General features: G+C 35.5%; 61 protein-coding genes and 1 riboswitch (1 of these 62 running past the window's edge). Of the genes, 11 read left to right on the top strand and 50 right to left on the bottom strand.

The window, feature by feature from the left end; translation table 11 throughout:
* Nucleotides 1-804 carry the 3' portion of a gluzincin family metallopeptidase gene (locus tag C1726_RS23620; protein ID WP_102275396.1) on the top strand. It extends 78 nt beyond the left edge of the window, so 804 of the gene's 882 nt are visible here — the last part of the coding sequence; the start codon falls outside the window, past its left edge; it ends in the stop codon at nt 802-804.
* A gap of 119 nt (nt 805-923) precedes the next feature.
* Here the strand turns inward: C1726_RS23620 and C1726_RS23615 are convergent, their stop codons facing one another.
* The 6 genes from C1726_RS23615 to C1726_RS23595 all read right to left on the bottom strand — a co-directional run bounded on the left by C1726_RS23615 (nt 924) and on the right by C1726_RS23595 (nt 6229).
* A complete protein-coding gene (locus C1726_RS23615) occupies nt 924-2384 on the bottom strand; it encodes a DUF4153 domain-containing protein (protein WP_102275395.1) in 1461 nt (486 codons plus the stop codon).
* Between the two features lie 71 nt (nt 2385-2455).
* Complete coding sequence (locus tag C1726_RS23610; RefSeq protein ID WP_102275394.1) at nt 2456-3094, bottom strand: HAAS signaling domain-containing protein; 639 nt, start codon at nt 3092-3094, stop codon at nt 2456-2458.
* The gene (locus tag C1726_RS23605) at nt 3075-3422 is read right to left on the bottom strand and encodes a PadR family transcriptional regulator (RefSeq protein ID WP_102275393.1); all 348 of its coding nucleotides are present in this window, start codon (nt 3420-3422) and stop codon (nt 3075-3077) included. The genes C1726_RS23610 and C1726_RS23605 overlap by 20 nt, the downstream gene beginning before the upstream one ends.
* 161 nt (nt 3423-3583) lie before the next feature.
* The gene (locus tag C1726_RS23600; RefSeq protein ID WP_102275392.1) at nt 3584-5038 is read right to left on the bottom strand and encodes an Msr family ABC-F type ribosomal protection protein; all 1455 of its coding nucleotides are present in this window, start codon (nt 5036-5038) and stop codon (nt 3584-3586) included.
* A 318-nt stretch (nt 5039-5356) separates the two neighbouring features.
* Entirely contained in the window at nt 5357-5401 is a 45-nt protein-coding gene (locus tag C1726_RS27015; protein ID WP_142385123.1) for an erythromycin resistance leader peptide, read from the bottom strand.
* Nucleotides 5402-5506: 105 nt separating this feature from the next.
* Nucleotides 5507-6229 carry a nucleotidyltransferase domain-containing protein gene (locus tag C1726_RS23595; protein ID WP_102275391.1) on the bottom strand — a complete coding sequence of 241 codons (723 nt, stop codon included), beginning with the start codon at nt 6227-6229 and terminating at the stop codon, nt 5507-5509.
* Between the two features lie 155 nt (nt 6230-6384).
* On the opposite strand from C1726_RS23595, the gene C1726_RS23590 reads away from it, so the two are divergent.
* Together C1726_RS23590 and C1726_RS23585 are read left to right on the top strand one after the other, a co-directional pair.
* Entirely contained in the window at nt 6385-6579 is a 195-nt protein-coding gene (locus tag C1726_RS23590; protein WP_102275390.1) for a hypothetical protein, read from the top strand.
* Nucleotides 6579-6776, top strand: coding sequence for a YwbE family protein (locus C1726_RS23585; RefSeq protein ID WP_102275389.1), 198 nt, complete (start codon nt 6579-6581; stop codon nt 6774-6776). The genes C1726_RS23590 and C1726_RS23585 overlap by 1 nt, the downstream gene beginning before the upstream one ends.
* A gap of 61 nt (nt 6777-6837) precedes the next feature.
* On the opposite strand, the gene C1726_RS23580 is transcribed toward C1726_RS23585, so the two are convergent.
* The 6 genes from C1726_RS23580 to C1726_RS23555 all read right to left on the bottom strand — a co-directional run bounded on the left by C1726_RS23580 (nt 6838) and on the right by C1726_RS23555 (nt 11464).
* On the bottom strand, nt 6838-7683 hold the full coding sequence (locus C1726_RS23580; protein ID WP_102275388.1) for a DUF2785 domain-containing protein: 846 nt from the start codon (nt 7681-7683) through the stop codon (nt 6838-6840).
* 215 nt (nt 7684-7898) lie between these two features.
* Complete coding sequence (locus C1726_RS23575) at nt 7899-8474, bottom strand: nitroreductase family protein (protein ID WP_102275387.1); 576 nt, start codon at nt 8472-8474, stop codon at nt 7899-7901.
* Between the two features lie 291 nt (nt 8475-8765).
* Complete coding sequence (locus C1726_RS23570; protein WP_102275386.1) at nt 8766-9818, bottom strand: ATP synthase beta subunit C-terminal domain-containing protein; 1053 nt, start codon at nt 9816-9818, stop codon at nt 8766-8768.
* 170 nt (nt 9819-9988) lie between these two features.
* Nucleotides 9989-10210 carry a hypothetical protein gene (locus tag C1726_RS23565; RefSeq protein WP_102275385.1) on the bottom strand — a complete coding sequence of 74 codons (222 nt, stop codon included), beginning with the start codon at nt 10208-10210 and terminating at the stop codon, nt 9989-9991.
* Between the two features lie 112 nt (nt 10211-10322).
* On the bottom strand, nt 10323-10958 hold the full coding sequence (locus tag C1726_RS23560; protein WP_102275384.1) for a hypothetical protein: 636 nt from the start codon (nt 10956-10958) through the stop codon (nt 10323-10325).
* On the bottom strand, nt 10946-11464 hold the full coding sequence (locus C1726_RS23555) for a sigma-70 family RNA polymerase sigma factor (protein ID WP_102275383.1): 519 nt from the start codon (nt 11462-11464) through the stop codon (nt 10946-10948). Before C1726_RS23555 ends, C1726_RS23560 begins: the two co-directional genes overlap by 13 nt.
* A gap of 160 nt (nt 11465-11624) precedes the next feature.
* Here C1726_RS23555 and C1726_RS23550 point away from each other — a divergent pair, with 160 nt between their 5' ends.
* The gene (locus C1726_RS23550) at nt 11625-12497 is read left to right on the top strand and encodes a DUF1259 domain-containing protein (RefSeq protein WP_102275912.1); all 873 of its coding nucleotides are present in this window, start codon (nt 11625-11627) and stop codon (nt 12495-12497) included.
* A 56-nt stretch (nt 12498-12553) separates the two neighbouring features.
* Here C1726_RS23550 and C1726_RS23545 read toward each other — a convergent pair whose 3' ends face one another.
* The 9 genes from C1726_RS23545 to C1726_RS23505 all read right to left on the bottom strand — a co-directional run bounded on the left by C1726_RS23545 (nt 12554) and on the right by C1726_RS23505 (nt 21547).
* Nucleotides 12554-13726, bottom strand: a complete 1173-nt coding sequence (locus C1726_RS23545; protein WP_102275382.1) for a TraB/GumN family protein — start codon at nt 13724-13726, stop codon at nt 12554-12556.
* Between the two features lie 235 nt (nt 13727-13961).
* Nucleotides 13962-14771, bottom strand: coding sequence for a protein phosphatase 2C domain-containing protein (locus C1726_RS23540; protein ID WP_102275381.1), 810 nt, complete (start codon nt 14769-14771; stop codon nt 13962-13964).
* Nucleotide 14772: 1 nt separating this feature from the next.
* Complete coding sequence (locus C1726_RS23535; RefSeq protein ID WP_102275380.1) at nt 14773-15216, bottom strand: HIT family protein; 444 nt, start codon at nt 15214-15216, stop codon at nt 14773-14775.
* A gap of 173 nt (nt 15217-15389) precedes the next feature.
* The gene (locus C1726_RS23530) at nt 15390-17075 is read right to left on the bottom strand and encodes a methyl-accepting chemotaxis protein (RefSeq protein WP_102275379.1); all 1686 of its coding nucleotides are present in this window, start codon (nt 17073-17075) and stop codon (nt 15390-15392) included.
* A 144-nt stretch (nt 17076-17219) separates the two neighbouring features.
* Nucleotides 17220-17534 carry a DMT family transporter gene (locus C1726_RS23525; protein ID WP_102275378.1) on the bottom strand — a complete coding sequence of 105 codons (315 nt, stop codon included), beginning with the start codon at nt 17532-17534 and terminating at the stop codon, nt 17220-17222.
* Entirely contained in the window at nt 17531-17869 is a 339-nt protein-coding gene (locus C1726_RS23520) for a DMT family transporter (protein WP_102275377.1), read from the bottom strand. Before C1726_RS23520 ends, C1726_RS23525 begins: the two co-directional genes overlap by 4 nt.
* Before the next feature lie 74 nt (nt 17870-17943).
* A riboswitch (guanidine-I (ykkC/yxkD leader) is annotated at nt 17944-18040 on the bottom strand.
* 102 nt (nt 18041-18142) lie between these two features.
* Nucleotides 18143-19720, bottom strand: coding sequence for a putative polysaccharide biosynthesis protein (locus C1726_RS23515; protein ID WP_102275376.1), 1578 nt, complete (start codon nt 19718-19720; stop codon nt 18143-18145).
* Nucleotides 19710-20171 carry an NUDIX hydrolase gene (locus C1726_RS23510; RefSeq protein ID WP_180968283.1) on the bottom strand — a complete coding sequence of 154 codons (462 nt, stop codon included), beginning with the start codon at nt 20169-20171 and terminating at the stop codon, nt 19710-19712. The genes C1726_RS23515 and C1726_RS23510 overlap by 11 nt, the downstream gene beginning before the upstream one ends.
* Before the next feature lie 140 nt (nt 20172-20311).
* Nucleotides 20312-21547: a dicarboxylate/amino acid:cation symporter gene (locus C1726_RS23505; protein ID WP_102275375.1), complete on the bottom strand. Its 1236-nt coding sequence runs from the start codon at nt 21545-21547 to the stop codon at nt 20312-20314.
* 340 nt (nt 21548-21887) lie between these two features.
* On the opposite strand from C1726_RS23505, the gene C1726_RS23500 reads away from it, so the two are divergent.
* A complete protein-coding gene (locus tag C1726_RS23500; RefSeq protein ID WP_102275374.1) occupies nt 21888-23471 on the top strand; it encodes a GNAT family N-acetyltransferase in 1584 nt (527 codons plus the stop codon).
* Nucleotides 23472-23510: 39 nt separating this feature from the next.
* On the opposite strand, the gene C1726_RS23495 is transcribed toward C1726_RS23500, so the two are convergent.
* The 5 genes from C1726_RS23495 to C1726_RS23475 all read right to left on the bottom strand — a co-directional run bounded on the left by C1726_RS23495 (nt 23511) and on the right by C1726_RS23475 (nt 26380).
* A complete protein-coding gene (locus tag C1726_RS23495) occupies nt 23511-23921 on the bottom strand; it encodes a vWA domain-containing protein (protein ID WP_102275373.1) in 411 nt (136 codons plus the stop codon).
* 169 nt (nt 23922-24090) lie between these two features.
* Nucleotides 24091-24300, bottom strand: coding sequence for a hypothetical protein (locus tag C1726_RS23490; protein ID WP_102275372.1), 210 nt, complete (start codon nt 24298-24300; stop codon nt 24091-24093).
* 132 nt (nt 24301-24432) lie between these two features.
* Nucleotides 24433-24735, bottom strand: a complete 303-nt coding sequence (locus tag C1726_RS27010) for a TIGR04104 family putative zinc finger protein (protein WP_180968282.1) — start codon at nt 24733-24735, stop codon at nt 24433-24435.
* A gap of 66 nt (nt 24736-24801) precedes the next feature.
* On the bottom strand, nt 24802-25713 hold the full coding sequence (locus C1726_RS23480) for an aminoglycoside phosphotransferase family protein (protein ID WP_102275370.1): 912 nt from the start codon (nt 25711-25713) through the stop codon (nt 24802-24804).
* Nucleotides 25714-25807: 94 nt separating this feature from the next.
* A complete protein-coding gene (locus tag C1726_RS23475) occupies nt 25808-26380 on the bottom strand; it encodes a DJ-1/PfpI family protein (RefSeq protein ID WP_102275369.1) in 573 nt (190 codons plus the stop codon).
* A 349-nt stretch (nt 26381-26729) separates the two neighbouring features.
* Between C1726_RS23475 and C1726_RS23470 the strand changes: the two genes are divergently transcribed.
* The 3 genes from C1726_RS23470 to cydS are packed head-to-tail and all read left to right on the top strand — an operon-like array spanning nt 26730 to nt 29209.
* Nucleotides 26730-28076, top strand: coding sequence for a cytochrome ubiquinol oxidase subunit I (locus tag C1726_RS23470; protein WP_102275368.1), 1347 nt, complete (start codon nt 26730-26732; stop codon nt 28074-28076).
* Entirely contained in the window at nt 28073-29098 is a 1026-nt protein-coding gene (locus tag C1726_RS23465; protein ID WP_102275367.1) for a cytochrome d ubiquinol oxidase subunit II, read from the top strand. The genes C1726_RS23470 and C1726_RS23465 overlap by 4 nt, the downstream gene beginning before the upstream one ends.
* 12 nt (nt 29099-29110) lie before the next feature.
* On the top strand, nt 29111-29209 hold the full coding sequence (cydS, locus tag C1726_RS27005; protein WP_407642063.1) for a cytochrome bd oxidase small subunit CydS: 99 nt from the start codon (nt 29111-29113) through the stop codon (nt 29207-29209).
* A 136-nt stretch (nt 29210-29345) separates the two neighbouring features.
* Here the strand turns inward: cydS and C1726_RS23460 are convergent, their stop codons facing one another.
* The 5 genes from C1726_RS23460 to C1726_RS23440 all read right to left on the bottom strand — a co-directional run bounded on the left by C1726_RS23460 (nt 29346) and on the right by C1726_RS23440 (nt 32865).
* Entirely contained in the window at nt 29346-29558 is a 213-nt protein-coding gene (locus C1726_RS23460; RefSeq protein WP_102275366.1) for a DUF3951 domain-containing protein, read from the bottom strand.
* Nucleotides 29559-29584: 26 nt separating this feature from the next.
* Nucleotides 29585-30625 (bottom strand): DUF1835 domain-containing protein, encoded by a 1041-nt coding sequence (locus C1726_RS23455; protein ID WP_180968281.1) that lies wholly within the window; start codon nt 30623-30625, stop codon nt 29585-29587.
* An 82-nt stretch (nt 30626-30707) separates the two neighbouring features.
* Nucleotides 30708-31178, bottom strand: coding sequence for a GNAT family N-acetyltransferase (locus C1726_RS23450; protein WP_102275364.1), 471 nt, complete (start codon nt 31176-31178; stop codon nt 30708-30710).
* Nucleotides 31179-31223: 45 nt separating this feature from the next.
* A complete protein-coding gene (locus tag C1726_RS23445; RefSeq protein ID WP_102275363.1) occupies nt 31224-31826 on the bottom strand; it encodes a hypothetical protein in 603 nt (200 codons plus the stop codon).
* Between the two features lie 25 nt (nt 31827-31851).
* On the bottom strand, nt 31852-32865 hold the full coding sequence (locus C1726_RS23440) for a S66 family peptidase (RefSeq protein WP_102275362.1): 1014 nt from the start codon (nt 32863-32865) through the stop codon (nt 31852-31854).
* A 253-nt stretch (nt 32866-33118) separates the two neighbouring features.
* Between C1726_RS23440 and C1726_RS23435 the strand changes: the two genes are divergently transcribed.
* The 3 genes from C1726_RS23435 (at nt 33119) to C1726_RS23425 (ending at nt 37365) form a co-directional block, all read left to right on the top strand.
* Complete coding sequence (locus C1726_RS23435; RefSeq protein ID WP_102275361.1) at nt 33119-34312, top strand: chromate transporter; 1194 nt, start codon at nt 33119-33121, stop codon at nt 34310-34312.
* Nucleotides 34313-34464: 152 nt separating this feature from the next.
* Entirely contained in the window at nt 34465-36015 is a 1551-nt protein-coding gene (locus C1726_RS23430; protein ID WP_102275360.1) for a sensor domain-containing diguanylate cyclase, read from the top strand.
* Between the two features lie 117 nt (nt 36016-36132).
* Nucleotides 36133-37365, top strand: coding sequence for an MFS transporter (locus tag C1726_RS23425; protein WP_102275359.1), 1233 nt, complete (start codon nt 36133-36135; stop codon nt 37363-37365).
* A gap of 4 nt (nt 37366-37369) precedes the next feature.
* On the opposite strand, the gene C1726_RS23420 is transcribed toward C1726_RS23425, so the two are convergent.
* The 19 genes from C1726_RS23420 to C1726_RS23330 form a co-directional block, all read right to left on the bottom strand.
* Complete coding sequence (locus C1726_RS23420) at nt 37370-38275, bottom strand: AraC family transcriptional regulator (RefSeq protein ID WP_235822832.1); 906 nt, start codon at nt 38273-38275, stop codon at nt 37370-37372.
* A 13-nt stretch (nt 38276-38288) separates the two neighbouring features.
* Nucleotides 38289-39008 (bottom strand): ABC transporter permease, encoded by a 720-nt coding sequence (locus C1726_RS23415; protein WP_102275358.1) that lies wholly within the window; start codon nt 39006-39008, stop codon nt 38289-38291.
* Nucleotides 39009-39103: 95 nt separating this feature from the next.
* Nucleotides 39104-40228, bottom strand: a complete 1125-nt coding sequence (locus tag C1726_RS23410; RefSeq protein WP_102275357.1) for a serine hydrolase — start codon at nt 40226-40228, stop codon at nt 39104-39106.
* A gap of 183 nt (nt 40229-40411) precedes the next feature.
* On the bottom strand, nt 40412-40948 hold the full coding sequence (locus C1726_RS23405; RefSeq protein WP_102275356.1) for a small multi-drug export protein: 537 nt from the start codon (nt 40946-40948) through the stop codon (nt 40412-40414).
* A gap of 9 nt (nt 40949-40957) precedes the next feature.
* Nucleotides 40958-41593 carry an NUDIX hydrolase gene (locus C1726_RS23400; RefSeq protein ID WP_322091011.1) on the bottom strand — a complete coding sequence of 212 codons (636 nt, stop codon included), beginning with the start codon at nt 41591-41593 and terminating at the stop codon, nt 40958-40960.
* 470 nt (nt 41594-42063) lie between these two features.
* Entirely contained in the window at nt 42064-44400 is a 2337-nt protein-coding gene (gene helD, locus C1726_RS23395; protein ID WP_102275354.1) for an RNA polymerase recycling motor HelD, read from the bottom strand.
* A 619-nt stretch (nt 44401-45019) separates the two neighbouring features.
* Nucleotides 45020-45475, bottom strand: coding sequence for a GNAT family N-acetyltransferase (locus C1726_RS23390; protein WP_102275353.1), 456 nt, complete (start codon nt 45473-45475; stop codon nt 45020-45022).
* Between the two features lie 201 nt (nt 45476-45676).
* Nucleotides 45677-46897 (bottom strand): MFS transporter, encoded by a 1221-nt coding sequence (locus C1726_RS23385; RefSeq protein ID WP_102275352.1) that lies wholly within the window; start codon nt 46895-46897, stop codon nt 45677-45679.
* Between the two features lie 21 nt (nt 46898-46918).
* The gene (locus C1726_RS23380) at nt 46919-47590 is read right to left on the bottom strand and encodes a Type 1 glutamine amidotransferase-like domain-containing protein (RefSeq protein ID WP_102275351.1); all 672 of its coding nucleotides are present in this window, start codon (nt 47588-47590) and stop codon (nt 46919-46921) included.
* Between the two features lie 68 nt (nt 47591-47658).
* Nucleotides 47659-48081 carry a DUF1801 domain-containing protein gene (locus C1726_RS23375; RefSeq protein ID WP_102275350.1) on the bottom strand — a complete coding sequence of 141 codons (423 nt, stop codon included), beginning with the start codon at nt 48079-48081 and terminating at the stop codon, nt 47659-47661.
* Nucleotides 48082-48182: 101 nt separating this feature from the next.
* Nucleotides 48183-48812, bottom strand: coding sequence for a kinase (locus tag C1726_RS23370; protein WP_102275349.1), 630 nt, complete (start codon nt 48810-48812; stop codon nt 48183-48185).
* Nucleotides 48813-48845: 33 nt separating this feature from the next.
* Complete coding sequence (locus C1726_RS23365; RefSeq protein WP_102275348.1) at nt 48846-49400, bottom strand: histidine phosphatase family protein; 555 nt, start codon at nt 49398-49400, stop codon at nt 48846-48848.
* A gap of 121 nt (nt 49401-49521) precedes the next feature.
* Nucleotides 49522-50700, bottom strand: coding sequence for a DHH family phosphoesterase (locus C1726_RS23360; RefSeq protein ID WP_102275347.1), 1179 nt, complete (start codon nt 50698-50700; stop codon nt 49522-49524).
* A 36-nt stretch (nt 50701-50736) separates the two neighbouring features.
* Entirely contained in the window at nt 50737-53955 is a 3219-nt protein-coding gene (locus C1726_RS23355; protein WP_102275346.1) for a DEAD/DEAH box helicase, read from the bottom strand.
* Between the two features lie 82 nt (nt 53956-54037).
* Nucleotides 54038-55072 carry a DUF3231 family protein gene (locus C1726_RS23350; protein WP_102275345.1) on the bottom strand — a complete coding sequence of 345 codons (1035 nt, stop codon included), beginning with the start codon at nt 55070-55072 and terminating at the stop codon, nt 54038-54040.
* 160 nt (nt 55073-55232) lie between these two features.
* Complete coding sequence (locus C1726_RS23345) at nt 55233-55562, bottom strand: ArsR/SmtB family transcription factor (protein WP_102275344.1); 330 nt, start codon at nt 55560-55562, stop codon at nt 55233-55235.
* On the bottom strand, nt 55563-55988 hold the full coding sequence (locus C1726_RS23340) for an SRPBCC family protein (protein WP_102275343.1): 426 nt from the start codon (nt 55986-55988) through the stop codon (nt 55563-55565).
* Nucleotides 55989-56141: 153 nt separating this feature from the next.
* Nucleotides 56142-56597: a GNAT family N-acetyltransferase gene (locus C1726_RS23335; RefSeq protein WP_102275341.1), complete on the bottom strand. Its 456-nt coding sequence runs from the start codon at nt 56595-56597 to the stop codon at nt 56142-56144.
* A gap of 39 nt (nt 56598-56636) precedes the next feature.
* Nucleotides 56637-57362, bottom strand: a complete 726-nt coding sequence (locus tag C1726_RS23330) for a beta-ketoacyl-ACP reductase (protein ID WP_102275340.1) — start codon at nt 57360-57362, stop codon at nt 56637-56639.
* Nucleotides 57363-57671 lie beyond the last annotated feature (309 nt).

Here is a 57671-nt window from a genome sequence, read left to right as displayed (position 1 = left end):
AAAAAGAAAGAGAAAACTGTTCAAGATAATATCGTAATCTCTGAAGATGGAAAAATATCATTTAAAATTTATAATACAGCAGGTGTCCCAGAAGAAAGAGTTGATATCATTAAAAAAGAGATTTCAAATGCTTATAAAGTCATTCATCAATTTATTAAAACAGACTATACACCGTCTGAAAAAATAAATATTTTCTTATTAGAAGGGAATGAAAATTCATGGGGATTAAGATCTGAAATTAAACTGTATTCTGTCAGAAATGGCAAATATCCTCTTGTACATGAAATGACACACACGCTACTTGGCTATGGAAATAATTTTGATGATAGCAAGGGGTACCTCACGCAGGAGGGACTTGGAGTTTATATGGAAAATACATATGGAAAACAAAGCTATCCTGTTCATAAAGTAATGAATTATTTGATGGATAAAGAGAAAATCATTCCTATAAATAAGTTAATAGATCTAACAACCGATGATTTCTTTTTTCGCCCGCCTTTCGTTGAATATGAGGATGTCGTCTTACAATGGATTAGCTACACACATGCAGGATCATTTATTACCTTTTTAATTGATTCCTATGGCCTAGAGAAGTTTGAACAGGTATACAATCAAGATCAACTAGAAAAAAAGATGCAAGATATTTATGGAAAACAATTAGAGAAAATAGAAGAGGAATGGCTGCATTTCATTGAAAAGAACGAGCAAGAGTTAACATCAAATGATATGATGAAAATAGACCACTTTTATAACATGAATTCGGTTATTGATCATATAAACGTAGACGAATATCAATCACATTGATAATCTAAGATGAATAGGCGAAAGAAGAAAGAATCCATTTTTTGTAGAAAAATCATCAAAATGGGTTCTTTCTTTTTAAACGATTCAAACTACTTTTCTTTCAGTTTTACCGAGAAATATCACTTTAAATCCAACTCTCCCAGCCTTTTATACGCTTTATCCCTCACAAGATTTTGCGATTGCCATGTATCTGGATTTAAATATTCTCTTTCTGCATTCCGTTGTTTTAGTAATGCTTTTAAACCTGGTACATCAGGGTTTGTTTCATAAAGCTCTATTAGTCCGAGGACTCCTGTTGATGAAAAGCTATTTAAATAATGAATATCAATTTTTCCTGTTGTCTCATAGCGTGCGATATTACGATCTACCACAATCTGGTCAAAATTGATAATATTCATGCCGGCGTAGTAGATTAAGGATGCAATAAAATAAAAATGAAATAAAGACAGTCGATCCAGCCAGATCTTCACAAGTGTGTAGGCAAAAATGACCAGCAGGAAAATCATAAACGAATTGACAAGAACTCTTGTAAACGTGAAGCCATATGCATCCTCATACATCGACATACGCATAAATGCTGATATTAGCAGGACACCGCTTGATAAGACGAGTACTGATAAGAAAAAACGAATGACAATTTTTAATTTTCCCTGAACACCCTTTGTAAAAGTAATCACACCTGTTGTTACAGTTAAGTTAATTAGAGTAACAAATAGCAGTTCGAAAAATCCCCGACGAGCATATTCTGCATAAGTGAAGCCAGCATCAAGTGTGCCGCTAAAGAAATATTTGAATTGGACAATTACAAATAAAACATAGACCAAATCCAAAAGGAATAGCACAGTCAAAGTTATGATTCCATCCATTTGATGAAGCTTTAATGTGTCCTCTTTCTTTACTATTTGGACATTTTTTTGTATAAGAACTTGCATAAACCCAAAAAATCCCAATCCATAAATAAGCATGATAATAACACGGAAGACATATTCTGTCTGAAAGCTAAACAAATTTGGGAGGTTGTTTACAAGCTTTTCAAATTGGGCATCAGCTGAAATCAGCAGGTTAAGAACGACAAATAAGAAGGGAATAGCGATAGCAACACCTATGAGAATTTTTTTCCACACATTAAACTGTTTTGGGTTGCTGCTGCGGTTTAATATTTTTGCAAGATAGCTAATGAAGATACCTCCATAGCGAATTCCCTGTCCAAGTCTTAAAGCAGTGTAAAGAATGAAAAATAGCTTATTCCACTCCAATTTCTTCGGTGAGGTTATTAAGGCTAAATGAAAGATCACTAGGGAAGGTATCACAAGTATATTCAGGGCATAGAAAAGAGCGGTGTCATGTAAATAGTAGCCTGCTGCTAAAATCCAGATTGAAATTAATATGAGATACCCCACTCGCTGATGAGAGAACGAAAATGAACGAAACTTCCAAAAAAATATAGTATAGAAAACAGCTATAAAAACAAAATAGGAGATGCCGATTTGTTCCCTAAAAAATGCTTCTTCAGCAAGTACCCCTGCAAATAAACATAACAGAAAGAATAACCAGTCTGCCTTTTCTATTTTCAATTCCATAACAAATACCTCCAAATGCATATAGTTTTTCTATATATATAGAATTTCTATGTATAAGTTTAAAAAAAAGCTTATACAGAAGCTTTTTTGCCCCACCTGTAACTAATTAGACAAATGGGGTATAAAAGAATGGTGAAAAGAATGCAGATAACAATAAACGTTTCTGTTAGCAGCGGACTAAACCATTCATGAGGAATGATATTGAAAACCGTTAAAATCATCAAGAGAATATTTGGAAGCAAAGCCACCAAGAATGTTCCTTTCATTAACTTTCTGCCTTTATGTCCGAAACTTCTTCCAATTTCATAGCCTAACAATGCCCAAAAGAATACGTATATCAGTGCTATTACGATTGGAATTGAAGTTAATTGGGTCCATAGATTAGATAGCCAATGCCAATCAAGGAGATTATGCGCGATAGTAAGGATCGCGCCTCCAGCAAACAAACATATATTTACTGCAACGAATAGCCATTTCATTTTACTAGGAGTAACAGACAGTTCTTCTTTCCACATTTCAGCTATCTCATTCGGTGTTCCGAACCTAGAATAGACTTGATCTCTCAGCTCTGATTCGTTTTCGACTTTGTATAGAGTAACAAGCAGATCATCAAGATGCACATCATAATCGTTCAATATCGATTCTTTATCTGGATGATCAATAAGCTTCTGAGCTAACTCCTCCAAAAACTCATTCTTCAGCCGTTCCATGTTTTTTTCTCCCAATCAGCCTGTTCATCACTGAAACAAAATCATTCCATTCACGTGTCTTTTCAAGGAGCATTTCCTTACCAGCATCAGTTATGCGATAATACTTCCTAGCCGGTCCCTTCTCCTGTTCTTGCCAATAGCATTCAATGTATTCCTGCTTTTCAAGTTTATGAAGCGCTGGATAAAGAGTTCCCTCTTTCACTGAAAATTCATTCTCGCTTCGTTTCTCTAGCTCTTTTACAAGTTCATAGCCATACATGTCCCGCTCCTCTAACAATTGAAGCAATAAGAGCGATGTACTGCCTTTTACTAATTCACGATTAAACATATTTTTCACCTACCTAGTTTTTTTAGGTATATAGAAATTCTACACTCATGTGAATGAGTTGTAAAGGGAAATTATTCCTTTTTGATATAGCTTCCTATATGAATCCTTAGATAAAGAAATAAGCCACCTTGCATGATAGGCAGCTTACTTCAGAAAATCAATTATACTTGATTTAATTTTTTATTCGCAATATGAAACTCAATGTCTGCAGTGTTATTTATGAATGCACGATCATGGGATACAAAAATAATCGTTCCTTCATATGCAGCAATAAATTGTTCTAATGCCTCAATAGTAGGTACATCTAAAAAATTGGTCGGTTCGTCTAACAATAAGATATTATATTTCCCTAAAAACAGCTGGCAAAGCTGGAGGCGAATCGCTTCTCCACCACTTAATGATTCCACCCTTTTTCGTATGTCTGTACCCGTAAAGTGCATGGCATGTAATACACTTCTTAAAAAACCTTCATCATAGTCTGAACGATTTTTCAAAAACTGGAGTACTGTTTCATTACTTGAAAATTGATAGCTCATTTGGCGGAAGCAGCCAATCTTAGCTTTTGGAGAAACTGTAATTCCTTCCGTCTTATTCGCAATCAGATGAAGCAGTGTACTCTTTCCACTGCCATTGCTGCCAGTAATCGCAATTTTTTTACCTAGAGGCAGTTGGAAACTTACCTTTTCCAATAATACTTTACCTGCCACGTGAAGAGTGAGCTGGTCAGCCATTATCGGAAACTTATTATGCAATTCTAATGTTTCAGACTGACGAAAGATGACTTTTCTTTCCACTTGTACTGCATCAACTTCTTGAAGTTTCTCCATTCGATGTTCAATCGCTTTCGCTGCACGCTGAACTGCCTTTTGACTTGTTCCTTTTGATTTCGTCATAAACATCTTGTTTGGTTTTGCATTCGCTTCTTTCTTGGACATACTTCCTGCTTGAGCAATCTTTTCAGCCTTTTTCATTTTTTCTTGTGCAGCTTTTTCAAGTCGGCTCTTTTCCTTCATGTATTGTTCATGCGCTTGTTTTTGCTGTTCACGCTCTAATTTCTTTTGCTGCATATATTCACTATAATTTCCAGTATAAACATTCACCTTTCCATCTTCTATTTCCCAAATGGTGGTGATAAGTTTATCTAAAACACTGCGATCATGACTAATTAACACAAGTGCACCATAGTAATATTCTAGCTCTTCGAGAAGAAATGAAATCCCCTTTTGATCCAAGTGTGTTGTTGGCTCGTCGATTAATAAAGCTTCATAATAGTGAGTAAACAATTGGGCAAGTTTTAGCCTTGTTTGCTCCCCGCCGCTTAATCGTTCTGAATGTTTCGGAACTGCCAGTTTTCCTAGTAAGGATACATCTGCTTCTGCTTTTGCTGGAGCTTCAAGCTGTTCAAATAATCCACAATCAATGTACCGATTCACTCTTCCACTTGTTGGAGATATTTTTCCAGATAATAACTTGATTAATGTACTCTTCCCCGCACCATTTTTTCCAACAATGCCAATGCGGTCAAATTGATGGACTGCTAATCTGTCAATCTTCAATATTTCTTTATCTAAATAAGTTACTTCAACATTTTCTATTTCAAAACATATTTGTTCCATTTTCGCTACCTCCGAAATTTTTTGGATTTCGTATCGATAGCTAGGATCGATACGAGCTTCTATTTCAAGCTCGTATCAATGAAACAATAAAAATTGCATCTCTTTCCTCTCCTTCAATATTAAAATAAAAAAACACAGACGTCTGCCTGTGATTTTTGAGTAAAAGGATTTAGTCTATCTTTACATTTAAAAAAGAAAGGCAGAACGACCCGCCTTTCTTCATAACACATAAATATATTCGAAATGAAGATCATTAAAAATGGACAGACTATTCCCATTTACTCTGCATTCACTAACAGAGTTCCTGAACATATTCAATTACTTGTTCAAAGATTGGAATCTTAGTCTCATTGCGTGTGTCATTTTTTAATAATCCTCCTATGCATAGAAAAATTTAATAACATTTTAAAGTGTTTACTTGAAAATGTCAATGAATTACGATATAGATACATTAAACTTTAGTAAATTCTATTCACATTTCCCCAATGAAAATCCATCAAATAGCCGTCCACCATATGGCTGCAAGATAGAATCAACCAATTGAATCACTTTTCTCTTGTCACCAATTTTATAAAAAACATCAAAAGCCTCTACAAATTCTCTTGTGAACTCTTCATTATAATGAATTAAAGAGCGTACGATCCATTTTGAAGCACCAATCCATTGGTCATTTGTTCTTAAAACAAATTCACTTGCTAATTCAGCAAGAGTATTTGCAATAAAAAGTTCTTCTGCCCGATTCGAACATCCAATAAAATCATCCAATGCGTCTGTAATAAAATAGCGCTTTGTTATTATAGTATCTAATGACCATTTTTCTGGTCCATTCTTTAATAAGTCTTGTGCCTCTTTTTTAATAGAGCCTATAATTCCATCATCTTTTAGAACGATTCCCTCGGATACCATCCTTGGCAAAGATGGTCTCGCTCTTTTTCGATCACTTTCAAAAAATAATTTATTGGAAGTTAAGGTATGTACAAAAACCTCAATTGCCCACCCAAAGTCTATTAATGATTCCCTATAAGAAGAACGTATTTTATCCTCAAAAATAATAATATCAAGGTCTGATGTTTCTGTTGATTGTCCACGAACGACACTTCCGGCTAAGAATGCTCCTTGACAATTAGGAAAATGTTTATTGATAAACTGTTGTGCAGCTTCAATCGGATGTAACTTACTTTGAGTACTCATTCATTTCACCCCGGTTTAAAAATATATTATTTAATCTCGCTTATATAATAAATAAAAATTATATTAGTAACTACATGAATCCTTTTTTATTCTTTCATAAATCCAAAAAATAGATTATACTTCTAACTAACATATTCCAATTGGAGGAATTTAATATGACTGAAAACAATCAATCCGATGCACCAAAAAAGAAAATAAGCTTGCAAGAGGCTATGAAAAAGCAGCTTGAAAACAAAAAGAATCAGAATTCATCTAATAAAGGAAAAGGGAATGTAGACCTCTCAGCAAAGAAAATGAAAAGCCAGCAAACAAAGAAACCAAGCAATACCCGCAGAAAAATGGGCAGCTAATGAATGGGAAAAATCGCAAGGATTTATCACCAGGGATAACAGTTGACATCGTTTTAAAAGCGGATCAAAAAACTGGAAAGCTTACAAGAGGAGTCGTTAAAGATATCCTCACGAATTCTGGGACACACCCACACGGAATCAAAGTTAGACTAACAGACGGGCAAGTTGGGAGAGTCCAGCACATTCATCCTAAATAAGAAGACAAAGAGCATTCTTGGGTATTCCTAGAATGCTTTTTCATTTTTTAGATTATTTTACTCAACGTTTTGCAAAATGATTTAGTTTCCCTTCTGCTTCAAGTAAAGCAGCAGCAAGTTGATTATGAAAGCTTACATAGTCTCTCCTAAAATAAAGACTGCGAATAAAATTCTTGCTGTTTATTAGAGCAATCCTTTGGTCACGGGTTCGCTTCCATTCAGCGCAATCTGCCAAGCCGATTAGCCAGTCAGTGATCTCCTTATAAGGGATCAGTTTTTTGACAATCATTGTATCCACAATGGTTGCCATCCGTTCATCCTCCTCATCACAGAAAATGTAGATGCCATTATGAAGCATTCCTTTTATCGCATCTAACACCTCAAGCTGCAAAGAAATATCGCTTTCAGGGCATTGTATGAGCTCTTCTAATGCATCAGCACCGTGAGCTGCACTATGAGCCCAACCTTCCACAGATAAATAACCGCGTAAATCTTTTTCCTTTTTATAATAGCGCAGCAGAGCATTCTTTACTGATTGATATTCAGTAACCGTCAAAAAAGGATTCTTTAAGTGTCGGTGTAATATTAGAGCAATGGGCAGGACTGAAAAAGATCTTTTTAAAACTGTAAGATCACCTGCATTGCCGATATGATACAACAAATGCTGCTCATCTATTAAAATAGACAAAAGATTTTGCATTTCTTCATTGGTAAATTTATTCGAGTCAATCAGCCATTTATAGAAAGTTGAATAAATAAGATTATCACGCAACTGAGGATCTGGATCACCAATATACTCCAACATTAGAGTAACGAAATCCTGTAACGACTCTCCTTCCCTCAGCTGATAATCTTCCTTTTCAATTCTTAATAAGTTTTGCATTAACTTTGTTCTAGAATTAAGCATTTTTTCCATCCCCTCAGCATCAATTGCTATTTAATAAAGCAGATATAAATAACGTTAAATTATTACTAGTAAAATTATAAGCTATTTTATTAATGTAATTATATAATAATAATGAATATATAGAGTTTTATGAAGTTAATCCCTTAAGTTTTGTGGTATACATATATAAAATTAAAAAAATAGAACTCCTATGCTGAGTTCTATTTATCCTTTCACTATTTATCTATAATTGTTAGAAGCTCTTGAATATCCGTACGTTGTCGGGCAGCAGGTACATGTTCAGGATAGCCAATCATCAACGTCGCCACTATTTTCTCACCAGGAGTTATACCTATCTCCTTCCTGAATGCTGGATCATATATCCAATCATTCGTACGCCAAATCATGCCGATTCCTCTTTGCCATGCCGCAAGTTGAAAATTTTGAATGAGTGAGGAGACAGCTCCATAATCTTCATCCCATCTTCTTTGGCGGGGATCTTCAGGCATAATGACTACCAGATGCATAGGAATATCTCTAAAATATTGTGCTTTTTTCTTCACTTTTTCTGAGATCTCGCCATCAGCTTTTGGCTGAGAATGAATGAAGGCTTGTATAAATTTTTCTTTCCCTTCACCCACGTATAATTGAAATCTCCAAGGCTCTGTTAACTTGTGGTTAGGCGCCCACTTAGCCACATTCAGCAACTCAATGATCTCCTCAGGACTGATTGAATCCTTTTTAAAGGATTTAATTGTTCTACGATTTATAATGTTTTGTTCGACAGCATTTATTCCTTCTTGATTACTCATATTGGAAATCCTCCTTACTTTTACTCCTGCCAAAAATAGTATGCAATTTTTTGTTCGATATGAAAATCATTCTCAATTATATCCCTTTTAGTATATCATGACTGTAAATAATAGACTAGTGATACACACAATGGTGATCCATAATAAATGTAAATACTAAATTCAGCGATAACCACCTAAAACAACAGAAAGTGATGAAAATCTCCTTAGAACAACTACTTTGTTTTCCTGAATAGCCCTATCATCAAAAAAAGAACCCAATAGCTGAGTTCTAATTTTGTTAACTTTTTGTTAATCTACAATATACTGCCCAATATAGGTTAACTGATCAATTTCAATAGAATCAGTTACCCCATCAAGGATTTTACGGACATCGTTTATTGTATCTTTTAAGGCTACTGATTCCCCTTTTTGTCCTGTAAAGTCTTCTGCAACATAGAATGGCTGAGTTAAATAGGCTTCCAGTCGTTCGCCTCGTTTAAATGTTTGAATTTCTGCTGCAGGGAGATGCTCCAATCCTCGTACATTTACTAATGAACGGAGCTCACGGTACCGGCGTAGAAGTTTTTGTGCGCGCTGTTGAGTGGTGAGATGATTTTGATCTAGATGGGCTCCCTCTAATACAGAAGATGTTGAATAAATTGGGTTTACTGCTGGGAATTTATGTCTTGCTGACAAATCTGCATCGAACTGCCATAATGTTTCAAGCGGACCGTATGGAAGGTCTTCGTCAACCGACGCTCCAGTCAAATCGACTAAAAAAGTGGTTACATTATTAATCCCTATTCCCTGTAATCGCTCCTGAAGGTCGTAAATTTCCCCAGTTAAAACATTTCTTCGATCTGCAGCAAATGCGATTTCACCAGTCTTACCTTTCACAGCTATTACATCATAAGCTTCATCGATTGTATGTGCAATGATGTCAGTATTTACTGTTACATCACTTAATTCTGGATAGTCCCCAATTGGCATGAGTAAAATGGTTGTAAAGTCATCCTTTTTTAAGCGGAAAAACAGCTCCGATAACAAGACAAGCTGCCCCATTCCGTGGCGTGCTACTAGACCAATTGTTCCGCCTTTTGCAAGTGGTGCAAATAAATCCAGTGCTTTAATCTTCGTTTCAATCATCTCAACCTTCTCCCCTCTAATGATCAACTCATCCAAACTGCATTCAGCCAGTGAAGCAAGTGCAACTAATGTACGAACCTCTGACCTGCCAACAGGAATCTTCCCTGTACATAGATTTGAAACGGTAGCAGGACGTAAGCCAACAGATTTTGCAGCCGTTGTTAAATTAGGCACTCTTCTACGTAATAATGAAACATTTAATCTCAGATCTTCCATTTTTTTCACCTCCTATTACTTTTAAGAGTAAAACAAATTCCGTTAAAATGCAACGACTATTTTTACCTTAAAACGTAATTATTTTTACGCCTATATAAAAACAAGAAATAAAAAAAAGATAACGAAAAGCATATCATTCGTTATCACCTGATTTTTAAAAAACATGGACTTTACAAAATCTTTTTTTCTTTTTGTCCCTCTAACTGCATTTGTTCAAGCTCAAGCCTCATTTTTTGCGTTTCTATTAGATAGTTTTGATGTTTAAGCTTTTCCAGTTCTAATTCATCTTGAATCATTTTATGCTTGATTTTTGACTGTGTTTGAAAATGATCCGTTACGATGGCGATGATTGGAATAGAGAAAACCATAACAATAGCAATGGCTCCAGTCATATTATCCCTCCCAAGGAAAATATATACAGTAATAATATATCATATAATAGACCCCTGGACACCAATCTGAGTGTTTATATTTATTTAATAACCTTGAAATTAATTCCATTTCTTATTTGAAAAGTTCGTCTCCTATTCTTTTAATATTTTCCCAGTCACGAGTGATCTTAAGTCCATCTTCATTAGATATGGTTAATTGTCCTTTAATTTCAATTTCCTTAGAAGATTGATTATCATAAATTTTAATTCTAGTCGTGTAATTGTAATCGATCATTCCATTATCCTTTTCCTTCTCCTTTACTAAACTTACTTCTACCAATGAGATGCTTTGATTCGTTTGTTGTGCGATAATTGGGGCAGTATCATAAACTCGATTAGCCATTTGTTTTTTATAAGCATCTTCTGTAAGATATTCTTTCACCTTCTCACTTATTTCAATACCTGTGGGTGAATGAACTGGATCTTCAATCGTATACTGTATGGTTTTGTACTCGGTAACAAACTGATTAATCTCCTTTTCACTAATTGAGTTTGAAGGCAGCTGTGGCATAAATAACAAAACTGCTAACAATATTGCTCCTGCCCCTGCTAAAACGGATAGATAAAAATGAAAGGTTTTCCTTTTCGAACGTTTTTGCCACTGAGTGATTTGAGAAATAAATCTATTTTTGCCATTCTGATCAACCTCAATATTTTTGTAAGCATACTCATCAAGTGCCTCTTTCACACTATTTTTTAGTGGGTCCATTCTATATTGAACCTCCTTTTTATGAGATCTCTGCCTCGTGTTAACCTTGTTCGAACAGTACTTACATTTAAGTTCAATAAGATGCTAATTTCATTGCTATCCAAATCATGATAATAATATAGAATAATGATTTCCCGATATTTAACCGGCAACGCCATGATGACTTTCGCAAGCTCACGATTACGTTGCACGGATATTAATTCTTCTTCTACACTTTTTACACTCCCTCGATCTTGAAAAAACTGATTAAAACTCATGTAACGGTAATGCCAGCTTTTTAAATAATCCTTGCTTTTATTAATTGCAATTGTGTAAAGCCATGTTTTTAATGAACTATCCCCTCTAAATTCTCCTATTTTTTGAAACGCTGTTAGAAAAACTTCCTGCGTAATTTCTTCCATCGTATGATGATTTTTCACATAAGAGTATATTAATTTTCTAATCTCATTCAGATAATCATGTACGATCGATTCAAATAATTCATCTCGCTGCTCCAGTCTTCTCACCTCATCTCTCTCTTACTTATTAGACGATGCAATGATTATATACGGCTCAATTTTATCAAAAGGATATTGTCTCAAACATTCAGTCAAGTTCCTTAATTAACGTACCTGAATATAATGTCCTGAAATTTAATATTCAGGAGATGATTTAAAATTGGACAATATGAGCAGCATGAACCCTGATTCCCTTTGCCAGGAATTTGCGGAAATTCTGGGGGCCACACCTTCTGTTATTAATGGTGTTTGTACTGCGACCACATCCCGGACAAATATTCACCCAGTTGTATTAGGTCGGAGAGCTGAATCCTTTATGTTTGTTCCACAGGCATATTCTTTTGAAAACCTAGATCAGAATGGAAAGGCATTATGTCTTGGTGAGACTGTCATCCTTCAAGAAGAAGTTAATCCATTTATGACTATTTTGCGTGAAGAGGGTATTATTGTAACAGCCCTTCACAATCACTGGCTTTTTGAAAATCCCCGTCTAATGTATATGCATTTCGAATCCATTGATAATCCTTTGTCATTTGCCAGAAAAGTAAGAAGAGCAATAGAAGTATTAATCACACGCAATGTTGGAAATTCTCGCAGAGTTCAAAAAGCATCAAACAGACGAGGAGAAGAATTATGTGAAGAATTCAATAGAATTTTGGATGGCAGCATGCATACATTTGAAGATGGGGTTTGCATTGTAATGAAATCGCGGACAAATATTATGCCTCGAGTGCTTGGAAGACGTGGTAGATCATTTTTATTGATTCCGCAAATGTTTGCCTTTGAATCATTAACAGCGGACGGAAGAGCACTATGCAGTGGAGAAACAGTGATACTTCAAGAAGAAATAAATCCATTCATTAGCGAGCTTCGCGAACACGATATTATTGTGACAGCCTTTCATAATCATTGGCTATTTGATGACCCAAGACTTATGTATATTCATTTTGAAAAAATTGAAAATCCAATCCGCTTTGCAAATGATGTAGATGATGCAATGAAAGTACTCACTGCAAAAAAGATTACCCCTAATAATAAATAAAAGGTAAACCTATAAAAAAGGATGTTATCTAAGTTCATAGACAACATCCTTTGTCATTATAAATGCTTAATAAATAATCGAATGACATCTGCTCCGCCAATAAAGGTTCCTAGTGAACTCCCGATATTTGCCAGTACAACAACAAGGAGTACTCGAGTTACTTTATTTTTCCAAAATCCTTTGAAACTAAAAACGTCCTCAGATAATGTCTCAAAATCTTTTACACTTGGTCTGCGGAAGTATGCTTGTACAGTTCCAGCAAACCAGCCTGCAGCCGTTATTGGATCTAACGCTGTAATTGGCGCGGCAATAAAGGCTGTCAAAATGGCTATTGGGTGACCGAAAGCAAGTGCAGTTCCAAGTGCAGCGAACGATCCATGCCAAAGCACCCAGCTTAATGTCTGCTGAAGTCCTGCAGAAGGATTTGTATAAAAAGTATAAGCGATTATGGAAATAATAAAGATTGGAATGAGCCATCCGATAATTTTTGGAACTTTCGATTTAGGTGGCACTTCATTTAAGCGGGCTAAATCATGGTCTTTCCTTATTTCTTTTGTAATACCCGGAACATGTGCTGCGCCTAATACAGCAACTACTTTTTCTCCAGGAGCATTTTTAATCTTCTCTGCTAAATACTGGTCCCGCTCATCAATTAATGGCTTCTTTAATTTAGGAAAAGTTTCCGTGAATTCATTCAAAATCGCATTGATTGTGTCCTGCTCTTTAATCTTTTCCAGTTCTTCTTCTGATATGCTTTCCTTGCTGAATATACTAGCTATTACTTGTGTTAGTAGCATTGTTTTACCTTTTAATCCAATACCTCCCCAAATGCGAGAAAAGGTAATTTGGATATTTCGGTCAGCAAGAACAAGTTCTGCACCCGTTTCCTTCGCTGATTCAATCCCTTGAATCATTTCTTGGCCTGCATTTATACCAAATTGATTTGCCATTCGGTTCTGGAAGGAAGAAATGGCAAGATTCATTAATAATAATGAAGCTTTTTTTTCTTTTATGACCTGAAAAATGTCCATTTCCTTCCATTTATTCCCGTCAGTAATGGATTTATATCTTTGGTCATCCAATTCGATGCAAACTGCATCTGGCTGTTCAGCTTCGATTACTTCTTTTACCAATTCTGCGCTATGTTTTGAAACATGTGCCGTACCGATTAATATGTATTCTTTATTTTCTATGTATAATCTAGTTATATTTTCATTTTCAACAGACATATATTACCTTCCTTTTATCAATAATTAGCTGGTTTCAATTAAGGAATGCTTATCATTCGATTCAAACATTTACTTAATATAGTATAACAGGATTTTCAACTTCCTGATATGATTTGATGCTAGAGGACGATAAATATGCTATTTTTTCATAGCACAGCAGAAAATAAATGCTATAGATCAATAAAAAAACAGGTGCAAGCCGCACCTCTAGTAAACATCATTTAAACCAAGTTCCCTATTCATTGCTTGGTCTTGTAACTTTATTAGTTATACTTACTTTCCATGAAATAATGGTCGTACTATCCCTCACATGATTATCCTGAATTTTTTGTAATAGTAGCTTTATGCCCTCTTCATCTTCAAAATTTGAAAGAATTTTATCTATTTCTTTTGGATTTGAAAAAGGTTCATTCGGACACTCAATAAGTCCATCGGTAGTTAAAAATATTCGGTTTGAACCTCTTCTTAGCTCCCTTATTCCACTGCTATAACAAGGAACTGTTTGTACAAACGTGTTGACTTGTCCAACCCATTCGAAGAATTGCCGTTGGTTCATTTGGTATTGACCAAGAGAAGCAAGTTCTGGGTGGAAAATATATGAGGAACAATCACCAACTGAAAACCACCAAACATATTTATTTTTCCGAGCAACAATTAAACAGGCTGTTTCCCCCTTTGCTTTCTGACAAGCAGAAAGAAATTTTTCTCCTTGAAAGAGATCCAAGACCGCTGCTTCAAGTCTTTTAAAACATTGGTTCACCGGCATTGATAGTATAGTGGCAATTTCTGTTTTTTTAAATGAAAATGTTTCTATTACTATTTCTGCACTTTCCGTGGTATGATGTGCATCCAAAATAATTGCAAATTCCCACTCCTCTTTATCGTCAACCCATATCAAGCAGCCATCTTCATTTTTATCCTGCCCTGCTGTTGAATTTCCTCCAAACCGGCCTATTATTATTTGTTGGATTTTTTGAACATCTATTTTATCTACAAAATGTTCCTGACTGCCAACCCAAGTAAATTCTTTAATGATCGTATTCATATCAATTGTTCTCTAGGTACTTTTTTATACGGTTACAAAGTTCAATAACAGCTTGGTTGTCACCCATTGGTGCATCCTCCCAATCATATACTTCCCAAGGTCCCCAAAATTCTTTTGGCGTATTAGGATATCGTGCCATAAGATGGAGATGGAGATGCGGGACAGCATTTCCTGACACAACAGCATACACATGTTCTGCATTTTCAGATTTCATAAGAGCTTTACTAACTCTAGACATCATTAATCCAAATGCTTTTGCTTCCTCTTCTGTCATATCACCAAGTGTTGGAGCGTGTCTCTTTAAATCAATCATAATATGACCTAGGTAATTAGGTTTTCCATTTCTATCAATATGACCAACATAGATATACTCATCTTCGTATATGGTTACTCCATCAGTTTTTATAGCTCCATTATGTTTATGACAAATAAAACAATCATTCATAATGATTCCCTCCTTTTTTAAATATTCCTAAAATTATAATATATAAACGCTCGCATTGGTATAATTTTCTATTTTTTATTTTCACACTAAAAAGCACCTCCAAGAAAATGGAGGTGTCATATATAGCAATTCGCTGTGTTATAAGTCAAAACAAGTCTTAATATAAATGGAATTTATACTTTAAATCTTGATACCATTGATTGCAAGCCCTCTGCTAATTTAGATAATGATGCAGTTGCATATGTGATTTCTTCCATTGTGGCAAGCTGCTCTTCTGTAGAAGAAGCAATGTTTTCTGTACTTGCTGCCGTTTCTTTCGTTCCATCTGTGATTCCTTCAATTGAATGCTGCACCATTTCAAAGCCAGCAGTAATTTGCTGTGAGGTCGCAGCTACTCCTTGAATTTGTGAAGTCACCTTTTCAATAGAGTCAAGAATTTCATTAAAATTAGAAACTGTTTCCTTAGATATTTTGATACCTGAGGCGACATTTTCCTTCACCTGAACAATGTTGCTTACCGTATCAGCCGATTCACTTTGTATCGTTGCAACTAAATGATGTATTTTATTGACTGAAAGATTCGTTTCGTCCGCCAATTTTCTCACTTCATCTGCAACGACAGCAAAGCCTTTTCCATGTTCACCTGCTCTAGCTGCTTCAATTGCAGCATTTAATGCAAGTAAATTGGTTTGACTAGAAATCTCAGTAATCAAAGATGAAATCTCTTTAATTTCTTGAACACTTGATACTAAGGAATTTACACCTTCACCAGCCATATCTACAGACTGATGAATGGACTCCATTTGCTCTACAACCTTTTTTACAGATTCTGATCCATTTTCAGCCTGAATTTTCATAGCCGATGATACCTCTGCCACATTTGCTGTGTTTTCAGTCACTTCTACTAAGTTTTGCAGTGATTGATTAACAGCTTCTAAACTATTCTCCATCATATCACTTTGCTGAGAGTTACTGTCTGCAATTGTCTGCATAGAAGCGGAAACAAGTTCAGTAGTTGCCTTAGATTGTTCTGCACTGGCAGTTAATTCCTCTGACGATGCTGCAACTTGCTCAGATGAGCTGCCAACTTGTTTAATGATTTCTCTCAATGATTCAACGAACATATTAAACGATAATGCTAGTTGTCCAAACTCATTTTTCCCCTTGATTCTTACTCGTTTCGTTAAGTCCGCCTCTCCTTGGGCAATCTCCTCTAATTGTTTATTAATCTGACCAAGCGGAATCAGAATCGCTCTTAATAAGAAAAAGCCTAGTATAACACCTATGATTGTGGCTATTACTACTGCGGATAGAAGTGCTGCTTTACTCCAGCTTCCTTCTTTCTCTATCTTTCTGCTTAGACCATTAACATCTTTCTCAAGTACTTCCACGAACCGGTTAACTGCGGGATCTAAAACTTCTTTTCTTAATGCTCTCTCTTCTCCAAAGTGTAAACTTCTAGCTTCTGATGGGTTATCTTGAAAGGACCGAATAACCTGCTGATTCATCTGCCAAAATTCATTAAAACTCTGTTCGAGTGATGCAAGATTCTTTTTATATTCATCCACTACTATAAGTTTTTCAATATCTTTAATTGTTTTTTTAATCTCACTAGCTTTACTCTGCATTCCGCTTGAGAACTGCTCATCCCCTGTAATAATAAAAGCTCTTTCATCATTTGAGAGTCCTGCCAGACGATATTGGACTTTTATTATTCCTTTTTGAACTTCCATTTTATTTTTTAATAACTGATTTTGATCAATGGTTGAATTGATAATAGCAATAGAAAACAACCCTAGAGCAATTATCGTTATTATTAAGATGGATATGGTAGAAATTAGACTCGTTTTAATCTTCAACTTTCCGTCACTCCCATTCGGTGTTAAATAATTGTTTTGTTGTTTAACTATAAGCAGTTAATACAATTATGAATCGTACTTTATTATATCGGTAAAGTGATGGAAAGTTTTAATAAATAATATTCAGTCCAATAAGAAAATTTATTATGATACGATTTTTAATCCAATTGCAGCTCCTAACACCATCGCAATAAAAAGGAGTCGTTTCCAGTCTTTTGGTTCCCCATAAAGAACCATACCTAAGATGGCCCCTCCTGAAGCCCCAATTCCTGTCCAGATCGCATAAGCCGTGCCCATTGGCAAATTTTCCATAGCAAGTGCAAGAAATAAAAAGCTTAATCCGAACCCTACTAGCATAAAAAGAAGAGATTGCCAGTTGCGGTTCTTGTGTAAGCTGTTGATCATCGTTACGCCTACCATTTCAAAGATTCCTGCAAGTACCAGATACATCCAGCTCATTCCGTTTCCCCTCCCTCATTTTGTTCATCTTTCGTTACAAGCTTTAGACCAACAACACCAATTAAAAGTATTGAAACAAGAATCATTTTTGAAATTTTCAATGGTTCATGGAAGAATAAAATTTCCGCAAGTACCGTGCCAGCTGTACCCATTCCAACGAATACGGCATAAACCGTGCCAACGGGAAGTTTTTTCCCGGCCATGATCATTAAATAAAAGCTAACAATGATTGAGATAACTGTCCCTGTCCATGTCCATAAGTCGTCCGCATGCTTCAAGCCAATTACCCAGAATACTTCAAAAAATGCTGCAATAAAAACCTTAACCCAGTTCATTTTTTTCCCTCCATTTAATATTATTATTTAATTTTTTCAAAAAAAAATAAGCCAAAGAGATCTGTATAACAGTCATCTCCCAGGCTTTTATCCTTCCGTGGCACAGCAATCGCTATGAGTTTTCTCTCGGACCAGTCCAAATAAATTTGCGGAACCCTAGAAAACATTCTTATTCAGTTCATATTATTTTTAACATAGGTAAAACATCGTGGCAAACATCAAAATCTGTAAATTTCTTTATAAATGCTTAATGATTCTTTAATTATCTCTTACTTACTGACCCTTTAGAAATTTTTTAAATCTAATGAAATTCATGCCATATAAAGAAGTAAAATAAATTAGAATACCTAAAGAGCTACATAGGAACACAACTAAAAATGTCCCTGCATGTTGACTCAATGCATTTTCCAGTATATTAACAAAAAAAGCCATAATGAAAGTCGAAATAATAACAGTGACAACGCGATAATTGACTTTTATTAGATCTATTCCAATTCTTTCTCGAATGATGATCATGTTAAAAGTAAGTGATACTAGATACCCACAATAAGTGGCTATGATAAAACCCTTTTCTAAAAATATTCCTGGCAGCATAAAGTTCAGGATAAATTTAATCAGTATTCCAGAAAAAAGTCCGATAATTAATTTCTTCTGCTGATTGATTGCCTGTAGAATAGATGAAGTCACACCATAAAAAGCGATCAAAATTGCAGCAGGAGCATAAACTTTCAGCAGTTCGCCGCCAAGTACCGGCAAGTTCTTTTCTGTAAATAACAAAAGATATAGAGGTTCTGCAAGAATGCAGATGCCCGTTGCTGCAGGGATGATTATGAATGTAAGAATTAATAAAGATTGACCCATCTGCTCTCTTAACAAACCAAAATTATTCTGAACAAACGATTTTGTTATGTTCGGAATGATCGTCACGCTAAGTCCAGTAGTAATAGAAACAGGAATGAGCACTAGAATTTGTGCGAGCCCGATAATGGAATTAACACTTTCTGGATCTACCCCGTCATAGCCATAGTTACTTAATACAAAATTTATTGAGTATGTATCAATATTTTGATAAAGCGGCAGGCTTAATCCCATGATGACGAATGGAATAGAGTATGTGATGATTTCTTTAAAAATAGAAATGACCGATATATCAGTTTGTATGACGACCTCATTTCTTGACTTCAGAAGAAAATTTTTTCTCTTCCAAAAATAAAACAAAAGGACAGCAAGTCCCGCAATTCCGCCAATAAATGCACCAAATGCTGCTACTCCAACAGCATGCTTGATTGATAAATCTAAGAGCTTTAATGATACGACAACTCCTGCTAAAATAAATAATACTCTGGATAACTGTTCCACAACTGTACTGATAGCTGGAGGTCCCATCGAGTCGTTCCCTTGAAAAAATCCCCGTAATAGACTCATAGGCGGAATAATAATCAAAGCAAAGCTGACAACGCGAATGACATAGGTTACACTTTCTAACGTATTTCCATCACTTTTTTCATCAACAACGATTCCTGCAAGCAGCGGGGCTAGCATATATAAAAGTAAGAATGAAGTCATGCCCGTAACGAACATGAATGCCATTCCGGACTTTACTATTTTTCGAACGATGTCCTCCCTTTCAAGCTGTTTGTATTTGGCAGTTAATTTAGAAATGGCTAAAGGAATGCCCATCGTTGAAAGACTTAGCATAATCGTATAAGGTCCATATGCATATCTATATAAGGCGTAGCCAGAAGTCCCAATTAATACTGTTAAAGGAACAATATAAATAAATCCAAGAATTTTTGAAATAAAGGAAGCTGAGGAAAGTAAAAAAGTTCCCTTTAGCAATTTATTTGCCATTTTGTCTACCTATTTCTAATGCTTTTTTCACCGCCCAGCATTGATGTTCATGAAATAATTTCTTTTGAACCTCTGCAAATTCCATCCATACTAAATGATGATCGTCTTCCATTGGTTCGCAAACCTTTTTTCCGAGCCGGCATATATAAAAATAGCCCTGACTCAAATAATCCCTATACTCCTTTGTGGAAAAAAAGTATCTTTCAGCGAATCCAATATACTGTATGATTTCTATCTCTAATCCTAATTCCTCGATTGCTTCTCTTTTTAAACAATCAGTGTGTGTCTCTTCCCCCTCTATACCGCCGCCAGGTAGAAAAGACTTGCCACAATCTGTTTGGACAACCGCTACCTTTTCATTTGTATCATTAAAAACAACCGCATATACTGCGGGTCTCACTATGTATGTTTTATTTGGATCCTTCATGCCAAAAGTACGTATTAATTCCATAGGGTCCTCCATCAATTTACAAAATGATTTAAATTCTATTAATAATTGATATAATTATAGTTTAATATGGAACTTTTTACAAAAATAGTCAGATAGAAATAAAAAAGACTCCCATTGGGAGCCTGAAAAATGAAGAATTTTTATGCACTTTTCTCCTCTGATGCCGAATCTTCCTGTTTTCCTTCCGATCGATCTACTATAACTGCACATACAGCATCACCTGTAATATTGACAGAGGTTCTGCACATATCAAGTAAACGGTCAACCCCGAGGACTAATGCAATTGCCTCAACTGGAAGCCCTACGGATGTCAATACCATCGATAGCATAATTAGCCCTACACCAGGCACACCTGCAGTCCCGATACTAGCTAATGTTGCAGTTAACAAAATCGTAAGCAATTGACTTAAGCTCAGATTACTCCCATAAACCTGCGCAATGAATACAGTTGCGACTCCTTGCATTATGGCCGTACCATCCATATTAATAGTCGCACCTAGCGGCTGGACAAAACCACTGACACTCTTTGAAACGTTTAAATTATTTTGTGCTGCCTTCATAGAGATAGGTAATGTTGCATTGCTGCTTGAAGTGCTGAAAGCAACAATCATTGCAGGAGAAAATCCTTTGAAAAATTTGATTGGGTTCATTTTTCCTAAGAAGGAAAGGGCAGATCCGTAGACAAGTACAAGCTGAAGAAGGAGAACAAATAATACAACAAACATATATTTGCCCATCGCCATAATCGCATCAAAGCCTTGACCGCCGATTGCAGTAGCAATTAAAGCAAATGCTCCATATGGAGCAAATTTCATAATTACGTTCACTAGATACATTAATACATCATTTGCCTGCTCAATGAGACGATAAATTCCACTCACCTTTTCACCAAGCCTGGATAATCCATATCCAATAAATATCGAAAAAACGATGATTTGCAGCATCGATTCCTGTGCCATCGCATTGACAGGGTTTGTTGGAATAATGTTCACAAGTGTATCAATGACAGGCGGAGCCTCCGTTGCCTCATAATTTGCTCCATCTAATTGAAAATCCCCTGACCCAGGCTGAAATAAGTAGCTCATTCCAATAGCTAAAATAATGGCTATTGCCGTTGTGATAAGAAAGAAAGAGATGGTCTTCGCACCAATTCGCCCTAATTTCTTCGGATCACTGATTCCTGAAGTCCCAAGAATTAAGGATACAACTACAATTGGTACAACCAGCATTTTAATTAGATTGACGAATATTTTACCTAATGGATATAGAATATACGATTGAATAGTGTCATACATACTAGGCAAAGCTAAATTTAGGATTAGTCCAACAATAATCCCAAGTCCCATCCCCAAAAGGATCTTTTTTGATAAAGACATACTTAGCCTCCTTTATACAATATACAGATAATTATAAATATTCCATTTATTTTAATCAATAGGGCTAATTTCCTAGTGAGAACAACGTGAATTAAAAGAATAATCTCTATAGTTTTTTCTGTTCTAATTTATACAAAAATATGAACTGTTGATTCTATTAAACTGACAATAATAATAAAATAGGATAAATCATACATTCATAAGAAATACCTTTATTTTTTACAACAGGTTTCCATTTTTAGGAGAAAGGTATTTCCATATATCTCTTCTTATGCGAAAATAGATTTTAGTCATGATACATATCTTTAGAATGTAGCTTTGTAAAAGAGAGGTTTTTCAAATGTATTGGTGTAAAATTGCACGTACTGAAAAAGAGTTTGCGGAAATTGCAAAATTAAACTATGAAACCTTTGTAGAAGAGATTCCACAGCATGCCCCAGATCCCAATGGAGTGCGTGTGGATCCATTCCATAATGAAAATCAATATATTATTGTATTAAAAGATCAGGAGCTTGTAGGAATGATCGCGATACGTGATCAACGTCCCTTCTCTTTAGATAAGAAGCTTGGCCCTGTTGAAAATCTGTTATCTGAGAATGCGTTAACTGGTAAGCTTTGTGAGATCCGGCTTCTTGCCGTCAGGAAAGAACACAGGAATGGGCGTGTATTCTTTATGCTTACTGGGGCCTTATCCGATTATGCTTATAAAAAAGGGTATAGTGCTGCAGTGATATCTGGAACTGTACGCGAATTAAAACTATATGATCAAATGGGTTTTGAAGCTTTTTCAGAGCCAGTTGGTTCTGATGGTGCACAATTTGTTCCTATGGTTCTAACAAGAGCTCGTTATGAACAATCTGTTGCTGCAAGATTAAAGCAAAAGACGTATTCCTTTTTCCCGGGACCTGTTCAATTAACGGATGATATACGTGCTGCTTTATTAGAAGAGCCAATTTCTCACCGTTCATATGATTTCTCAGTTTCGTTAAAAAGAGTTCAAAATCGTCTTCTGACCATGAGTAAGGCTAAACATGTACACGTATTGACTGGCAGCGGCACACTTGCAAACGAGGCGATGGTTGGGCAAATCAGCCGATTGTCTGGAAAAGGGTTAATTCTTACGAACGGGGCATTTGGAGAACGTTTAAAAGCACAAGCAGATCGATGGAATCTTAAATACGATTTACTCTCATATGAATGGGGCGAGCCATTTAATGAGTTTCAAATGAATGAAAAGCTAGAAAGTAATAAATATGAATGGCTCTTAATGGCTCATGGTGAAACTTCGACCGGTATGCTTAATAATTTACAATTGATTCAGCAGCTATGCCGTAAATATAAGGTCAAACTATGTATGGATTGTGTGAGTTCATTTGGTTCATTGCCCTTCTCTTTAGCTGATGTATATTTAGCAACAGGAGTTAGCGGGAAAGCAATTGGAACGATGAGCGGAATTGCCGTTGTATTTTCCAATCATGTGATAGAAAGCGACAAGAATTTGCCTTCCTATCTTGATTTAGGTTTGTATGCAAATGGTAATATTCCTTTCACCTACTCTTCCCAGCTATTTAAAAGCTTTGAGCAAGCACTTCATGCATATGAAGATGATGAGCGCTATACACTGTTGCAAAGCAGGTATGAACAACTTCTTGCTGCGGAGAATGAAGAAGAAATGTCGTTTTTAACAACTGAAGGGTATCCAATGATTGTCACCTTAAAAGGAAATGAGGATGATCAATATATGGCAGAGGATGCAGCCCTATCAGGTTTTGAATTGCATTATAAGAGTGCTTACTTGGCTGAAAGAGGCTGGGTCCAACTGTCGATTATCCAGCCTGACTTTGAAAAAGCATGGACAAAATTCAGAAAATGGCATTTGATTTATAAAGATTATCAAAAAAAACAGCAGCATATATATAGCTAACTAAAATGATCCCTCACTTTTAATGAGGGATCTTTTCTGTTAAGCTACCTTAATCACTTTCCCAAATGGAACATGCGGGATAAAATCATCAGGAACAAGCCAATATAACTCAAAATCCACAGTATTCATTTCATCTGGAATAAAACCAGTGACATCTGTAATATAAAAAAGTGTATCAATTTTTTCTTCTTGTGCCCACTCAAGTACGAGTGTGTACGAAGATTTTCCATGTGTGTAATATTTAATCGTATCACTTTTTATAGGGGTAATGCTTCTTATTTTAAAATCTGCTTGAACTAATAATGTATCAGGTTTTAGTTGTTCAAAAAGCTTCACAATATTATTAATCAGGATCTTCGGAACTTCATTTGTCGATGTATCCACACACAATGCAACTTTTTTACCTTGCTGCTGCTGCAACAAAGAAAGCATTCTTTTATGCCATTTCAACCGTAATCATCCCCCTTGTTTGATTGAACAAGCCATCTTATTTTGGATGAATAAGAAAAGGTTTATGATTGGATAATTACGGAAAAAAAAATCTAGTTTGTGCTGATTAGATATACACCTGAAGAAAGAATATTCAGTAAAATATGCTTGTATTTACAAACAGCCTCCTTCACCTTTTATACTCTTTTCTATGTATATATACGGTGCTTTTATCTCGTGTCCATTCAGCAAGAAATGTTGCTACGAACATACATATTCCACCTGATGCTAATCCTATTTTGAAATAGCCTAAAATCATAAAACCAATTGAGCCAGCAAGTGTTGCTATTAAAACGACTATTAACCATGTTATGTTTTTTTCTTTTCTCTTGCTATCCAAACAGTTCACCTTCCTAAGTTACAATATTTTACTAAAATGTACGATCATCCCATTGGGAAGTTTCATTAAACTTTAAGAAATTTTGCTTTGCATGGATATACATACTTGCCCAATTTTCTATCAAAGAGACATTTAAATATTTGTAATCGTATTTTGTAATTTTTTATAATTTACTGCATAAGGTGCAAGCAATGAACCAAGAAAAGTTATGAATAACCCTATAATCAAAGTTAAAAAAATACTGTTAAATGGCGAGAAAAAGAAACAAAATAATATAAAAGGCAAAACAGTAAATGCGGTTACTATAAGTCTTGAAGGAAAAGTTATCATATGCTTAGAGCTGCAATGATCACACTGAACAGGACTATACAACAAATTAGCCTTATAAATTTTACTCCAGCTAAATGGAGAATGACAGCTGTCACATTTGGTCAAAATATAGCACTCCTATCTTAAAATTTTTTATTTTTGTTTAATACAATCAACCAACGTTTGGAGACTTTAAAGGCATTTGTTTATGTCATTGATTAACAACTGAACACGATTCATATAGTATTCACCTTTTTCTTTATCATGTAAAAACGAAATAAACAATAAAGAGAGCATTAAGGCTGTATCAAGACGATATATTGATTGAATTACTTTTTCCGTATTTTTAAGTAATTCTTCTCCGTCATATCCTTTTAAAAACTCTGTCCAGTCTAACTCTTGTGTTTCAGAAATTCTCATTAATTCCATGATTGGATTCCCGATAAATGCATTATCCCAATCAATTATCGCTTGAATGATTCCGTTTTTTGCTATTATGTTTGATCTTCTAACGTCGAGATGCAAAAGGCAATTAGGAATTTTTGAAGTATTTAAAATCGCTTCCAAAGCCACCGAATCTGGGATGATAAGTTCTGTATATACTAGTTTTCTTAATGACACGATTCGATCTCTTATTCTTTCAGAAATAATTTTACTTAATGTTTGTTCTTTCTGGTCAATAATTGACAAGCCATTTGTAGGTATCTTATGTATTTTTGATGTTAACTTCCCCACATCAAAAGATGAAATTTCATTATCATCACCAGCTACAAACTCTGAGACTAGAAAGTTAATTTCATTGCTAAAATAAAGCTCATGTATCTTTGGAACGGGAATTTCATGTCCATAACAATGCTTTGCTATCTCAGCCTCTTTTTGTAAAGAAATAATTCCGCTTGAATTGTTGTCCATCATGCTTTCATCTGTTCTCCAAGGCGTTCTAACTGCAAGCAATCCTCTCTCCTTTTCGGTAATCAAAAATACCGCATTTATAACTCCACTGCCAATCAATTGTATCTTTTCAATTTTCCATTTCTTTTCATGCATTAAAATATTGGTAACTTTTAGTCTTAATTTCTCTAACTCTGTATTTGTTATGTTCATATATTTGCGTTCCTTAAGTTAGTTTATTGACATCCTCATAACTGATATAAATTCATAAGAGTCTATAATATCCTAATTCTCTTGTGACTAATCATTATTCATCAGCTTCCATTAATCTATTTCTTTCTCCACGATAGAACTCTATTATTTCTGTACTAGTTTCTCTTACCATTTTAGCTACTTGGATTCCAAACTCAACATAGGCATGCCCCTGCGCAGTTATCACATTTTCTTGTATTACAATTTCTTTATAACGATAATTTCTTTCATCAAAAACACCTAAAAAGTTTCTTTGTTCTTTTGATAATGTAACAGTATAAGATAAGTTATTTAGGACTCCTGCTTTTGCTAAAACATATACACCACTGCATATTGCAGCAATATTTTTACCTAAATTAAAAAAATTGTTAACTAATACAAATAATTCTTCTGCATTTGCAATTGGCTTTAAATCTCCACCCGGGATAATTAAAATTTCGTACTTATTCGGATTAATTTCATCAATGGAAAAATTAGGCATAGTTATTAATCCAGCTTCTGAATAACAAGGGAGCTTTTTTAATGAAAATGTATGTAAATCGTGAGTATCTCTTAACATTGAAATAGCAGATGCGATTTCAAATTCGCAATACCCATTAAAAATAAACAATAATACTTTCGGTTTCATCGTCTTGACTCTCCTTTTCCAGCCCGCTATTAACTATTATTATCGTACTCTCTTGACTGTAACCGCTGAGAAGAGCAGTTTATATCAATTCTAACAGATTATGGTATTTTCTGAAATCTTTTCATTCCTCTAAATCCTAATCATCATAAAATTATTTCAATATTCTTTCTTAAATCAAACACCACCTTTTGGAAAATGATATATAAAGGGAAAAGAATGAAGGAGTGTATAAGTTTATGTATAAAAATCACGAAAGAAAATTAACGTGGCTGGTAATTATTGTTGCCATGATTATGGGATTATCATTTATAGGTCGCGTTTTTGCAGGATAAGAAAAGGAGATTTTGAAATGGGTAATGAAGAAGCCGTTTTTTTTAGTCGGATCTTAACTGAAATGACTTTGTCCTTCCATATTATTTATGCCACGATTGGGGTAGGCATCCCACTTATGATTATGATGGCTCAATGGGTTGGAATAAAGAAGCAGGATGATCATTATATTCTATTAGCAAGAAGATGGACCCGAGGCTATGTGATAACAGTAGCTGTTGGTGTTGTTACTGGCACAGCGATAGGTTTACAGCTTTCGCTTCTATGGCCAAACTTCATGGAGCTTGCTGGGAATGTAATTGCCCTGCCGTTATTTATGGAGACATTTGCCTTTTTCTTTGAGGCGATATTTCTTGGCATTTATCTATACACATGGGATCGGTTTGAAAATCAGAAAAAACATTTGCTGCTTCTTATTCCTGTTGCTCTTGGTGCTTCATTTTCTGCAATTTTTATAACAATTGTAAATGCATTTATGAATACCCCACAGGGCTTTGATATTATAGATGGTCATTTGGTTAATATTAAACCTTTGCTAGCTATGTTTAATCCTGCGATGCCTACTAAGATTGCGCATGTTCTTGTATCCGCTTATATGACTTCGGCGTTTGTACTCGCATCGATCGCTGCGTTTCGCTTAATGAAAGGATCTAATCATGTATATCATAAAAAGGCATTATTCTTCACAATGAAGGTTGGGTTAATCTTTACCATTGCAACGGTTATTATTGGTGATTTCTCTGGCAAGTATTTGGCAGAATATCAGCCAGAAAAATTAGCTGCAGCAGAGTGGCATTTTGAAACTGAGGGAAAAGCTCCATTAATTCTATATGGAATCCTTAAAAATAATGAAGTGAAATATGCTTTCAAAATCCCATATGCTCTAAGTATATTAGCACACGGAAATCCTAGTTCCGAAGTCATTGGGCTTAATGATTTTAATAAGGATGAAACACCACCATTATATATACATTATTTGTTCGATGCGATGGTTACGATTGGCATGTTTATGTTTGTATTGTCTATCGCGTATATAGTCGGGTTATGGAGAAAATGGACATTCGTATGTTCGAATTGGTATCGATCGTTAGTTGTCATAGGAGGTCCGCTTTCCATTTTGGCGATTGAAGCAGGCTGGTGGCTTGACGAGGTTGGGCGTCAGCCATGGGTTTTAAGAGGAATTATGAAAACAAAGGATGCTGCAACATCAAGTGATCAAGTGGATACGATGCTTATTTTATTCGCAAGTTTATATATTATTTTAGGAATAGGAAGTATCATTGTCCTTTCAAGAATGTTTAGGAAAAACACCATTGAACGGGAGTTAGCTGATCGAGAGGCAGAGGAAGCAGGTGAACTGTATTGACATTAGAAGTGATCGGTATATCAGTTCTATGGTTCTTCCTTTTTGGATATATTATTGTTGCTTCCATTGATTTTGGTGCTGGATTTTTTAATGCCTATAGTCTATATAGGGGAAAGCAGCATATTTTAACAAGAATTATTCAAAGATATTTATCCCCTGTTTGGGAGGTTACGAATGTTTTTCTTGTATTCTTCTTTGTTGGAATTGTCGGCTTTTTTCCAAAAACCGCGTATTATTATGGGACAACTTTACTCGTACCAGTTAGCATAGCGATCATTTTGCTGGCTATTCGAGGCTCCTATTATGCATTTACAACTTATGGGGGACTTAAAAATAATATATATGTCTTTTTATATGGTGTATCAGGATTATTTATACCGGCTTCTTTATCCATTGTCATAACTATATCAGAAGGCGGTTTTGTCGCTATGGAGCAAACTGGTCCAGCCCTCGATTATTTAAAGCTTTTTACGAGTCCATTAAGCTGGAGTATTGTTGTCTTAAGTTTGACAGCCGTATTATATATTTCAGCTGTTTTTTTGACATGGTATGCAGATTATGCAAATGATGCTCATGCAGCTGAACTAATGCGTAAATATGCTCTAATTTGGGCAGGGCCATGTATCCTTACCGCCACTGGAATTATCGTTGAAATGCACGGACATAATTATGAACATTACACGCGCTTAATTCATTTATGGTGGTTATTTGCAATATCACTCGTATTATTTATTGGAACCGTATATTTATTATGGAAACGACAAAGATACGGGCTGGCATTTGGTCTTTTAACCGGCCAATTTGCGCTTGCTTTTTTCGCATATGGCATTTCTCATTATCCCTATTTACTGTATACACATCTCACTATTTATGACAGTTTCACCAATGAAGCTATGGCAACAGCACTAATCATTGCTTTCATTGCAGGGCTTGCTTTATTAATTCCTTCGCTGATCCTTCTTCTTAGATTATTTTTATTTAATAAGGAATATGTACAGGGAAAACAAAGCAATCATCCATAAAGGAGAGATATTATGAGTTATTTTATGATTTTTTATGCACCATTTATTATTGTATTTCTTTCTATAACAGCTGCTTTTTGGTTCGTGCCGAAAGATGATTTAATTGAATAGCCTCTATAAATATTTATATATGATTGCACACTTATTGCACCATCAATAAATAAAAAAAGAGCTGTCCGATAGTCTGGAAAATAGACTTATTGGACAACTCTTCATTTTATTGGAGATACCAGAATTCCAGCACCTTTTACCGATCTTTATCATCGCCCTCTCCCTCGTCCTCAGCAAGAATTTCTTGTTCTTCATGAAATTCCACTTCCGTTTGACCAGTAATTTTATCGAATGGAGTATAAAAAGTCGTCACACTTTTTTTCTTTACAAACACTTTATAAAATCCTATTATTACTAATACGACAATGACAAATGGTAATCCTAATGCCATGATATTTATTGGATTCATCAGATGATTCCCCTTGGATATTTTTATCACCTTAACTTCACACTATAGTGTCTCATCGATTTAGGCACACCCTTTAACTCGAGTATTCCATTGTATATTAAATATCTAATACGATATTCTAAGAAGGAATCGCCAATCCATTCTTCCATCATCTGTTCAAGCATTACACCAATCACTTTAGCTGCTTTGATGAAGTCTTTATTCTCCTGTTCTCGATGCAGTTTTTCAATTGTATGAATGATCAGGGAATCATAATAATTTTCAGAAACACTAATTAATTCGTGATTCCGCCATAAGCGTAAGACTTCCCGTGTTTGGGCCAGTGCTTCCCATTCTCGTACATATTGATCACGATCAGCTTGAGATAATGGGTTACTGTCTTTGCCTTGTTCGAAAATATGCTTTATTTGATCAGGTGTCATTTGACTAGTATGATATATTGGCTGTTTTTCATCAATGAATTTAACATAAAGTTCTGTCGAATTGATTAGATTGACAGAATTTTCTTTCCCGCTAAGAAGCTGGAGGATCAACCGGACTCCCGTTTGTTCATACGCATTATCTCCAACCCACACATAAATAGGAGATTTCTCTTCTATGTCTTCTATTTCTAGTAATGTATTTGTAAATCTCATTTCGTTTTCATAATCATCCTGAAACTCGATGTTTATATTGTCAAACAGCCATTCTTTTCGGTAAGCCTGCCCTTTTTCCCTATTCAGCTTCCACAATGGTCCATAGGAAAAAAAATCTGAAAATGCCAGCACTTTCTTTGGACGATCCAGACTAAATCTGATGGTTCCAGCAGCCGATTCTGTTGAAACAATGTGAACGGGTTCTTTGTTTTTTACACTGTGCTTTTGAATTTGCTTATTAATTAATTTTGTCATCTTGTATGTATCTTCTTGTTGAATTAAATACCCCCGCCCTACAAGTGGTTCCCATTCATCATGGATAAAGGTGTTAAATTCTTCGGGATGATTCAATTCATATGTCTCCCAACTTCCTCTGTTACTCACTGTTGAAACGGTTAAATAATCATTCGTTTCAATTTTATAAACAAACACGACATTTGGCTCCATAAAAAAATAGACGAATGGATAATTAACTTTTGATCGAATGGAGACCATTCCTTTCTTAAAAACTTTTTTATTCATTTATCATTGTTATAAAAAGAGTTGAATTATTAGCAAATTCAGCCCTCCTTTTAAATCCTAATTTTTCATATAAATGTATCGCACGGTGATTAAACTTGGCCACTGTTAAACGAATGTTTTTATCATTATAGGTCTTCTTAATATATTCAAGGATATAAGTAAAAAATGAATCCCCATAGCCTTTACCAGTAAATTCTGGTTTCATCCCAAGCCCTATATCGATATGATCCTCCGTATATGCCCCATATTCTGAGCCGATTGGAACTTGGGCAGAGCTGCCTATACAGAAAAACCCAAATAACTGATCCTTTTCATTTATCACTGCATAATACTTATCATCTAGTAATTCTCGAATATTTTCTGAACAAAGGTCATTATTATAAAAATCATAAGGGGCTTCATACTTCCAACTAAGTATTTCAATCGCAAAATGTTCAGTCATTTTTCTAATATAAAATTGCATCATATGTCCCTCACAAACTTGTCTAGTCCAATTTTATTTTTAACGTTACTCTAAATAAATCTTCACTTCAACTCCAGTTGGTTTATCTTTAAAAAGGGAGCTGTATTCTTTAAAGATGAATGTGAGCCCTGATGGGTTATCCGGAATTGGAGGGGAGACAATAAATTCTTGTGAATAACGACCTGTACCTCCTCTTCCTCCATTCCACCGGCAATCGTATTGCTCTCCTATGTTCATTTCAAAGGTAGGATGATTATGTAGATCTTCATGGGAATCGTTCGTACCGTCCCAATTGATATCTAATTGGACAACGCTTGCATTTTCAAATTGCCGTATAAATGTGACCGTATATAAATTCACGCCGATTTCAACAGATTTCAAGATGGGGATATGCTTAATAAAGTTATGCGGCTCCACACGAGGCTTAAAATCGTCATCCATTCTCAGTGTTCCAAATATCGATCTCAACAAGTCTTCATACAGATCAAATTGTTTAGCCCATTTAGATATATTTTTGTCTGGTGGAAAGCCAGGGTTATTATAAGAAAGCTCTTTCCTTTTTCGTATTAAATGGCATAGCTGTTCATCAATTGTCGAAATACGTTCATCATAATAAACGGTTGGACGAATAAATCCTGTTCGTTTCATTGTATACCTCCTAACATATAATCTATTATCTAAAGTATTGTCGTACGGTACTCTTTCCTTCCTCCACAATTACCTCAGCAAACGAACCATTAATGAAAGTCATTTGTGGAGGAACATGACCACAATCGATATCATAAACAATTGGTATATGGAGTTCTTGGGAAAGTTCTAGATAAACATCCTCAATGGTATAATTTTCAACAGGCAAATTCGCTGCACTTCTGCCAAACATAATCCCAGCACAACTTTCAAACCAGCCAGCTAAGTTCATTTGCACTAATGTTCTTCTTAAATCAGTGGTAGTCAATTGACAATTCTCAAAATACCAAAGAAGAGGCTCATTATTTATATGATTTTCTTTAAAGCTTCGTACATCCCCAAATGGTGTGCCTATTAAATGTCGGATAACATCAATACAGCCTCCTACTAATCTTCCTTGCATCTTAACCTTTTTATTTGTAATCGTTCTCCAAAATGTTGATTCTGTTAAATGAAATACACATGGAGCAGGATGATCATGCTGCCACTTTTCTTGATATTTGCTAGACGAATGCTGCAGGACAGATTCATTATGCTTTGTCGAAAGCACTTTCTCCCACATTGCTGTCGTTTCGTCTGAATATTCCCCTCTTAAATCGATTAAATTTGTTCCATGAGCAGTTGCAAGCCCAGTCTTTAAAGTGATGGCCAGCAATAATACACTCGTATCCGAATAGCCTAATACCCACTTGTCTTGTATATTGTTAAAATCAATTTCTTGTAGAATTTCAATTAGCAACTCCCCGCCCCAAGGCGGAAAGATCAGGCCAATGTTTTTGTCAGCCATCATCTCATTAAATTCTTTAGCACGTTTTTTTGCTGAAGCAGATTTGGCTTTGTCTTGAGTCCAAATGGAATCTCCGCATGTAATTTCGAACCCCTTTGATTTCATCCTTTTGCACGATTGTTTAATCAGTTCATGCAGTTCTGGTTCTACCCCAGAGGATGGTGCAGTAACACCAATCGTTGTTCCCTTTTCTAAAAATGGAAAAGTTATCATTCATAACCCTACCTTCGTTTTCAATCAATTTATAAGAAACAAATCTCCTAGTGTTAAAAATTCGACATTTGTCAATCATTCCCTTCTTATTCAATCATATAGGCTATATTACAATGTAAAGATTTTGTAAATTTTCTATTGAATAATCTTATTTGGAACTGATCAAATGCTATATTTTTAATATTGCTTGCCTGCATTTATAGAAACTATAGAGCAGTGCAATAATAAAATACAAACAAGAAGGTGATCACCTATGGAAAAGCAAAGATCCGTAAGTTATATTAATTCTATTTTGGAAATTCTTATCATTTCAACACGCCTCGGATTTACTTCATTTGGTGGACCTATCGCCCATTTAGGGTACTTTCATGAAGAATATATTCGAAGAAAGAAATGGATGGATGAAAAAAGCTATGCTGATTTAGTTGCCTTATGTCAGTTCTTGCCTGGACCTGCAAGCAGCCAAGTTGGTATTGGTATTGGAGTGATGCGAGCTGGTTTATTAGGAGGAATTGTATCATTTATTGGATTTACCTTGCCCTCAGTAACTGTCTTAATATTATTTGCTCTTATGCTTAATCGTTATAATATTGGAGAAGCAGGATGGATTCACGGATTAAAGATTGTTGCAGTAGTAGTTGTTGCCCATGCTATTTTGGGAATGGGGCAGAAACTAGCCCCAGATTTAAGCAGAAAAGCCATCTCTTTATTTGCACTAGCAGCTACTTTCTTGTGGCAAACCGCCTTTACTCAAGTTGTGATTATTGTACTTTCAGCACTAATTGGATTAGTTCTATTTAAACAAAATCATGAAAAAAATGCAGTGAAAATAAATTTTCCTTTATCACGGGGATTTTCTATTGGATGCCTCATTTTATTCATCAGTTTATTAATTTTATTGCCAATTTTACGAGAAACCACCTCATCCTATTGGATTGCGATGTTTGACAGTTTCTACCGATCCGGTTCTTTAGTATTTGGAGGTGGGCATGTCGTCCTCCCCTTACTTGAGCGTGAATTTGTTCCAACTGGATGGATTAGTGAAGAAAGCTTCTTAGCTGGTTACGGAGCAGCACAAGCTGTACCTGGTCCATTATTTACATTTGCAGCCTATATCGGTGCAGTAATGAATGGATGGCTAGGAGGAATGATCGCTACAATTGCTATTTTCTTACCTGCATTTCTGTTAATTCTAGGCACCCTCCCTTTTTGGGACATGGTGCGGCAAAACCCGAAAATCAAAGGTGCATTAATGGGTATAAATGCTGCTGTGGTGGGGATTTTAATTGCAGCATTGTACCATCCAATTTGGACTAGCTCGATATTATCTCCAATTGATTTTGTATTTGCAGCCATTTTATTTAGCCTGCTCGTGTTTTGGAAGGTCCCTCCTTGGGTTATTGTTGCTGCCGGGGCAATTGGTGGTTGGGTCATCACATTATTTTGATAAGTGAAGTAAAATAGCTCTAAAATCCACTTTTTAACAACATAACTAGCTGATTAAATGGATATTTCGTATTGTTATCCTTATAAAAAAAATAGTATACTCAAATCTAGGTTATTCTATTTTAGAATAGTACTTTTTTTAGGGATAGGATTATGAAACGGATAAGATTAAGTATAAAATTACTGATATTAGGATTGTTAGCCTTTGCCATGTTTGGCACATATGCTGGAAGTTTAATTTCGAGCCATATTGTAAGTAAAAACACACTTGAGAAAAACTATTTAATAGAAAACCAATATTACGCAAAAAAATTAGCTGACACCACGAATATGCATTTCCGTGATATGTTTTCAAATTTAAGTGTTGAAGCCAGAGATATAGATTATAAAACTTTAGATTCGAAGATCATATATAAAGATTTATATGATCTTCTGCACTCTACAACTTATTTCAATAGCACTTGGTTTGTCGATCGCAATGGGACAGTTATTGCATCGGTACCAGATATTAATGTTGAAGGTACTAAGGTCGATTCTATTGGTGCACGTGAAGCACTAGCAAAAAAGAGACACACCGTTTCTGACCCTTATGTTGGGATTAATGGGAAACTAGTAATCCTAATTTCGGTACCTGTATTTGATAATATTGGTACGTATATTGGATTTCTTGCAGGTACCATCAATTTGCATGAAGATAATAGCCTAAAGACAATACTTGATCAACATCCTAAGCACCAAAACAATTCTTATGTTTATGTTGTTGATTCAAAAGGAAATATCATTTTTCATCCAGATATAAAAAGGATTAATGATAGTGTAAAAGAAAATATAGTAGTTCAAGAGGTAATGAAGGGCAACAGCGGGAGTCAAGAGCTTGTTAATACAAAAGGTCAAACAATGTTGGCCGGTTATGCTGCTGCAGAAGCTGCCAATGGTTGGGGGATCATCTCACAAACACCCAAAAATGCCGTAATGAAACCAACTTGGGACCTTGCCAGGCAAATTAGCCTATTTATGATTCCATTTATGATATTTGTATTTGTTCTTACCATTTATTTACTTGCAAAAATTGTAAACCCCATAAAGGACCTAGCAACTTATGCTCATCAAGTTACAAAAAACAAACCTGTACCAACAGAAAAAATCCCAGAATGGTACTTTGAGATAAGAGAATTGAAACGTACCCTTCTAATTGCAATCGACTTTTATCAGAAAAAACTTCACTTTGCTGAAAGCGAATCAAAACGTGACCATTTAACAGGTCTATATAATCGCCGTGCATTGGAAAAATTAGCACTAAATTCAGATTCATATTCCATTATCCTTTTCGATATTGATCGTTTTAAATTAATTAATGATCAGTATGGTCATCTTAAAGGTGATGAAGTCATTCAATACATTGCAAAATTAATCACAGAGAATACTATCGAAACGGACCTTTGTTTCCGTTGGGGCGGAGAAGAATTCCTCATTATCCTTCCTGACGTTGATTTAGCTAAAGCATTATTAATTGCAGAGCGTTTAAGAAAAACGTTAGAAACGACAATCAGTCCGACTGGAAATCCAGTAACAGTTTCTATCGGAGTAGGCCATCTTCCAGAGTCCGCTGACAATTTCTCTGAACTTCTGGACATGACAGATCAAGCATTGTATAAAGCAAAGCAAGAAGGAAGAAATAAAGTCATTGCTGCAAATAAATATTAATTAAAACCCTGTCCTAATCTTCAACTAAGGACAGGGTTTTTTGATTGCAATTTCCGCAAGTTTGGAAAAGAAATATCCATTTCTCCCCTCTATGATAATTGTAAGGAGGAAGAAATAATGAAACAGTTATTTATGAAAGATCCATATTACGTTTATATCCATACTTGCTTTCTATCTCAGCTCTTCTTTACTTATATTTTCACTGTAAATCTGTTGTATCATGTACAAATTGTCAATCTTAACCCACTTGAGCTTGTTTTGATCGGAACTGTTCTGGAACTTTCTGTTTTTATTTTTGAAATTCCTACTGGGATTGTTTCTGATATGAAGAGCAGAAAACTGTCTATTATTATTGGATACTTATTAATCGGATTCGGATTCCTGATTGAAGGATTGTTCCCTTTTTTCTTAGCAGTGATTTTCTCACAAATATTATGGGGGATCGGTTATACATTCACGAGTGGATCATTACAAGCATGGGTAAGTGATGAAGTTGGCGAAGAACTTGCGGCTTGTGCATTTATTAATGGAGCAAAGGCTGGCAATCTTGGTCAAGTGATTGCGATTCCTCTAAGTATCTTTACTGGAATATTTATGCTGAACCTCCCTATTATACTTGGTGGACTGTGCATGCTGGGTCTAGCAGTTTATTTAATGTTCTATATGAAAGAAGAAAAGTTCGTACCATTGAGGCTAGAAGGTCAATCATCTGTATGGAAGAATATGAAGATGAATGTAAGCAAAATTGCTATATACTCTAAAGCAAACCGCTTGATGCGTCTACTTTTTCTCATTGCAATGTTTTTTGGGTTTTATAGTGAGGGCTTTGATCGTTTATGGTTATCACATTTCTTAGAAACATCTAAACTCTCCTTTTTCTCTGAGAAAAGCATTGTACTTGTAACTGGAGGGATTCAATTTTTAGTTGTTACTGGCTCTTTTTTTGTATTGCATATAATTAATCGCAGCTCTATTCATCAGCACCTGAAGTTAATCTATATCTCTTTATTTATTGGAAGCATCCTGATTATTTGTTCATTAATTGGCTTTTCATACTCGACATCAATAATCACTTTGCTTATATTTTATGTGATTGTTCAAATGGCAAGACAGATCATGCAGCCGCTGGAAGAAATATGGCTTAATACAATCATTCCTGAATCATCCGTCCGTGCAACCTTTTTCTCAATGAAAGGGCAAGTTGATGCAATTGGTCAAATTAGCGGAGGTCCAATTATTGGGGGAATTGCTTCAATATTTTCAATCAAAACGGCTATCCTTATTAGTGCAATCCTCTTATCTCCAGTTTTGTTCTTACTAAAAAAAGCATTAGAACTTTCAAGAGGGTGAGTAGTCACCCTCTTTTTCTTTTCACTGGAAGATGTATTTCCATAAAAATTTTCTCATGCTCCCAATGATGACAATATTCATTATAGTATTCGAAATCATAGCTGTTTTCGTCAACTTCATAGCCTGAATGCGGGAGCCAGTCTTCGATAATATAGCGCCATGTCCCTTTAATAGAGGATACAAACTGACTCTCTTCCACTAATGGAGTTCTAAAAACAGCATAGGTGGCTTCTGGAATCTCCCATTTTACCATTTCTGGCGGAATATCACTATTTTGATCATAGTCTACTGCAAAGAGAAACGTAAAATGATTTTCAAATATATCATGGCTAATATTAAAGCAATACTCTCCATGCTTTTTGGGATTGAGTAATTTATATAGAGCTGTTTCTACTGAACCGTCGTTATATCCGCCAGTTTCCCAAAAAGCGGGAGAATCTCTTGTGAATGAAATATTGCCCGCTTGGATTTCAAACCTTTTTCCAGCAACCCAAAAGGATTCTCTAGAAATCATTTTTGGCTGGAGTATTATCCCCCCTACCTCCTTTTGCTGTAATTTCTTTAATTCTAGTCTGTTCGGGGCAGATACTGGACAATGGAGCTTATATAGACTCGGAGGACATCCAAAACATCTCTTAAAGGCTTTTGTAAATCCGGCATGTGTATGGAAACCATAATCCATGGCAATTTCGATTATTTTCTTTCCATTAGCAAGTTCAAATAAAGCATATTGCAGCTTTCTTCTTAAAACATATTCCATAATGGAAAAGCCAATATGCCGATTAAATAAGCGATAAAAATGATAGGGAGAATATCCAGCGAGATTGGCTAAATCCTTTGGATAAATCTCCTCTTTTATATGTTCATCTATGTAATCTATGACGTTTTGCAGAATCTGAATTTGCTGCATAAATTTCATCCTCTTAAAATGTAATACTTGTATCCTGTTGGACAGAAAATTCCTTCATAATATATTTATAATTGAGTAAACAGACAATTATCGCTGCCAATGAGGAAACAACCAATAAGGTAAAAATAATGAATATTTGATATTTTACAGAACCGAAAGGATCTGCACCAGCAAGAATCATTCCTGTCATTGTTCCTGGTATTTGAATGAGACCTACCGTTTTTAACATATCAACTGTCGGTATCATTGCGATTTTTATAGCCTTCTTTTTCAAAAATTCTTCTTCCATTTCTGGATTGTTCTTCATTGCTTCTAATACAACTGCGCCAGCAATCATCGCATTTCCAATAAACATCCCACCTACTGGAATGAGATATTGCGCCTCAAGTGGAATGATTTCAAAAACTAGCCAAATACAAATACAGAGAAGGACAGACAGTGCAATTCCTACTAGCAAAATAAAAAAAGATTTCTTCCGGTCTATGCCTCTTTTTGATGCATTTAATGAAGCAATAATCATCATGAGAAAAATATAGCCAAATACAACGAAAACATTTTCTAAGCTAAACAGGAAAGAAATAAAAAATCCTAATAATAATAATTGAATAAATCCCCTAATTGAGGAATATAGTATATCCCTTCCCATTCCTAACTTTTGATTCATCGATATAATGATTGGGACAAAGACAAATAAAAGAATAATGAATAATGCGAGATTGCTAATTTCTTGCATGTATAAAACCTCCCATTATTCATTTTAGGCTTTTTTTGGGAGAAATCTACTATTTTTTTGAGTAAAGGTCATTATAAGAGCATATAAAATGCCCTTTATAAATGCGCTAATTCAGATTTAACAAAGTTTCGAAATTCTGAATCCTTAAGAAACTTTAACTGAAATTCATTCATCACCCGAGAAAGTTTTTCTTGTTCTATTAAAGTTAAATCATTGGCAAAAAAGGCTAACTCGGTTTGATTCCCTTTCTTATCAGTCGCATACATCGCCACTGTAAAAACAAATGCAGTAGATCCCCCTTTTTGTCCAGCATGTACGAGCCATTCGCGATTGGCGGGATTTTCTATTATTTGCTCCATGATTGGATCAAGATGTTCATGAACATCCTTATGAAAAAACTCCTTACTGTTCAGTTTCCTCATAATTGAAACATAGTCTTCTGTCGTTGCTCGTGTTAGTCGGTCTGACCAGATTTTTTGAAAATCCATATTCATTACTTTAATTAATTGCTGTTTATCTTTGGAAGATAACGGATGGCTGAGATAATGCGTGTGAATGGCAATCGCATACTTTCGATATTCATTCATGCCCATATGCTTGAGGTCCTGCAGTGCCTCTTTTTTGGAAATGTTCTTATCTGTCATTAATTTTGAGGGAATAAAAATTGCACTAACAATCGGATATAGAGGCTCGTGATTTGTTATTCCTAGGCTTTCCGCCACTCGATTGATGTTTTCTAAGCCCAGAACTGAAATCAGATAATCAGTATTCGCATTTGAACTATAAGCGATCATTCCCTTCACAACTTCACTTAAAGGTATATAATCTATTTCCTTTCCGCTCCGCAAATGTGCAAGCCAAGCCTCATGTGCTCCTCCGTCAGTTTTTGGTACATAATATGCATCTAATTCTTGTAAACTTACCCCTTTCTTCGGATCCACTTGACCGCCTGCCACCTGCTTGGCATATTCAATTGCGACTATAATTTTTACTGTGCTTGCTAAAGGAAGCAGCGTTTTTTCGTTGATCCCTACCCACTTCTCATTATTGTGTTGAATCGATAACGAAATATTGCTATCCTTTGCCTTTTCCTTGATAATCTCAATTAAATATTCCGGGTTCGTTCCTTTTATTTCTTTTCTATATTTGAGAATTCCAATACCTATTACGAATCCAAATAAAGCTACTATTGCAATAACCAGCCAAACTAATATTTTCAAGGGAGTCCCTCCGTCATTTCAGCCTATCATTTCTACGGAATTTGATTTAAAAAGTTTCAATTTTCCCCATTCCTTTAATGATATAACGGAGTAAAGTTATTATTTTTTACTTTCTTTACCAAATGTTGCATCCTCCACCGCAACCAATCTTTATTTATTAAAGCTTAATATATCCTATTCCCCTTACCGAAAGATACGAAGGAGAAAACCATTCTCTTTCAAATCAGGTGCCAGGAATGATACCCCTGAATTAGCTAATACTGTTGAGAGAATGGTCCAAATAACTAAACTTGCAATCATCCAGCCTGTAACCAACCCTCTGCTTGATCCAAAGCTCATTCCCATGAATGCAGATATATGTGATCCTACTAAAAGTGGCCCAAAAATTGTTAAGCCAGGAAGACCATATTTATCAAAGAGTACTCTTGCTCGTTTTTGCTTTTTGGAATCTTGTTCTAGTTCTGTTCCTTCCGTATAATGGTCTCCCCCGCCCTCTACTTCTGTAACCACATTTCGTTTTTGCTTTCTAGTTCTGAGAAGAAGTTTTATTTTATCAACAAACACAATTAACAATAATATAGTTAATAGATTCCCTAAGAAACCCAGGATAGCTACCGGAACCGGCGACAATCCGCCTATGATCGCTAAAGGGATGACTGTAATCAGCTCAAATAATGGGATAGCCGCTAATAAAAACACTAAAAAATAGGATACTGCCATATGATCACCCTAATCTTCATTAATTTTTTGTATCGATTGAATAACATGCTCATAATAAGAAGTATCATGTGGAACAAAATGATTTCTACTTGCAAATCGGCTAATTAAAGCTCTTTGCCCTTCCTTATTTACTTCAAACCCTTGAATGTTGACTTCATCTATTTTGCCTATCCATAAATCATAGAATTCTCTCCATTTCACCTTAACAATCCCTGATACTTCTTCTCTCTGCAATATAAAATCATGAAGGGAATGATTCGTTTCATATAGATAGATATGAGCCAGCTCATTATCGATAAATTCTCCTTTTACAACAGAATATTTAAAAATACCTGCTGAAATTAATTCATTGAAGGAAACATCAATCCCAATCTCTTCTTTTATCTCTCTTATCCCATCGTCAACAGTTTCATGTGCTAAGAGATGCCCTGCAGCTGTGATATCAATTAGATTCGGATAATCTTTTTTCATTTTGCTCCGAATTTGAAGGTAAATATAACACGCATCCCCTTCTCTGCTAAAAAACCAACAATGGAAGGCTTCATGCCAATAACCTACCCGATGAACTTCTTCTCTAGAAGCAACTCCAATTTGATTCCGATGTTGGTCAAATATTTTCAGCATTTCATTTTCCAATATTTCCACATCCTAAATATTTTTTCCAATTCAGTATAAATATTATTTTATAGTTCATTGAATATTAACTCAACTATGATTCTTAGTTATAACTGAATATTGATTTTACTGTATTAAAAAATAAACGGAGAATTTCCGTTTAAATTAGGAAATACCGATATTTCTTTAAAAATAAGGGGAGTTTTTCCGTTTATAGTATCCATATCGTTGGATTTTAACTTATTTAGAACAGTTAATCGGAATATCTCCGCTTATATCAGCTTCTTCAGCTTCCTTTTTAAACATTAGCCGGAAATTCTCTGCCTATTAATTCTCGTATCTACACGAAAATCAACAATGAATTAAAAACAGATACATTTATATAAAAAAGTCCAACTTTTCATCTTAGAAATTGAGAAGTTGGACTTTTAACATACTTCTAGAAATTAAGTGAAGTTATACATTATTTCATTTTGATAAGGAACTTTATAATATAAGAGTTATACCTGAATGAACCCTTCCTGCAACACATTTCTTAAAAATGGGCTCGGTTCACCTACACTGTAAAGCTGCAAATAATGCATAGCTCTCGTGCAGACGGTATAGAAAACTCTGCGCAAGCTCTCATCACCGTATACATCCTCAGATGCATCATAAATGATGACAGCATCGAATTCGATGCCCTTGGATAAATAGGAAGGAACAACAACGACTCCTTGTTCGTATTCAATCGAGTTACTCTTCAAGAGTTTAATATCATCGATGCAGGATAAAGCTTCAAATGCGCGATTACTTTCCTTGGCAGATTTGCATATGACTGCAATACTATTTAACCCTAAACCTTTCAAGTCACTGATTTTTGTGACAATGGTGCTGTGCAGCTCTGCATAATCAGCCACTTGTTTCAGCACTGGTCGCTCACCGTCACGTTCAAAAGGGATAATTCTATCACCGTTCGGAATGAGTTTTCGTGTAAATTCGATGATTGGTTTTGTGGATCGGTAGCTGCGTTCCATATTGATCACGTCTGTTTCATCTGGACCATAGAGACTTGTAAGATTGTTAAAATCAACCATTTCACTGGCATGAGCGAATATCGCCTGATTAAAGTCGCCGAGTACTGTCATTCTTGCCGCAGGAAATAAACGCCTCAAAAACTCAAATTGAAACGGGGAATAATCCTGCGCCTCATCAACAACGAGATGTTTAATTGAGCTATTCGTCTGAAATCCTAGTATCATCTCTTTCAAAAGTAAAAATGGGGTAGCATCCTCATAAAAAAGTTTACCTTCATCTAGCATTTCTAACGTCATTTGACAAATATCCGCCCAATCTACTGGTGTCTCCCCGTCTATCCAATCTTTGATCTTTAATGGATCAGTAAATAGCTGCTTATACATCCCGTTTATATCCACGAATTGAAACGCTCGGATTTGTTTTTGCAAAGGCTTCATTTTCTTGTGAACAATTAATTTGGCAAGTGCTTTTGTCTCAACTTCATAGTCTGAGATCGTTTCGCCTTTAAACCCGCTTTTTTTAGCTAAGAAAGCACGTGCATTATAGTATTCTTCGTTGCTAAGCAACTCTATTGCCTCTTGAACCCATGGCTTTGTTCTTTCTAATTTTTGTGCATCTTTTATTTTCTTAATAAGCCACTCTTTCAATTTTTCCAGCCTATTGTGAAAGCGGAGTGAAATGTCATTGCTATAAAATCTGTCCGCAATTTGCTGTGCAGTAACGATTGGTTTCCCTCTAAATCGAATGTCCTTAAATAGCATTCCTGATATTTCTAGCGACTGCCTGTATGTTTGGATTGTTTCAAAAAAACTGGCAGATGCTTTGAATCGGATGCTAGCAACCCTTGACATGTATGAAGAAGTATTTTCTCCTGTTAAAACATATTCCAATTGCTCAAAAGGATTTTCAACTTGAAACTCTTTACTTAATCGGTGATCCAGATATTCCTGAAATGTAACTTGTTGCATATTCTCTTCGCCAAGTTCTGGCAGCACATTCGATACATAACTATTAAACATGGAATTAGGCGAAAAAAGAATGATTTGATCTGCATTTAGACGATCTCGATATTTGTAAAGCAAATAAGCAATTCGCTGCATAGCGGCTGATGTTTTGCCACTGCCAGCTGCACCATGAACAATGAGTAGCATACCTTGATCATGGCGGATGATCCTGTTTTGTTCCTGTTGAATGGTCGCTACTATATTGTGCATCTTTTTGTCCGTTCCTTTACCAAGAACCTGCTGTAATATCTCATCTCCAATGGTGAGACTCGTATCGAACATAGACTTAAGAATGCCGCTGCGGATAAGATATTGCCACTTTTTCTCCAAAATCCCTTGGATTGTTCCTCCTGGTGTTGCATATTTAGCCGGACCGGGCTGGTAATCATAGTAGACACTTGAGATCGGAGCCCTCCAATCGTAAATAAGGAATTCTTCTCCCCTAGGATCACTAAGCGATGAGATCCCAATATAGATTTGTTCTTCAGCTGAAGTACCTTCTTCAATATAATCAATGCGCCCAAAGTAAGGAATCTCATGCATTCGCCGTAACGTAGATAACCGTTTGGATGCATGCCTATGGACACTTTGGTTTACTGACAAAGCCTGTGCCTCCTGCCTCAAGCCGATAATGGTCTCAAGATAATCATCAAAGGTATCCGTATTCACCTTGATTTCATCCCAAAAGTGCTTGCGGATATGAACCACTTCATTTCTGCGCCTGGAGGTTTCTTCTTCCAATCTGCTGATTTCCTGTGTAATTATCTTCATTACACTGTCCACTCGTTTTTGCTCCTGCTGAAATTCCAAATTCATAGCAAACACTCCTTAAAAAAATTTATAAAAAAGGTTGACTAACGTATCGTTTACATCGTATAATTAATATAGGGATAATATATTTAAAATTAGATAAACGATACATATCTATATAAATTTATCACAAGGACTCACCTTTTTCAATGTATTTTCTTAAATTCTATGATTACCGATTCATCGGTGTTCTTTATATGTTTTTTAGGGATACCGTCAATTTGGCGGTATCCCTACTTTGTTATGGCTACCGTAAGTGTGAGGGAGCATTCTACATCGATAAAAACAAAGGAGTGAAACCACATAGGGTTTCGCTCCTTTTACCTTACTCTTTTTTATACAATGGAATCTCCCACTTATCTCTTGCATCATAATAGCGAGTAACAGATAGCAAATGAAAAATCAGAAGGAACAGTCTTTGTCACTACTAAATCTTGTGCATCCTGTGCATTTTTTGTCATTCGTAAAGTTGTGGCATAGACCTGGTTTTTATATTTATTTATAATGTGTGCATAGGCTTGTTTGTTCACTGAAAGCACTACCTGCACCAAAAGCTGATTCAAACAGATCGTTTTTTTCGATCTTTAAGTCAGCCAGGTAAAATTTATTATTATCTTGTATAAATTTACTTAGTAATATACTTCACAACCGCCATTTCCTTTCCAAAACGGTCGCCATTGTCTACAAAACCTAAACTTAAATATAAATGATGCGCTCCAAAATTATCCGGATGATAACCTACAATAATTTTCTGGGCATTTGGCAATTTAGTCATTTCTGCAATCATTAACTCAGTTGCCTTTTTGCCAATTCCCTTGCCTTGGTAATTTTTATCTACCATAATTCTGTATACCCAATAGCCTTTAAGCTCTTCAAGTACAGTATTGTACATGAGAAAGCCTACCACCTTATCTTCTAAATAAATTGCGTATGGTTTTAATGTTGGTTCAAATTTAGATTGTGCAATAGATATTGCATTCGGCTCAAAAAATGCCTTCTGATTTTCAGAAACCTCTAATTGGCAGCATTCATACCAATTATCCGAATTTAACTCTATAAGTTTAATATTATCCGTTTTCATTATATTTTCCCCTCTCTAATATCGGGGAAAGGCAAAGTTACATTAACTAGGCAGTTTCCCCATCTTATACGTATTAATAGCAAGCATTTTATTTTTCATAAATGAACGCCCCCTTTCTATCAATAGTTCTGAAATTTAATATACATTAATATTTCAGAACTATTGAATTTTATCATAAGTAACATTATTTTCCTATACATTTTACAAAGGTACTTTAACATTCTCCTCGAAATACATCGATTTAGCTGGAATCATGACCGATCCTAAGAGTATTCCAGCGATTACTGTACTAACGATGGAGAAAATAATGCATACTGCTTGTAATGAAAACCAATCAGCAGTTAACCCGAGCAGCAATGTCAATCCAATTTGAATGATGCCTTGCACCATTTCTGCTATGCTTCCAAATCTGCCCATCATTTCGACAGGCACATTGTTTTGGAAAAATGTTTGATAGCCTGTATTAGCAAATGCCATGAAAAAGCCTAAAAATATAAATGCTAATGTTGCCGATATGAAATTAAAGGAAGCATAAAAAAATACATAGCCTACTGCTGTCAAAAGCATCCCTACACCTAAATATAAGCGTAACTGTATCTTTTTTGATGCAAAAGCAGCGACAGCCCCACCAGTCAATGCTCCAAGACCAGTAATACTCACTATCCATCCATAATCCTGATCAGATAATTGTAAATGCTGTTTAATGAATGTTGCCTCCTGTGAATCAAGGGCAAACCCCACTAACATCGCGCTCTGAAATAATATGTAAACGGTAATAAAGTATTTTGCTGATTTGGCGAAATCTCGGATTACTAACCAATCCTGAATGAGTGTTTGCCAATTAATCTGTTCTCTTTCATTTTCTACTTTCTCATCTACATTCGGTAAAAGATAAATAAAAAATGCACAAATAAAAAATGTAATTGCATTGATAAAGATACAAAGATTTGTTCCTACAAGCATGATTAGGAATCCAGAAAGTGCAGGACCAACAAGAAATGCCCCTGAGCTGATCATGCTCATCAATGAATTGAATCTTTTTCTATTTTCTGCAGGAACAAGTTTCGTAATATAAACAGATGAACTTGGACCAAAAAAAGAGCCAGTAATATTAATCAATAGGAGTAGTGCATAGATAGTCCAAAGCGAGCCTAGAAATGGAATACAAAGTACAAAGATCCCTCGAATAACATCAACCATTATCATTAATGATCTTTTATTTACACGGTCAATAATACTACCTGACCAAGTATTTGTGATTAATACAGCAATTGGTCTAATTATGTAAAGCCCTGCCACTGCAGCTGCTGAACCTGTTAAGTTCAAAATTGATAGATTTAGAGCAATTAAATAAATCCAGTTGCCTAAATGTGAAATACCTATTCCAGCTATTAAAAGTAGTGGGTTTTTCGCAGCCCTCATTTATTCACCTAATTTCAAAATTCAAAAGCTATTTTTGCTTATTTTTACTAATACATTATTTTCAATGGAATAAACGCCTTTCCCTTCAGTGGCTGCAAGATGGCCATTAAGAAAATACGCTCCCGTTTTCTCGTCAATCCCATAATTTGAGGAAGCGTGTATGTAATTTACTGCATTTCTTAAATGGTTCTCATCGTTCCATTCAGTAAAGTGAACAGCAAGTAAATGGTCTGTAATTAATCCAAGCCCTTTTCTATGTTGAAATTCTTTCTGCGGATTATCCTTTGGTGAAATAACACAATGGTTAGAACTGATTAAAGCTCCTGCTGAAAACCCAGCAACAGGCACACCTGAAAGGAAGCAGTCCTTAATGATATTGGAAATAGGAGTGTCAACGAGATAATCAGCATATAAATTCGTGTCACCACCCCCAATGATAATGCCTGAACTCATTTGAATAGCTTGAATAACCTGTTCGACCGGTGTTGTGGGGAGAGGAAGCAAATAAAAATTATTAATACTATACTCCTCCATTGCACTTGTGTATTTGGGCATATATCCTTCCCAGCCCTCTCTATCTACAAAAAGAATAGAGAGGGGACCAGTTTTATCTTTTAACTTTTCTATAAATAATTTTGCCATTTTATTTGTAAATGGCGGGCTACCGCCAAATAGAAATAAATGCGTGTTCATTTAATCACCCTTTGTAATGCAATTTTGAGAGCCTATTGGGAATAAAACTGTTCTTTATGTAACAATATTTAATTTTCCGGATAAGTCTCCTGCAAAAATTTTACCGATTCAATAATCAATTCTTTTAATACATTAACATCAATATCTGCAATTTTATTAATGTATACACATGCTTTTCCTGTTGTATGCTTGCCGAAATTCTTTAATAATTGTTCTCGTTTTGTTTCACCAGGTGCGAAGTACAGGCTAATTTTTGCTTTTCTTGGTGAGAACCCAACAAGAGGTGCAACTCCTTCATGGCCGGATTCATATTTGTAATGATAAGTCCCAAATCCAATAATGCTTGGTCCCCACATCTTTGCTTCAAATCCAGTAGTTTCCGTAAAAATATCTAATAATTTGTAGGCATCTTCACGTTTTTTTGGACTTTCAACTGCTTCAATAAATTCGATGACACTATTATCAGTTTCCTTTGTTTTTAATTCATACATAATGGATACACTCCTTTTTAAATCAGTGAGTAGGTATAACAATCGCATAGTTCAATGATGTAAGATGAATCATTGTATATTCCAGTTTTTCCATCCTCTCTTTATTCAATTAAGTCTATTACTAAATCCGCAAGTCCAATTGGATTCTCTCTTTCTAGATAATAACCCTCTCCTTGCCAATATCTTCTTTTATACTTATTTAGCCTCTCTTGGTAATCTCCAATATATGAATCCCGATTTAGCACTCTTTCATATCTGACATCACGTGGACAATCTAGAAAAATTGTGTAGTCATAAAAACTACTCCATTCTTTCCTTAGGAGGAAGATGCCTTCAATAAGAATGATCGAGTCATTCGGTATATAGATTTTCTTTAATGTTAATGTATCCTCTGAATGATTATAAAATGGAAGTAAAAGTTCATTCTTGTTATTATGCAGTTTCATAAATAAATCGATTGAAATAAGATCCACATCCCATTGAAGATAATAATATTCATACCATTCTTCAAAACCTGTATTATATCGTTTATTTCTTTCGACAATATGATCATCGATATGTATAATAACTACCTTGCAGCCATTATTTCTTAATTCACTGTCAATCCTATGTACAAGAGTTGTTTTTCCCGCCCCGCTTAACCCATCAATCGCAATAATAAAGGGACGTTTTTTACTAGTACTTGCAAAATATTGAATAAGTATTCTCTTTGTTATTTCCTCATTTGTCATCTCATTTTTTCTCACTTTCACTAGAAAAATAATTCATATATTAATTATTCTATTTACGTCCTTCAGTTTACCTTTATCAAATTCTAGTCTATATATGTCTGGCATGGAAAGCTCCTTCCAAAATTCGAAATTATATTTTTTATCAAAGTAGTTCATAATTAAAACCATTATATTTCCATGTGTGCCAATAACAATATTTTTCCCCTTAAACTCTTCTATAATTTGCAAAGTTGCATGCACACCTCTCACCTGAGCAGTTTGGTTTGATTCCCCGCCTTTCAAAGAAAAAGAAGGATCATCCCATACTTTTTTCATAGCAAAATAAAAATCTTCCACAGGATCATCTGATAAATTCCGTTCTCTTAGATCCTCTTCAATTATTATCTCTTTCTCAATATATTCTGCGATTCCTTCCACTGTTTGAATCGCTCGTTTATACGGGCTTGATAGGACATAATCTATATTTTCATGTTTTAATATATTCGTTAATTTTTCCGCATCTAATAAGCCTTGTTCAGATAAAGGTCTTTGGCGCTCATCTGGTGTATAAGTAGAATGGGCATGGCGCACGAAGTATAAGTTTGTCATTATATTGCATTCCTCTCTACATTGTTAGGAACTGTTATTTTTCTCTTATTATGACAATAATCTGAAAAATAATCCACAAAATAAGCGATCCTTCACAAAGGAAGCATCGCTCTTTCATTGTTTACCTATTTTTTACTTCACTTATTAAATAGTTAACGAAAATTTCATCTTTAACTAGCCATGCAGCATACGTTCTTTTTAAATAGCTTTCCCCTTCTTCAAAGCTGGCAAAAGTCTTTTCAATCTGTACTTTATTTTCATTCATAGCCCACTCTTGTTCATTTAGAGGATAAAGAAGAAAGAGGTTATCCGCTCGATCTTGGTATAATGACCCGAATGAAGATCGTTTTAGATTAAATCGATTATGTTTAGCATCCTCTCTCAGCGGCTCGAGATGGAAAGTATCAGTCACAAATTGTTTATAGGTCTCATCTGTCAACGTACATCCCGATGCTTTTGCATGTCCGCCTCCTCCGAAATTTCCAGCTATCTCGGACAAATCGATATGATCATGAATCGTACGGAAGCCCAACCTTTTTCCACCGATATTTATGATTGCAATATAATCAAGATGAGGATATTCCTTTCCTAGCTCATTTCCAAGTTCTGAGTGATAGGACTCAGCATACACAATTCCTGCAAAATGATCACCGATAGGAGATTGAACTAGTTCTCTTCTTTTCCTGCGAATATAGCGCTCAATCTTCTCATCCTCCATATCAAGCAATTTCTTCTCAAATTCATCAAATGAGAAGAAGTCATCCAACTGCAATCGCTGAATCATCTTTTCCTCAAATTCTTCAATAGAGATTAGGTAAAAAAGTGCATTTAACCGGCGTGCATACTGGTTGTTATTCTTCTCCCATTCCCATGTATCGTACTGTCTAACAAGCTCAACAAACTCTGTTACTGCATTTGTAGGATTCAACTGTTGGTGTTTGATTAAGTATTCATATAACAAAGATGTAGCTGAAGTTAATTTTCCCTCTTCATCTTCAACGACTACATGACCCCATTCATAATCATTCAAGGATAGAGATGTTTTATGATGATCGATTAGCTGCACTTTCCCTTTATCCTCATAAAATGCCTGCAGTCTTTTTTCATTTGCTTCATTTACAGATAAATCTGTAATGATTAGGAAGGTTTCTTTCTCATCATTTTCCAAAAACCATTCTACTTCCCGATCGAGGCTAGAGATGGAATTATAGCGAACCTTTACTTCATTGCCAAAGGCGAGCTTAGCCAAAATCCCGCATCCAACTCCATCCAAATCATTGTGAGTCAATAATTTATACATATTTATCACCCTTAATGTAGTATGGTTTCTTAATGATTATATATTCAATATCTCTCTAATATCCTCTTCAGTTAAAGCTGCTGCTTTCTTCTCAGAATCAATAATCTCATCTATTAAATCTTTCTTTTTTTCTTGCAGCTCATTCATTTTTTCTTCAATCGTACCACGGGATACTAGCTTAATTACCTGCACGGTATTTGTCTGGCCAATGCGATGGGCTCTATCGGCTGCTTGTTCTTCCACTGCAGGGTTCCACCAGATATCATAAAGAATGACGGTATCTGCTCCCGTTAAATTTAACCCTGTCCCGCCAGCCTTCAAGGAAATGAGAAAGAAATCCCTTTCTCCTTCATTAAAACGATGGCAAGTTTTTACTCGTTCCTCTGATGGCGTTTGTCCATCAAGATAAAAAAACGGCATATCTCGAATGGCTAATTCTTTTCCGATGAGTGCAAGCATTTTTGTAAACTGAGAAAAAATGAGGACTCTTCTTCCTGAAAGCCTGGATTCCTCAATAATCTGCAAGAGCTGTATTAACTTTGCCGATTCTCCCTTATAGCCGTCAACAAACAATGCGGGGTGACAGCAAATCTGTCTTAGCCTTGTCAAACCTGCCAGGATTCTGATTTTATTTTTCCGTAAAGTATCTTTATCCAAATGCTTTAGAGTGTCATGTCTTAATTTTGCTAAATATGCTGCATACAGCTTCTTCTGATTAGGCAGCAGCTCAGTTGATTCAATTGACTCAATTTTTTCAGGCAGCTCTGAAAGGACATCCTCCTTCATCCTCCGCAATAAAAATGGACTGACCCTTCGTGCAATTGTTTTTCTAGAAAGATGACTGTACTCCTTTAACCCCTGGAAAAGCTCGGGAAATATCACATGAAAAATAGACCACAATTCCTCTATTGAATTTTCAATAGGTGTACCAGTTAGTGCGAACCGATGATTAGCCTGTATCCGTTTTACCGCACGTGCTGTTTGCGTAATCGGATTTTTAAATGCTTGAGCCTCATCAAAAAATACGGTATGGAATATTTGTTTCTCTACCCATTTTATATCTCTTCTTACAAGTGGGTAGGAAGTAATAACAACATCTAAATCCAATATGTTTTTTTGTAAACCTATTCTTTCCGTTTTCGTTCCATCAATGACTACAGCCTGAAGTTCAGGAGCAAATTTCATCATTTCATTCAGCCAGTTATATGTTAAAGATGATGGACAAACAATCAGAGCTGGCTGTTTCCTTTTACGAATAATCGGAAGGTCAGATAAAATAAATGCAATGCTTTGCAATGTTTTCCCAAGTCCCATATCATCTGCTAAAATCCCGCCAAAGCCATACTTTGCAAGAGCCTTCATCCATTTAAAACCAGTCTTCTGGTAGTCTCGTAATTTTGATTCTAAACGAGCAGGAATAATAAAATCCAAGCTGCCAGGATTACTTAATGTTTCAAGAAAATGTTTAAATGATTCCTCCATCGTCAATAGTTTTCTATCTTCAATGGAGTCAATAAGTTGGATCCCTCTCACAATGGGGATATTAAGACCTCTTTCAAGATCTTCATTTTGGACAGGAAGTGCATGAAGAGAACGCTGAATTTCTTGAAATTCCTTTGTTTCTAATGAGAGCAGCGATCCGCTTCGTAAACGGTAATATTTTCGCTTCTCTTCCAAAGCCGATAAAAGCTCCCGTATTTCCTTGTCAGAAACACCATCCATTTCAAATTTGAATTCAAGCCAGTTCGTCCGTTCTTTTATCACTTTAACTCGTATCTTAGGATGAGTATTCTCTCTAAAAATCCGATTTCTTACAGCTGTCGTTGCATAGATTTGTACTAGCTTTTGCAGCTTTGGAATCATATAGGTTAAAAACTCATACTCTAATTCTTCATTATGTAAAAAATAGCCTCCCTCTGTCTTTGCAAAAGAGCTGTCTTCCATCAACTGTAAAATCGCTTCCTCTTTTGCATCATCTCTTATGAGTAAAGATGATGTCTGAACTTCTTTGTCATCGAGAGGGTTAATGACAATATGGTCATAATGGAATTCAAGTCCTGCAAGTAAACGATTTTTTACGCGATCCAAGTAAAGCTTAGCAACTAATGGTGTCTTCAAATACTGCTTAGAAATCACTTCCGTTATTTGTACATGTCCCAATCTCTTCAAACCTGGCACTACTTTTTCCATAAAAAAATCAATTTGATCTCTATGAATGGGAATTTGATTCGTTCCAGATGCCTCTAGCATCTGCTTTAGCTCATAAAGGCGGTTGCAGTCATCACTTTTTAATTCAGTAATTTTACCTTTAAATAGCACAGAACGATACGAATGAAGGAGGATCATTTGATTCAATCCCTTAATCTTTAACAGATAGCCCTTATCATCAGTTCCCTCAAAGTGAAATTGTAATGGCAATGTCTTTTCAGATAATTGAAGTCTTTCATATATTGTCCCATCGTACAATAGCTTAACACCCGGTGCTCTTGTAAGCAGATGCAGCAGCTTTTCCCAAGATGTTGGAGGTATAAGTAACATTTCATTGCTTATCCTATTACTTAATTCATCTGATAAACTATTCCTATACATGTCCTCATCTTTGACAACGTCAATAAGCTGTCCAATCACAGCATCTGACTCCCTATGAAGACAGTGGGAATTCGGATCAAAAGTAAACGAATTAGTAAGAGCGCTTGGTTTTCCCTCTTTAATATTACCCAAAAATTCACGGATGTTTTTCACTTTATTTGTCGCAATATTTATTTCAATTCCTAATAATAGATTTTCCTTATCAATAGCAACAGGTCTACAGAAAAAATCAGCTTCAACAACTTGCCTATTTTCAAAGTGCAGCTGATGACCACTTGAACGGATCGGCTTGTCATTAAAAATTGACATCATTTCCTCTGTGAGCCCAAAAATATTTCCAGATACCGCCACATCCTTTTGCGAGGACGAAGAGATCACCCCATTGCGTTGATGTTCCCAAATGGCAATTAATACTGCTGCAATATGCTGACAGTCTTTATCGAAAGAAGCTAGCTTTGGACAGCTGCATTCTGTATAGAAACCACTATTATTTTCTTCTTTAATCGTTACAAAAAAATGTTCGTTCCCAGCAACTATGGCTTTGCAGCCGCTTGAATCAAAATGTTCAAAACTTACTTTATTTGCACGATAAAAAGCGTCTCCTCGTTTATAGGAGACGATTCCACACTTATCTGTAATGACTTTCTGATTTATTTTGAAGTTCAAAGACCCTCCCCCTTAATCTTTCTTTGTCTTTAATGATTAAAGAATAACACTATTCGCTGTATGATGCCATCACAGGTGTCCACTATTCAGACGCTAAATTTTTTCGATCAATCGCATAAGGCGGCTGTTCCATCCAGCCCTTTTCGATCATAATTTTCGCTGCATTTTCTACAAATACTCCGACTTTCATAAATGATTTCGTATAAAGTGCTCCTATATCATGCCTGCCATTAACTGCTAATGAGTTTCCAAAAGCTCTGATCTTCATCGTAAACATATCCATTTTATGATAGAGCATTAGTTTATCCGAAAATGGAGAGAATTTAGAAGCTGTCACTAAATCATCTAGAAAAGTCGGTGCTGGTAAATTTTCTTTTAGCAGCATATTCATATAGTGTTCAACATTTTTCTGTGTACCGTCTCTTCCACTTTCAAATAATTCCTTTATTTTCTCGTCCTTTGCCACTTGCGCAAATGCCATGATGAGTGCTTTACTAGTTACATTATTTTCAATATTATCATAAAAATGAGCGATTTCTAACGCATGTAAAGGTCTGACGTGACCAAAAAAGCCATTTAAAAAATCATTTTGTACAAACTCTACTTTTTCTGGCACAGGGATAATTGGCGGCTTAATAATAAATCCTTTATTCATTAATATTTCTTTAATCTGCTCCATTAAGGAAATGGTGGAATGTAAACAATGAATAAAAAATTCATTAACATCCTTTCGAAAAACTAGTGGAACCGCGATGTTGTAAATACTAAGCCCTGCCTTTGCTGTATATTTTAAATAATGAACATAGAATTCATCCTCAAATAATCTTGGAGCACCAAGATTGACGTCCTCTTCGCCAAATCCTTTTGGAATAGGAAAGCTTTCCTTTTGAAAAATTTCTGTTGTAGTTTTCATAAATTCATCGCATAACTTTAATGCATTTTCTAACAAGGTTTTAATATCACTATCTTCAACATGCTGAAGATAGTAGCTTAAAATACATTTTGACATACTGTTCCCCATATAAGTTGCCCATAGCTTCCCCATTTCCGCAGATCCGAGTTTTTCATTGGAGCCAGATTTATTAGATCCTAATTTAATCGGCTTAATGGTTTGCAAAATAACATCTCCTTCATCCGATTTTTTGATAGTATTTTCTACCCTTCGAAATATATTCTGGAAATACTTTTTCAACTAAAATCTGTTCACTTTAAAAGTCAATAATTTTATTAAAGGAAAAAAAGACCGACATTTATCATTGTCGGTCTTTTTCATTTCACTAGTTTTTGTCTTCATTTTCTACTATATATTTTAGTATGGATAATTTGTTATTCCAGAATTTCTCATAGAATGAAATCCATTGCTGAACTTCCTCCAAAGGTTCGGGGTGCAGCTGATAAACTTTTTCTCTACCTTCCTTACGTCCACTTACTAACTTCGCTTCCGCTAACACATGAAGATGCTTAGTTATTGCTGTTCGGGTCATTGGAAAATGTTCAGTGATTTTTGAAATGGGCATTTCTTTTTGTGAAAGCAGCCGAAGAACCTCCCTGCGGGTAGGATCTGCTATCGCTTGAAAAACATCATGCTTATGTGCAGCTTGAGACACTTAGCCCTCAACAGCCTTTTTAAGCTTCTCTGTAATTCCTATCCAGCCTTGATTCATGCGATCACGAATAACTGAAGCCTGTTCACCCGCTTTTGGTACAATCTCATCCACTTCTTTCCACCCGCCATGAATGAGAGTAAACTCTGTCTTTCCTCCTAGATCTTTCAAAATAAATGAAACGAGCCATCCATCTGTATCCCATGAAAATGAAAGCCGATTTGGTTCGTCTAGTTCTAATACCTTGCATGGAGATGGTCCAAAAGGAGATTGTAAATGAAATTCATGACCTACCTCAGGTTTAAAATCATTAGGCATAAACCATGACGCAATTCCTTCTGCATTTGCTACTTTATCCCACACCTTTTGAATAGGCGCTTCAATAATCACCTTTTGCTCAATATCTTTTACTTTATTTTGATTTGTCATAAAAAAACTCCTTCTTAGTAGATAATATAACACCTTTTGGTTTCGTTTTAAATGATATAACACCTTTTGGTTACATGTCAAGTATCTCTGCATTTAACCTATTATGCCCATATTAATAAAAAAAAGGAGCTGAGTAACAGCCCCATAAAAAGTCTATTTTATTTGTTTCTTGAAAGAAGTTAACGATAACTGTTCGTTTATATTAATTTCTCCTGTTTTTACAAAGCCAAATTTTTCATAGAATTGAACAGCTGGCATATTTTTTGAACCAGTTGATACGATTAGTGTTTTTGTCCCCATTGCATTTTTTTCGATATATTCTAATAGCTTCTTTGCAATTCCCTTTCGAAAATGGTTTGGATGTACCATTAGCCGGTGGATATCAATTTCATCCTTTTCTGACTTAAAGGACAGGACACCACATAACACTTCATTTATGTAATAACCAAAGAATGTTTCTCCACATTTCATCAACGCGGGGATTGTATCATTTAATGGCGGAATTTCTGAATAGCCGATTATTTCAGCTTCTATCTCGTATGATGGAATTTGAATATTAAATACATCTTCTGCAGCCATTTTATTAGTAATATCTATTTCTTTTATCAAAATATATACCTCTCTATTATACTAAATTTTTCAGATAAACTATTTCATCATTCCCCCATCAACACTAAGCACATGCCCATTGATAAAATCGGATTCATCTGATGCTAGGAATAAATACGCATTAGCAATATCCTCAGGCTTCCCTAGACGAACACTTGGTGTAATTAGTTTAATTTGCATGAGAATATGATCAGGAATCGTGCTAATCATGTCAGTCTCGATAAAACCTGGGGCAACTGCATTGACATTAATTCCTTTTCTCCCCAATTCTTTTGCCCATGTTTTTGTTAATCCGATGACACCTGCTTTTGCAGCTGAGTAGTTCGTTTGTCCAAAATTCCCCCCCACACCTGCGATAGAGGAAGTATTGATGATTTTTCCTTTCCCTGCCTCCAGCATAATTGGAAGGACGGCTTGTGTACAATGAAAGACACCTGTTAGATTCACGTCAATCACTTTTTGGAAATCCTCAATCGTCATTTTTCGTAAGGTTGCATCTCTTGTAATACCTGCATTATTAATTAGAATATCTATTTTTCCAAATGCTTCGATTACACCTTGGATTGCAAGATCGATATTTTCTCTATTAGCTACGTCCGCCTGAAAAAATAGAACGTTATTGCCATTTTCATGTTCTTTTCCCGCTTGTTCATTAAAATCGACAATTGCTACATTTGCACCTTCCCTAGCAAAAAGTTTAACAGCTTCTAAGCCAATACCGCTCGCCCCTCCGGTAATTACAGCTGTTTTCCCATTTAGTCTCATATGAACCACCCTTTTTAATGTTAAAATTCTGAATTTATGCAATTCTAGTTTAACATATTTATAAAAGGAGATTGTGATTAAATAGTAGAAGAAATTTGGTGCTATAGCTAAAATAAATTTTTATGGCTACGGATTTTTGTTCCAAGTTAAAATTTGGCCGCCACGAAAACCTCTTAGAGACTAGTTTTTATACGTTCTGAAATTCCGGGCGCCATGAAGCGCTCTTGGCGACCGGTTTTCATTCATACGGAAATTTCAGGCGCCATAAAGCGCTCATAGCGTCCGATTTTCATTCGCACGGAAATTTCA

Source organism: Cytobacillus massiliigabonensis, assembly GCF_900199725.1.
In the GTDB taxonomy this organism is placed as follows: Bacteria; Bacillota; Bacilli; order Bacillales; family Cytobacillaceae; genus Cytobacillus; species Cytobacillus massiliigabonensis.
This window is presented reverse-complemented; position numbering and strand designations above follow the sequence as displayed.

Bases quoted from the DNA above. Each gene is read 5' to 3' on its own strand.
- C1726_RS23380 (WP_102275351.1), bottom strand. From the start codon at position 47,590: ATGAACACGCATTTATTTCTATTTGGCGGTAGCCCGCCATTTACAAAT.
- C1726_RS23480 (WP_102275370.1), bottom strand. From the start codon at position 25,713: ATGAACATAACAAATACAGAGTTAGAGAAATTAAGACTAAAAGTTACC.
- C1726_RS23590 (WP_102275390.1), top strand. From the start codon at position 6,385: ATGACTGAAAACAATCAATCCGATGCACCAAAAAAGAAAATAAGCTTG.
- C1726_RS23360 (WP_102275347.1), bottom strand. From the start codon at position 50,700: ATGTATAAATTATTGACTCACAATGATTTGGATGGAGTTGGATGCGGG.
- C1726_RS23420 (WP_235822832.1), bottom strand. From the start codon at position 38,275: ATGCAGCAAATTCAGATTCTGCAAAACGTCATAGATTACATAGATGAA.
- C1726_RS23405 (WP_102275356.1), bottom strand. From the start codon at position 40,948: ATGGCAGTATCCTATTTTTTAGTGTTTTTATTAGCGGCTATCCCATTA.
- C1726_RS23330 (WP_102275340.1), bottom strand. From the start codon at position 57,362: ATGAGACTAAATGGGAAAACAGCTGTAATTACCGGAGGGGCGAGCGGT.
- C1726_RS23425 (WP_102275359.1), top strand. From the start codon at position 36,133: ATGAAACAGTTATTTATGAAAGATCCATATTACGTTTATATCCATACT.
- C1726_RS23365 (WP_102275348.1), bottom strand. From the start codon at position 49,400: ATGACAAACTTATACTTCGTGCGCCATGCCCATTCTACTTATACACCA.
- helD (WP_102275354.1), bottom strand. From the start codon at position 44,400: ATGAATTTGGAATTTCAGCAGGAGCAAAAACGAGTGGACAGTGTAATG.
- C1726_RS23615 (WP_102275395.1), bottom strand. From the start codon at position 2,384: ATGGAATTGAAAATAGAAAAGGCAGACTGGTTATTCTTTCTGTTATGT.
- C1726_RS23560 (WP_102275384.1), bottom strand. From the start codon at position 10,958: ATGGACCCACTAAAAAATAGTGTGAAAGAGGCACTTGATGAGTATGCT.
- C1726_RS23415 (WP_102275358.1), bottom strand. From the start codon at position 39,008: ATGCAAGAAATTAGCAATCTCGCATTATTCATTATTCTTTTATTTGTC.
- C1726_RS23500 (WP_102275374.1), top strand. From the start codon at position 21,888: ATGTATTGGTGTAAAATTGCACGTACTGAAAAAGAGTTTGCGGAAATT.
- C1726_RS23600 (WP_102275392.1), bottom strand. From the start codon at position 5,038: ATGGAACAAATATGTTTTGAAATAGAAAATGTTGAAGTAACTTATTTA.
- C1726_RS23605 (WP_102275393.1), bottom strand. From the start codon at position 3,422: ATGTTTAATCGTGAATTAGTAAAAGGCAGTACATCGCTCTTATTGCTT.
- C1726_RS23565 (WP_102275385.1), bottom strand. From the start codon at position 10,210: ATGACTGGAGCCATTGCTATTGTTATGGTTTTCTCTATTCCAATCATC.
- C1726_RS23570 (WP_102275386.1), bottom strand. From the start codon at position 9,818: ATGGAAGATCTGAGATTAAATGTTTCATTATTACGTAGAAGAGTGCCT.
- C1726_RS23390 (WP_102275353.1), bottom strand. From the start codon at position 45,475: ATGAAAACGGATAATATTAAACTTATAGAGTTAAATTCGGATAATTGG.
- C1726_RS23515 (WP_102275376.1), bottom strand. From the start codon at position 19,720: ATGGCAAATAAATTGCTAAAGGGAACTTTTTTACTTTCCTCAGCTTCC.
- C1726_RS23440 (WP_102275362.1), bottom strand. From the start codon at position 32,865: ATGATAACTTTTCCATTTTTAGAAAAGGGAACAACGATTGGTGTTACT.
- C1726_RS23510 (WP_180968283.1), bottom strand. From the start codon at position 20,171: ATGGAATTAATACGTACTTTTGGCATGAAGGATCCAAATAAAACATAC.
- C1726_RS23475 (WP_102275369.1), bottom strand. From the start codon at position 26,380: ATGAAACCGAAAGTATTATTGTTTATTTTTAATGGGTATTGCGAATTT.
- C1726_RS23470 (WP_102275368.1), top strand. From the start codon at position 26,730: ATGGGTAATGAAGAAGCCGTTTTTTTTAGTCGGATCTTAACTGAAATG.
- C1726_RS23375 (WP_102275350.1), bottom strand. From the start codon at position 48,081: ATGTATGAATTAAAAACAAAGGAAACTGATAATAGTGTCATCGAATTT.
- cydS (WP_407642063.1), top strand. From the start codon at position 29,111: ATGAGTTATTTTATGATTTTTTATGCACCATTTATTATTGTATTTCTT.
- C1726_RS23505 (WP_102275375.1), bottom strand. From the start codon at position 21,547: ATGTCTTTATCAAAAAAGATCCTTTTGGGGATGGGACTTGGGATTATT.
- C1726_RS23340 (WP_102275343.1), bottom strand. From the start codon at position 55,988: ATGACAAATCAAAATAAAGTAAAAGATATTGAGCAAAAGGTGATTATT.
- C1726_RS23460 (WP_102275366.1), bottom strand. From the start codon at position 29,558: ATGAATCCAATAAATATCATGGCATTAGGATTACCATTTGTCATTGTC.
- C1726_RS23545 (WP_102275382.1), bottom strand. From the start codon at position 13,726: ATGTCTGTTGAAAATGAAAATATAACTAGATTATACATAGAAAATAAA.
- C1726_RS23595 (WP_102275391.1), bottom strand. From the start codon at position 6,229: ATGAGTACTCAAAGTAAGTTACATCCGATTGAAGCTGCACAACAGTTT.
- C1726_RS23370 (WP_102275349.1), bottom strand. From the start codon at position 48,812: ATGACAAATGAGGAAATAACAAAGAGAATACTTATTCAATATTTTGCA.
- C1726_RS23445 (WP_102275363.1), bottom strand. From the start codon at position 31,826: ATGAAACGAACAGGATTTATTCGTCCAACCGTTTATTATGATGAACGT.
- C1726_RS23535 (WP_102275380.1), bottom strand. From the start codon at position 15,216: ATGAATGATTGTTTTATTTGTCATAAACATAATGGAGCTATAAAAACT.
- C1726_RS23435 (WP_102275361.1), top strand. From the start codon at position 33,119: ATGGAAAAGCAAAGATCCGTAAGTTATATTAATTCTATTTTGGAAATT.
- C1726_RS23520 (WP_102275377.1), bottom strand. From the start codon at position 17,869: ATGAACTGGGTTAAGGTTTTTATTGCAGCATTTTTTGAAGTATTCTGG.
- C1726_RS23575 (WP_102275387.1), bottom strand. From the start codon at position 8,474: ATGAGTAATCAAGAAGGAATAAATGCTGTCGAACAAAACATTATAAAT.
- C1726_RS23430 (WP_102275360.1), top strand. From the start codon at position 34,465: ATGAAACGGATAAGATTAAGTATAAAATTACTGATATTAGGATTGTTA.
- C1726_RS23585 (WP_102275389.1), top strand. From the start codon at position 6,579: ATGAATGGGAAAAATCGCAAGGATTTATCACCAGGGATAACAGTTGAC.
- C1726_RS23450 (WP_102275364.1), bottom strand. From the start codon at position 31,178: ATGCAATTTTATATTAGAAAAATGACTGAACATTTTGCGATTGAAATA.
- C1726_RS23610 (WP_102275394.1), bottom strand. From the start codon at position 3,094: ATGGAACGGCTGAAGAATGAGTTTTTGGAGGAGTTAGCTCAGAAGCTT.
- C1726_RS23580 (WP_102275388.1), bottom strand. From the start codon at position 7,683: ATGCTTAATTCTAGAACAAAGTTAATGCAAAACTTATTAAGAATTGAA.
- C1726_RS23525 (WP_102275378.1), bottom strand. From the start codon at position 17,534: ATGAGCTGGATGTATCTGGTACTTGCAGGAATCTTTGAAATGGTAGGC.
- C1726_RS23540 (WP_102275381.1), bottom strand. From the start codon at position 14,771: ATGAATACGATCATTAAAGAATTTACTTGGGTTGGCAGTCAGGAACAT.
- C1726_RS23385 (WP_102275352.1), bottom strand. From the start codon at position 46,897: ATGAGGGCTGCGAAAAACCCACTACTTTTAATAGCTGGAATAGGTATT.
- C1726_RS23550 (WP_102275912.1), top strand. From the start codon at position 11,625: ATGAGCAGCATGAACCCTGATTCCCTTTGCCAGGAATTTGCGGAAATT.